Genomic DNA, 45016 nt, shown 5'->3' on the forward strand with positions numbered 1-45016 from the left:
GTTATGCGATGCCGGTTGGGCCAGGACAGCAGCGTAGCAGTGTCCTCGGCAAAGATCACGGTAAGGAAAATTTCGATCGGTGTGAAAAGGGCGCAGCCAGCTGGGCGATGCTACATGCGCACCCGTTCCGCCTTCGGATCATACATCGGCCTCAGCGATACCTCGGCGGCAAAGCGCTCGCCGGCGATCTCGATCTCGTAGGACGAGGCCAGCACGTCCGCCTCGCTCTCGCCCTTGCAGGGCACATAGCCGAGCCCCACGGCGCCACCGAGATGATGGCCGTAATTGCCCGAGGTGATCGGGCCGACGATCTTGCCATCGCGCAGGATCGCCTCGTTGTGGAAGAGCAAGGGTTGCGGGTCCTTCAGTTGGAACTGGACGAGCCGGCGTGACAGACCGGCATCCTTCTTCCGCAGCACGGCATCGCGGCCGAGGAAATCGCCCTTGGCCGTCTTCACGGCAAAGCCGAGGCCGGCTTCCAGCACATTGTCCTCGTCGGTGATGTCGTGGCCGAAATGGCGGAAGGCCTTTTCGATGCGGCAAGAGTCCAGCGTATGCAGGCCGCAGAGTTTCAGGCCGACATCGGCGCCGGCGTCCGAGATGGCCTCGAAGACATGGGCTGCCTGGTCGGTCGAGACATAAAGCTCCCAGCCGAGTTCGCCGACATAGGTGACGCGATGGGCGCGGGCGAGGCCCATGCCGATTTCCATCTCCTGAAACGTCCCGAATGGGTTGGTTTCGTTGGAGAAATCGTTCGGGCTTACCTTCTGAATCAGTTTCCGCGCGTCCGGGCCCATCAGGCAGAGCACGGTCTCGGCGGCGGTGACGTCGGTGATGACGACGAACTCGTCGGCAAGATGCTTGCGCAGCCATGCCAGGTCGCGTTGCAGCGTCGCGCCCGGCACGACGAGGAAATAGGCCGTTTCCGACAGACGCGAGACGGTGAGGTCGCTTTCGATGCCGCCGCGCTGGTTGAGCATCTGGGTGTAGACGATCTTGCCCGGCGCGACGTCCATATCGTTGGCGCAAAGCCTTTGCAGGAAGGCGCAGGCGTCCCGACCCTCGACGCGGATCTTGCCGAACGAGGTCATGTCGAACAGCCCGACGCCGTTGCGGACAGCGAGATGTTCCTCGCGCTGGTTGTCGAACCAGTTCTGCCGTTTCCAGGAATAGCGGTATTCGCGCTCCTGGCCTTCTCGGGCGAACCAGTTGGCGCGCTCCCAGCCGGCAACCTCGCCGAACACGGCGCCGCGCGCCTTCAGCTGTTCATGCAGCGGCGAGCGCCTGATATTGCGAGAGGTCGCCATCTGGCGAAAAGGGAAATGGTCGGCATAGAGCAGGCCGAGCGTTTCGGAGACGCGCTCCTTGAGATAGCGGCGGTTCTTCTGGAACGGCTGAGCGCGGCGGATGTCGACTTCCCAGAGGTCGAACGGCGCTTCGCCGTCGTTGATCCACTGCGCCAGCGCCATGCCGGCGCCGCCGGAGGAAACGATGCCGATCGAATTGTAGCCGGTCGCCATCCAGTAGCCAGACAGCTCCGGCGCCTCGCCGAGATAGTAGCGGTCGTCAGGGGTAAAACTCTCGGGACCGTTGAAGAAAGTGTGGATGCCGGCGGTCGCCAGCATCGGCATGCGGTTGACGCCCATTTCGAGGATCGGCTCGAAATGCTCCATGTCCTCCGGCAGCTGGTCGAAGCAGAAATCCTCGCGGATGCCGTCCATGCCCCAGGGCTTGGCCACCGGCTCGAAAGCGCCAAGCATCATCTTGCCGGCGTCCTCCTTGTAGTAAGCGCATTCGTCGGGCACGCGCAGTACCGGCAGCCGGGAGAGACCCGGAATTGGTTCGGTGACCAGATAAAAATGCTCGCAGGCGTGCAGCGGGATGGTGACGCCATTCTGCGCCCCGAGCTCGCGTGCCCACATACCGGCGCAGTTGACGACGATGTCGGCCTCGATGGTGCCTTGCTCTTCGCCTTGCGCCCAGGACACGCCGGTGACGCGGCCATTCTTGGTGTGAACCTTGGTGACCTTCACGTTCTCGATGATGGTCGCGCCGCGCTGACGCGCGCCCTTGGCCAGAGCCATGGCAATGTTGGCCGGGTCGCACTGGCCGTCGAGCGGCAGGTGCACCGCGCCGACGACATCCGAAATGTTCAGATGTGGGTACATCTGCTTGACTTCATTCGGCGAAATCTCGCGCACGTCGACATCGAAGGCACGGGCCAGCGATGCCTGCCGGTAGATCTCGTGCTTGCGCTCTTCGGTCAGAGCCACGGTGATCGAGCCGACCTGGCGCATGCCGGTGCCGACCTCGGTCTCGGCCTCCAGCTTGACGTAGAGGTCGGCCGAATATTTCGCCAGCCGCGTCATGTTCTGCGAACCGCGCAACTGGCCGATCAGGCCGGCGGCATGCCAGGTCGTGCCCGATGTCAGCTGCTTGCGTTCGAGCAGCACGATGTCGGTCCAGCCGAGCTTGGCGAGATGGTAGGCGACCGAACAGCCGGAGACGCCGCCGCCGATGATGAGCGCGCGGGCTTTGGTGGGGATGGTCTTGGCGCTCATGCGGCCTCGCGGCGGTAGCTGGACACGAAACGGCGCAGGCGCCGTGCTGCTTCCAACAGCACAGGCTCGGGCTGGCAGAGGCTGACGCGGATGTGGCCGGCGGCGGCCTCACCGAAGCTGGAACCCGGCATCACGCCGACCTTTTCCTCATTGAGGAAGGCAAAGGCGAATTTCTCGTCGTCGGGCTCGATGGCACTGATATCGAGCATGACATACATGCCGCCCTCGGATCCGCGCACGGTGACGTTGTTCATGCCGCGCATGGCGTCGAGCAATACGGTGCGCCGCGCCGCATAGCGTTCGGCGATCTCCCTGACGCCATAGCCGTTCTCGAGCGCCTCGGCACAAGCGATGCTGATGAAGGCCGGCAGGCCGTAGGTGGTCACCAGATTGAGGTTGACCAGCAGCGAGATCATCGTCTCCGGGCCGGTCAGCCAGCCCATGCGCCAGCCGGTCATGCCATGGCTCTTGGACATCGAATTGATGACCAGCGTGCGCTCGGCCATGCCGGGCAGGGCGCGCGGCGACAAATGCTCACCGCCGCCTAGCGTCCAATAGACCTCGTCGGACAGCAGCCAGAGGTCATGTTCCCGGCATATCTGCGCCAGCTCTTCGAGGTGCTGGCGCGAATAGACAGCGCCCGTCGGGTTGTTCGGCGTGTTGATGAGGATGGCGCGCGTGTTCGGCCGGATTGCCGCACGAATCATATCGGCGTGCGGCTGGAAACCATCCTCGGCGGGGGTCTCGACGACGGTAAAGTCGGCGCCCGCCGCGCTGAAGGTGTTGGGATAGGTCGCGTAGTAGGGGGCAACCACGATGGCATGGTCGCCCTTGTCGAGAACGGCCTGCACGGCGGCATAGAGCGCTGCCTGCCCGCCCGGCGTGGCGATGACCTGGTCGGGATTTGTCGGGATGCCGGTGCAGGCGGTTGAGGCCGCCGCCATCGCCTTGCGCAGGCGCGGCAGGCCGGGCAGCGGCGTGTAGTGGTGATTGCTGCCGCGAACCGCGGTCACGCAGGCTTCGATGGTCTGCTCCGGCGTGTCGAAATCATGGTCGCCGACCGACAGCATGATGATGTCCTCGCCGGCCTGCTTGCGGGTCCAGGCGGCGAAATGAACCTCCCATCCGTCCTTGCCGGACGGCACGATGCCGGTGATGCGGGACGAGGGTCTGGGCATTATTGAACTCCCGAAATCTGGTAGCCGGCCTGTTCGAGCCGGTCGCGCAAGGCGGCGATATGGGTGGGGCTGACTTCGCAGCAGCCGCCAACGATGCTAGCGCCGGCCTCGACCCAGCCGATCGCCTGGTCGGCATAGGCCGCCGGATCGAGATCGTGGCGCGCATGCAGCACCTCGACGGTGCCGCCATGTTTGAGAGCCTCGACCGAGGTGAAGCCGTTGGCATAGGCGCCGACCGGGCCGCCCAGCGCGATCAGCTCGGGCAGTGCGGCGCTGACGGCTTCGGGCCGACAGCAATTGATCAGCCGTGCGGCGAGCGGCAGGCCGTCGAGCGCGCCGGACGCCGTCGCGATCGCTTCGCCGCTGCGCAGGCGTGGTGCGCCATGGTCGGCGAGCGTCCACGACACCCAGACCGGCTTGCCGCTTTCCGATGCAGCGGTGACGGCGGCGCGGGCCTCGTCGGTCGAGGCCATGGTTTCGCACAGGAACAGGTCGACACCATCCGCCTGCTCGGAGACGATGCGGCGATAGGTGTCGAGCGTCTCCTGGTAGGAGATGGTCAGCGCCGGTGCATAGCTGCCGAACAACGGCGACAGGCAGCCGGCGATGGTTGCCTCTCCGGCTTGCTCGGCGGCCTGCCTTGCCAGCTCGATGCCGCGCTTCTGCAGCGGCTTGAACAGGTCTTCTGCTCCTTCCCGCGCGAGCCGCTCCGGTGTCGCCGAATAGGTGTTGATGGTGATGACGCGGGCGCCGGCACGGATGAATTCCGCATGCAGGTCGCGCACCAGATCCGGCTCGTCGATCAGCACCCTGGCCGACCACAGCGGCGTCGGTTCGGACTTGCTGCGGCGAACCAATTCCTGGCCCATTCCGCCATCGGTGAGGATGACCGTCTTCATGCGCGCAGCCTTTCGTTCTTCGGGTCCCACAGCGGCTCGTCCTTCTGCACGACTGCCTGAAAACGGTCGCCGAAGATCTCGACCTCGACAGCGGTTCCGGGCTCTGTCAGGTCGGCGCGCAGCATGCCGAGCGCAATCGACTTGTCGATGCGATGACCCCAGCCACCGGACGTCGTCTCGCCGACGATCTGGCCGTCATGCCAAAGCGTCGACATATAGGGCGCATCGCAATCGCCGGGGTTCTCGACCACCAGCGTGACGAAGCGCTTCTTCACGCCTTGCTGCTTCTCGTTGAGCAGTGCTGCCTTGCCGCGGAAGGCGGGCTTGTCCCATTTGACGAAGCGCTCCAGCCCACCCTGCAGGATCGAATAGTCGGTCGACAGGTCACCCTTCCAGGCGCGGTAGCCTTTTTCCAGCCGGAGCGAATCCAGCGCATACATACCGAACGGTTTCAGGCCGTGCTTCTGGCCGGCGGTCCAGACGGCCTCGAAGACCGTGGCGGTGTCGCCAACTTTGGTGTGAATTTCCCAGCCGAGCTCGCCGGCGAAGGACACGCGCACCAGCTTGGCCCAGTGTCCGGCGATGCTGGTTTCCTGATGGGTGAGCCAGGGGAGCGAAAGGTCAGCGGCACAAACCTCGGCGAGGATCTTGCGCGAGTTGGGACCGGCGAGGATCTGCGTCGAATATTCCTCGGTCCGGTCGATCAGCGTGAATGGCGCATCCCCAAGCATGCGTGACTTCAGCCATTCGAAATCATGCCATTGCGCCACTGCCGCGGTGATCAGCGTCATCTGGTCCTCGCCGTGGCGCACGACCGACATTTCGGTGACGATGCGGCCCCTGTCGTCCGAGAAATAGACGAGCCCGATGCGGCCCGGCTTCGGGACCAGGCCAGTGACCTGGAGGCTCAGCCAATCGGCGGCGCCGGGACCTTCGAGGTTGAAGCGCGAGAAGCCCGGCAGGTCCAGAATGCCGGCAGCATCGCGCACCGCCAGGCACTCTTCACGCACGCGGTGTTGCCACGGCCCGTCGCGGCGGAAGGTCAGCGTCGATTCCTCCGAGACATCGTCGCCCGGCTGTGCATACCACGTGGCGCGCTCCCAGCCATTGTAGGCGTCGAAGCGGCCGCCGAGCGCCTTGATGCGATCATGCAGCGGCGACAGCTTGCGGTCGCGTGCCGCGGGCCAGGCATGGCGCGGGAACTGGATGGCGTATTCGTTGCCGTAGATCTCCATGCCCTTGGCGACGCAATAGTCGGATGCGGCGGCGTGCGACGTGAAGCGGCGCGGGTCGCAGGACCACATGTCCCATTCCGTCTGGCCTTGCGTGACCCATTCGGCCAGCACCTTGCCGGCGCCGCCGCCCTGCGCGATGCCGAAGGTGAAGACGCAGGCCTCGAAGGCGTTCGGTACGCCGGGCATCGGTCCGATCAGCGGGTTGCCGTCCGGCGCATAGGGGATCGGGCCGTTGATGACCTTGGACAGGCCGGCCGTGCCGAGGATCGGCACGCGGGCGACGGCGTCGGCGAGGTAGTGCTCGAGACGGTCGAGATCGTCGGGGAACAGCTGGAAGGAAAAATCCTCCGGCATCGGGTCATTGTGGGTCGCCCAGTGCGCACGGCAATTGCGCTCATAGGGGCCGAGATTCATGCCGGTCTTTTCCTGACGCAAATAGTAGGAGGTGTCGACGTCGCGCAGCAGCGGCAGTTTTTTCCCCTGTTCCTTGCTCCAGGCGGCGAGCTCGGGGATCTCCTCAAACAATATGTACTGATGACTCATCACCATCATCGGCACTTCGCGGCCGAACATTTTGCCGACCTCGGCGGCACGGTAGCCGGCGGCGTTGACGACGATCTCGCAGCGGATCTCGCCCTGGGCGGTCTCGACCACCCATTCGTCGTTCTCGCGGCGCACGCCGGTGACCGGGCAGAAGCGGATGATCTTGGCCCCCATGTCGCGTGCGCCCTTGGCCAGCGCCTGCGTCAACTGCGCCGGATCGATGTCGCCGTCGCTCGGGTCGTAGAGCGCGCCCTTCAGCTCATGCGTTTCGATGAACGGGTAGCGGCGCTTGATCTCATCGAGGCCGACAACGTCGATGTCCATGCCCTGGTAGCGGCCCATGCCCTTGGCGCGCTGGAACTCCTGCATGCGTTCTTTGGAGTGGGCGAGCCTGAGCGAGCCGGTGACGTGGTAGTTCATAGGGTAGTCGACCGCGTCGGCCAGCCCGCGATAGAGCTCGGTCGAATAGCGCTGCATGTTCATCAGCGACCATGACGAGGAGAAGGTCGGCACGTTGCCGGCGGCGTGCCAGGTCGAGCCGGAGGTCAGCTCGTTCTTTTCCAGCAGCACGCAGTCGGTCCACCCCGCCTTGGCAAGGTGGTATAGCGAAGAGGTGCCGACGACACCGCCTCCGATGATCACCACGCGTGCCGTGGTCGGCAAACCGGCCATGTTCTCCTCCAACTTCAATCAATATACAGGCGGCGAAACCACCCAGATGACCACCGCCGGCTCGGCGCCGGGATTGCGCCAGCGGAACGGCTTGCCCTCGAAGCGAAAGGAGTCGCCCTCGGCAAGCCGGTGCCAGACGCCCGATATCTCTATGTCGAAGGTGCCGGACGCGACATAGCCGGCTTCCTCCGTCGGCCGACGCGCCTCGGTCTTCAACTCAGCGCCCGGCGCGAAGACCGAACGCAGCATCTCGAAGCTACCGCCGAGATCGGGTGACAGAAGCTCCTCCACCAGCCCGGAATCGCTTGTGCCAAGCCTGCGCCGGCTGCCGGCGCGCACGACAACGCCGCGCTCTCTTTCGATCGGCACGTCGTGGCTGAAGAACAGGCTGACCGGCACGCCGAACAGGTCGGCGAAGGCCCTGAGGTCACCGAGCGAAGGGATCGACAGGCCGCGCTCGACCTGGCTGACCCAGCCAACGGAGCGGCCGAGCCTGAGGCCGATCTCGGCCAGCGTCAGCCCGCGCGCCTTGCGCAGCGCGCGGATGTCGCCAGCCAGCAGCCGTTCGCTGCTCTCTTGCTCCGATCTGACGGCGGTTGAGGCCAAGCCATTCTCTCGATGAAAAAATCCGGTCAAATTTCATGAGAGACCAGCACTATGAAAAAATCAAGAGGATTTTCACAAGACCACAAGATTTGCTTGCGCCATTTTGACGGTTCATGCAAAGGCTCGACCCACGAACGGCGGGTGGGGACGTCCGGTCGAGGACCAGGTATTTGGAATTCGCGCGTGGGTCCTATCCGGAAGCCGGTCCCGGTTTCCCAAGGCCATGCGTCAAGGGACGGCCCATGCTGGAAAACAACGCCCGGATTGCCAAGGATGCGGCGATCATAGACGAGGCGATCACATCACGCCGCTCGGTGCGCGCCTTCCTGCCCGATATGGTCGACGACGAGACGATCCGGGACGTTCTCGCCGTTGCGGCGCGGGCGCCTTCGGGTACCAACATGCAGCCCTGGCGGGTCTATGTGACCAAGGGCGACGTCAAGCAGCGGATCACCGACGCCATCCTGAATTCCGGCATCCGCGCCGAGAAGGCCGAATGGGACGAGTACCGCTACTATCCCACCCAGTTCTTTGAGCCCTATCTCACCCGTCGCCGCGCCAACGGCTTCGGCCTCTACGGCGCGCTCGGCATCGGTCGGCGCGAGGTCGACAGGATGCGTGCGCAGCACGACCGCAACTTCGTCTTCTTCGACGCGCCGGTCGGCATGATCTTCACCATCGACCGGCGGCTGAACCAGGGCTCGTGGATCGACTACGGCATGTTCCTGCAGAACATCATGGTAGCGGCGCGGGGCAGGGGCCTGCACACCTGCCCGCAGGCCGCCTTCGCGCCCTATCACCGGCAGATCAGGCCGGTTCTCAACATTCCCGACGAGGAGATCGTCGTCTGCGGCATGGCGCTCGGCCATGAGGACACGTCGAAGCCCGAAAACGAGTTCCGCACCGACCGCGTGCCGCTGGAAGAATGGGTGACGTTCAGCGAGTGAGGTGTGCCTTGGCCGGACGGAAAACCGCCTCACACTTTTCCTGGAATTGCTTTACTCCACGCTCATTTGCGCGCCATGGCCGCTGACATGGGCGCCGTCCTGCGGCGTCAGCCTGAGATAGGCGAACAGCGCGCACAGCGTGATGACGCCTTCGATCACGAACAGGATGCGGAAGTCGTTGGTCACGGCCGGGCCGCCGCCGGCCAGGAAGGACAGCAACGCGGCCGCCAGTCCGACGCTGATCGCCACCGCCAGCTGCCAAAGGATGTAGTAGAGGGCGCTGAAGCGGGCAAGCTGTTCCGGCGCGATGTCGGAATAGGCGAGGTTGCCGGTCGAAGCCCACTGCGCCGAGCGCAAAACACCGAAGGCGAAGATATAGGCAAGCACGATCCATACGGGTGTGGTCGCCTGGATCAAGGCGAAGCCCGCAACCATCGCGGCAACGATCGGCGTGTTGGTGACCAGCACACGGCGGAAGCCGAAGCGGTTGAGCAGGCGCGGCATGAAGACACGCATGATCAGCGATCCGATCGCAGCAACGAAGGTCAGCGATCCCGCCTGCACCGCGCTCATGCCGAAGCCGAGCTGGAACATCAGCGGCAGCAGGAAGACGACCGAGCTAAGACCGATCGTATCCAACCCGCCTCCCGTAAGAAAGGAGATGCGGAAGGTGCGGATACGCAGGAGCTTCAGGTCAAGCAGGGGGTTGCGGGCACGCAGGCAGTAGAAGGAGGCAAGCGTCAGGATGACGATCGCCAGTGCCAGCTCGGCCGCGATCATGCTGCCGGCTGCATCCTTCGCCGCAAGCGAGTCCATGCCGAAGACCAGCAAGACCATGCCGCTGCCGACCAGCAGGAAGCCCGCAAAATCGAACGGCGCGCGCACCGGTTTGGTGACCGTCGGAAACAGCGAGGCGGCAAGGACGGCCGCCGCCAGCGCGAATGGCACGTTGATGAAGAAGATCCAGCGCCACGAAATGTAGGTGGTCAGCGCACCGCCGACGAGCGGGCCGACCAACGGTCCGGACTGCCCGGCCAGCGAGATATACATGTTGATCTTCAGCGTGCGGCTGCGCGGGAAGGTCGACAGGATAACGACCTGGCCGAGCGTACCCATCAATGCGCCGCCGAAACCTTGCAGCGCGCGGGCGCCGACCAGCGTCCAGATGTCGTTGGACAGCCCGCAGAGCGCCGATGAAGCGGCGAACACCAGCAAGGCAAAGCAGTAGACGTTGCGCAGGCCGAAGCGGTCGGCAGCCCAGCCGCCAAGCGGCATCGAGATGATCAGGCTGGCGACATAGACGGTGATCAGAAGCCCAAGTTGGCTCGGTGGCCGGGAAAGGCTTTCGCCGATACCGGGCAATGCGGTGACCACGACATTCTGGTCGAGGCTGGTCATGAAGACGCCGCAGGCGACCGTCGTCGGCAAAAGCATCGACGCCTCGCCTGCCGGGGCAAAGCGGGTTGTGGCCGTCGCCGAAGTCTCTGCGGTCATGGAAGGATATTGTCGAACCGGTTGCCTGGACGAGCGCTTGCCCCGGCAAGGGCCCGTGATTCCTATCTATCCTCCCTGCTGGCCCAAGGCTCAAGCAGCAGTTGTGCCGGTCCATAATGCCAAGCGGACAGCCTTCATTGCACCTCGTAGCCGACTTCCTCGCTGGCATGGCAGAGCGCCTTCCAGAACGAGCGGGCGAAGGAGCGGAACACATAGATGTCGAACTGGTCGGCGCCGGTGCGCTGGATCTGCGCGAAGACATCGTGATGGGTGGTCGAACGGCCGGCGCCGATCGGGAAGGCCGGCAGCGCAAAGTCGATGGCGAAGAACTTTGCCAGCACCCATTCCGCCTTGGGCCCGGCGATACGCATCGCGGTGCGGCCATGCGACAGGTCGGTGACGGTGCCGATGGCCGGGGTGACGACGCCAGAGAACGCCGCAGCCAGGCCCTCGGCTTCGTCGACCACGGTGAACTTGCCGGGTGCGAAGCCGAATGCCGATCTGGCGCCGTCGGTTACGCCGCCGCCCGCGCCGTCCGGCAGGGCAAGACCCGTGGCCTTGTATATTGCCGACATCAGCCGCTTCTCTTCGCCCGGCCATGCGGCGAGCTGCAGGATCGAGCCCGGCCGCGTTTCGGACAGGATTACGTCGACGCCATGTTCGAAATTGCCATGCGAGCCCGGATAGTACTCCGGCTCAAGCGGCGATTGACGTTCAACCATGCATGCGGCTCCCGTCCGGATCGTAGAAGTGGTTGGAGACGATTTCGATCGGCCCGAACCGGTTGCGCAGCGGATCGGAGACGAAGGCGCGCGTGCCGTGCCGCGCCTTGCCGCCGCTGACCAGCGCCAGCGCGATGTGCTTGCCGAGCGCCGGCGAGTAGCAGCAGGCGGTGATGTGGCCGATGGAACCGTGCGGGTTGGCTTCGTCGAGCTCCTCGACGATATGCGCGCCGCCGTTGAGCGGCCGGTTGTCGAGCGAAACCAGGCCGACGAGTTGCAGCCGGTCAGGGGCGATCAGACCTTCGCGGTCCATCATCGCCGAGCCGATGAAAGGTTTTTTCTTGGACAGCATCCAGTCGAGATGCAGGTCGCGCGCCGTGGTGCGGCCGTCGATCTCGGCGCCGGTGACGTGGCCCTTCTCGATGCGCATCGTGCCCAGCGCCTCGAGTCCGTAGGTGACCAGTCCGAACGGCTTTCCGGCCTCGATCAAGGCTTCCCAGACATGGGTGCCATAGCCGGCGCCGGAATAGACTTCGAAGGCCATTTCGCCGGAGAAGGACAGCCGGCAGATCATGACGGGCACGTCCGCGATCTTGCCGTGCACGATGCCCATGAACGGCAAGGTGACGTTGTCGACGGCCGTACCCTTGACGCAAGCGGCGAGGATTGCCCGCGCCTTCGGGCCGCCGATGGCGGCGCCCGCCCATTCGTCGGTGACCGAAGTGACCGTGACCTTCAGCTCCGGCCAGATGACGTCGAGGAAATATTCCAGATGCTGCATCACCTTGCTGGCATTGGCCGTGGTGGTGGTCATCAGGAAATTCTGCTCGCCGAGCCGCCAGGTGGTGCCGTCGTCGAAGGCCAGCCCGTCCTCGCGCAGCATCAGCCCGTAGCGGGCCTTGCCGACGGCGAGCGTCGAGAACATGTTGGTGTAGACGCGGTCGAGCAATTCGGCCGCATCCGGCCCTTGCACGGCGATCTTGCCCAGCGTCGAGACGTCGACGATGCCGGCACTGTCGCGGGTCGCCTTGGCTTCGCGCACATAGGCCTGCTCGATCGTCTCGCCGGCAAGGCCGTAGATCATCGGGCGATACCAGAGGCCGGCCGAATACATCGTCGCGCCATTGGCGATGTGCCAGTCATGCATCGGCGTCAGCCGCTCCGGCTTGAGATCGCCGAAGCGCTCAGCCGCCAGCGAGCCGATCGACACCGCAGAGTAGGGCGGACGGAAGCGCGTCGTGCCGACTTCGGGGATCGGCTTGCCGAGCGCCTCGGCCATGATGGCGAGGCCCGGCACGTTGGAGCTCTTGCCCTGGTCGGTCGCCATGCCGAGCGTGGTGTAGCGCTTCAGGTGCTCGACCGAGACGAAGCCTTCGCGATGGGCAAGGCGCACATCTTCGGCGGTGACGTCGTGCTGGAAATCGACGAAGCTTTTTCCCTTCGCCTTGATCTCGAAGACCGGCGCCGGGTCGGGATCGCCGGGAGCGGCGTCCACGACCGGCAAGGCCGTCGGCGCGCCTGTCGCTCCGGCGGCGGAAAGACCGGCGGCGCGGCCTTCGGCGATGGCCTCGGCGGTGGAGAAGCTGCCGATGAAGGCGCCGGCGCCGACCCATTTCTGCGTCGGTTTCGGCGGCAGGAAGGCCTGGCGCGCGGCGTCCCACTCCGCCCTGGCGCCGGCCTGGCTGGCGAGGTGGATGGTCGGCGACCAGCCGCCCGACATCAACAGACAGTCGGCATGGATGCTGCGCGCATCGCCGGTCAGCGCGCCGCTCACCATGTCGAAACGCTGCACCTTGAGGCCGGAAAGCGCCTTGCCGCCTTCGGTGGAGACCACGGCATGACCGGACAGGATCTCGGCCTCGGCATCGGTGGCCAGCTTGCGCATCTCGCTCGACAGGTCCTGGCGAACATCGATGATGGCGACGATCGCAGCGCCCGCCGACTTCAACGCCAGCGCCGAGCGATAGGCGCTGTCATTGTTGGTGAACAGCGCGATCCTGTCGCCGGGCAGCACGCCAAACTCGTTGGCGTAGCGCTCGGCGGCATGCGCCAGCATGACACAAGGCCGGTCGTTGCCAGGGAACACCAGCGGCCGCTCGAAGGAGCCGGTGGCCAGCACCACCGATTTGGCGCGGATCGCCCAGTAGCGATGACGTGGCTCGCCCTTGGCGGGGGCTTCCTTGTGGTCGGTGACTCGTTCGAGTGCAGCCAGCGTGTTGCCGTCATAGTAACCCCAGACCGTGGTGCGCGGCAGCAGACGGACATTGTCATGGCCTTCGAGCTGGCCAACGGCGCGCGCCGCCCAGTCCGCCACCGGCGTGCCGTCGATGGTCTCGCCGGACCAGTTGGCCGAGCCGCCGAAATGCGGCTCCAGCTCGCAGAGGATGACGCGCTGGCCCTGATCGGCGGCGGCCCTGGCGGCCATCAATCCGGCCGGGCCGGAGCCGACCACCAGCACGTCGCAGAAGGCGTTCATGCGCTCGTAGCGTTCCGGGTCGGCGGCGGTGCCGGCTCTGCCGAGGCCGGCGGCGCGGCGGATGAAGTGCTCGCAGAACATCCAGAAGCGGGTGCCTTTCAGCGGGCCGATCACCGGACCCATGAAGGTCTTGTAGTAGAAGCCGGCCGACAAGATCTTGCCGCCGAGCTGATTGATGGCGTTGACGTCCCAGGCGAGCGACGGGAAGCGGTTCTGGCTGACGGCCACCAGCCCGTCATAGATCTCGACCATGGTGGCGGCGATGTTCGGTTCGCGAACCTCGCCGCGCAGCACCGTCACCAGCGCGTTCGGCTCCTCGACGCCGGCGGTCAGCACGCCGCGCGGGCGATGGTACTTGAACGAGCGCCCGAACAGCGTGACGCCGTTGGCGAGCAGTGCCGAGGCCAGCGTGTCGCCGGCATAGCCGGTGTAGGGCGTGCCGTCGAAGGTGAAGCGGATGGTTCGCAGCCGGTCGATGCGACCGCCGGTTTCGGTGCGGCGCGGGCTCACGACTTGGCCTCCGACTTGTGCCGCGCGGCGGCTTTGTGGTCGCCGCGCGCGAAGCCGCTGCTCGAAATCTCATGCGTCAGTGTGTTGCGCACGACCCTGAGATGGGCGCGGCAGCCGCCGGAGTGCTGCCAGATCTCGTTGTGGTCGCCGGCCGGGTTCAGACGGTCGTAGACATAGGCATTCCAGGCGTCGAGGTCCTGCGAAGAAGGTTGCGGACGCTGGCGGTTGCCGTCACCCTGATAGGTGAATTCGATAACGTCGCGCGGGCCGCAATAGGGACAGGTGATCAGCATTTTTTCTTCTACCTAATGCAGCCGGGGCGTCGCGCCCTGGCCTTTGTCGTCGATGACAAGGCCACGATAGAAGCGGTCGAGCGTGAAGGGCGCGTTGAAGTCGTGCGGCTCGTCCTTGGCGATGGTCCAGGCAAAGCACCAGCCGGAGGCCGGCGTTGCCTTGAAGCCGCCGTAGCACCAGCCGCAGTTGAGATACATGCCCGGCAGCGGCCCGGTGGTGATGATTGGCGAACCGTCCATCGTCATGTCGCAGACGCCGCCCCATGAGCGCAGCATGCGCACGCGGGCGAGGCCCGGGAACAGTGCCAGCATCTCGCTCATCACCTCATCGACGATCGGCAGACTGCCGCGCTGGGCGTAGCTGTTGTAGCCGTCGAGGTCGCCGCCATAGACGAGGCCGCCCTTGTCCGACTGCGAGATGTAGAAGTGACCCATGCCGAAGGTCAGGATCGTGTCGATGATGGGTTTCAGCGATTCCGTCACGAAGGCCTGCAGCACGTGGCTCTCGATCGGCATTTTGTCGATGCCGGCAAGCTGCATGACCCGACCGGTGCTTCCGGCGACCGCAAGCGCCACCTTCTTGGCGCGGATTTCGCCGCGCGTCGTCGACACGCCGGTGATGCGGTCGCCGTCGCGCAGGAAGCCGGTGACCTCGCAATTCTCGATGATGTCGACGCCGCGACGGTCGGCGCCGCGCGCATAGCCCCAGGCGACGGCGTCGTGGCGGGCGCTGCCGGCACGCGGCTGCATCAGCCCGCCCAAGATCGGGAAGCGCGCCGAACCGGAAACGTCCAGCGCCGGGACCAGCCGTTTGATCTCGGCTACCGTCATCAGTTCGGCATCGACGCCAAGATGGCGCATGGCGTTGCCGCGCCGGGCGTAGTCATCGAACTGGGCCGGCGTATGCGCGAGGTTCAGGCAGCCGCGCTGCGAGAACATGACGTTGTAGTTGAGGTCGTGCGACAGGTTCTCCCACATCTTCATCGAGTGTTCGTAGAAGCGCGTGTTGGACGGCAGGAGGTAGTTGGAGCGCACCGCCGTGGTGTTGCGGCCGACATTGCCGGAGCCGAGCCAGCCCTTTTCCAGCACCGCGACATTGGTGATGCCGTGCTCCTTGGCGAGGTAGTAGGCCGTCGACAACCCGTGACCGCCACCGCCGATGACAATGACATCGTAGGACGCCTTCGGGTCCGGCTTGCGCCAGGCGGGCTTCCAGTCCTTGTTTCCGGTGAAAGCGTTCTTGAGGAGCGAAAAGGCGGAGTATTCGGCCATTCTTTTGGAGCCTGTCATGAGCTTCGGATGGGCCGCGCTGCAGTCATCCGTTTGTGCGATGCGGCAGACTATAGAGCAGGCCGCTGCCGCAAAGCCAAGATTACGCCATCGCTTTTCGACTGGCCGACTCCGAAAGCGCGCCGCCCGGGATGGCTTGCCCCATCATATCAGCGTCTTTATCAAGGATGGGTTTTCAGAACCGGCCTTTGCCGCGAGTCGCCAGACCACAGATGTTTTTTCGATTGCTCCGCCTGATCCTGATCCTTGCGCTTGTCGTCGCGGCGACGCCGTCGTTCGAAGCGCTGGCGCAGGCGATCGGCCAGGGCGCGGCAGGCCTCATCACCGACCAGCAGAAGGCGATCCAGGATCTGACCGCCAAAACCGACGGTCTCGAGAAGAAAATAGAGCAGGACAGCGAGGACGATGCCTCGCTGGTGGAAATCCGGCTGCAGCTGGAGGAAATGTCTCGGGCAGCGCTGACCAGCGCGCTCGCCTTCCGTTCGCGTCTCACCGACATCAACAACCGGATCGAGACGCTCGGCCCGCCGCCGGCCGCGGGGCAGCCGCAAGAGCCCGACATCGTCACCGGCGAACGCCAGGCGCTGGCGTCCGAAAAGGCCGAGATCAATGCCGTCATCGCTTCCGCGCAGAACCTGTCGATCCGCATCAACGGCCTGATCGACAAGATCGGCAATATGCGCAGCGAGCTGTTCCGCAATCTGCTCACCAAGCGCTACCAATTGTCCGATGCGCTGAGCCCGCAGGTCGTTTCCGACGCCCAGGACGAATACGCCAACTTTTACAAGGCCGTATCGTCCTGGCTGAGCTTTGCCTTCAAGTTCAAGTTCAAGGCGATGCTGGCGGCGAACTTCATGGCGCTGGCGCTCGCAGTGGTGCTGCTGGTCGGCGGCCGCCGCCTGTTTGGGCGTATCTTCGAAGCCGATGCGTCGATCGAGGATCCATCCTATCTCAGCCGGTTGTCGGTGGCGTTCTGGTCGACATTGCTGCCGACACTGGCCGTTGGCGCCTTCCTCGCTTCGACGGTTTTCCTGTTCAATTATTACAACGTCCTGCGCGGCGATATCGGCGTTTTCCTCAATGCGCTGGCTGCCGTCATCGCGGTGGTGTTCTGTGTCAACCGGCTGACCAACGCGGCGCTGGAGCCGCGGCTGCCGAACTGGCGCCTGATACCGGTCGAGACCGGTCCGGCGCGCTGGCTGGTGCGGCTGACGACGGCCATGGCGATTGTCATCGGCGTCAACAATTTCCTGTCGGTGGTCAACGACAAGATGGGCTCGCCGCTGTCGGTTACCATCGTCAGAAGTTTTGTCGCCACGATCATCTTCGGCGTCATCCTGATCCTGATGGCGTTGCTGAAACCGTTCAAGGCGCGCGACGAAAGCTGGCGTCCCTGGCCTGCATGGCTGCGCTACACTGCCATTGCGCTCGGTCTTTTCACCATTGCGGCGGCGCTGCTCGGTTATATCGGCCTGGCGCTTTTCGTCTCGCTGCAGGTCGTGGTCACCGGCACCATATTGATCACCGCCTATATCGGCTTCCTGTCGGCGCGGGCGATCGGTGAGGAAGGCGGGTTCGCCGACACCTCGGTCGGGCGCTGGCTTTCGACCAATTCCAGCTATGAGGAAACCGCACTCGACCAGCTAGGCCTGGTCGTCAGCATCGCCATCAACGTGATGATCGTGCTGGTGTTCCTGCCGCTGATTCTTTTGATGTGGGGGTTCCAGCCCGGCGACATCCAGGCCTGGGCCTACAAGCTGGCGACCGGCATCGCCATCGGTTCGGTGACCATCTCGGTCCTTGGCATCCTCAGCGGCATCGTCGTTTTCGTCATCGGCTACTTCCTGACGCGCTGGTTCCAGGGCTGGCTCGACGGCTCGGTGATGGCGCGCGGCCGGGTCGACACCGGCGTGCGCAACTCGATCCGGCTGGCGGTCGGCTATGCCGGCGTCGCACTGGCAGCACTCGTCGGCGTCTCGGCGGCGGGCATCGATCTGTCCAATCTGGCGCTGGTTGCCGGTGCGCTTTCCCTCGGTATCGGCTTCGGCCTGCAGAATGTCGTGTCGAACTTCGTTTCGGGCCTGATCCTGCTCGCCGAGCGACCGTTCAAGGTCGGCGACTGGATCGTTGCCGGCGAAATCAGCGGCACCGTCAAGAAGATCAGCGTGCGCGCCACCGAGATCGAGACGTTCCAGCGACAGTCGGTGATCCTGCCCAATTCGAACCTGATCAACAACGCGGTCGGCAATTGGACGCACCGCAACAAGCTCGGCCGCATCGACATCAAGGTCGGCGTCGCCTATGGCAGCGACGTCAAACGAGTGCACGCCCTCCTGCTCGAGATCGCACGCGGCCATCCGCTAGTGCTGAAGAATCCGGAGCCGTTCGTGCAGTTTACCAATTTCGGCGCGGCGGCACTTGAGTTCGAGATCCGCGTGTTTCTCGCCGATGTGCTCAACGGCGCCATCGTGCAGAACGACATCCGCTTCACGGTTCTCGATGTTTTCGACAGCGAGCATATCGAGATCCCCTCGACGCCGCGCGCCGAGGTCAAGAAGCACGAGGCATGGCCGATCGACGACGACAAGATCGAGGCCGAGTTCGCCGAGCGCGAGGAGGCGGAAGCCGCAGCCGCGATCGAGAGGGAACGCCTGGCGAAGTCGAAGCGCAAGAGCCGCAAGCCCGACCCGGATTAGGTCCTTTGATCCCGTCCCGCGAGCCCGCCTTCTCGTGCCACCAAACCAATTGCGGCATGAATGCGGCATTCAGTTGCGGTTCAGCTTGCAAGTCATATAAGCTCGCATGCAAAAGGGCGAGAATGCCTTGCAAAATGCAACCAGAGGCGGTGTTGAAACACCGATATTGCAAAATGTGGAAGTCTGTCGTCGCCGCCATCGCTTTTCTTGCCTTGGACGGTTCGGCTTTCGCCGCCAGCGCGATCAACAAGGACGCCGAGACCCGGACGCTGATCGTGACCGAGGGCGGCGGCAAGACGGAGCTGGCGCTGGCCGCCGGCGAGACCGTGGAATTCTGCCCGAACGGCTGTTTCGTCACCTTGCCGAATGGTGACCTCGAAGCCCTGACCGGCTCCGAAACGGTCGAGATCTCGGGCGGCGTCGCCCGCATCAAGTAAACTTCGGGCAGCATCTCTTGCAAAGGCCGGGCAATGCCCGGCCTTTTATTGTTTCCGGTAGGACTTGTTTAACAATGACGCGGGAAATACCAGCGCGCCGCTCGGCCACAACCGGGCGTTTTAACGATCGTTACGTCATCTCCCGCTATATCCGATACGAAGACGCCGAAACATGGCGCGGGTGTATCTGCACATGACTCCATCCGAACCGGCATTCGGTGTCATGCGCTTCAGGCAGGGCAGGAAAAAATGGACGCGAGGTCGGACAGGAACGCGATCCCGCTTGCGGTCGATCTCGACGGCACGCTGATTGCAACGGACCTTCTGTGGGAAGGTCTGTTCATCCTTCTCAAGAAGAATCCGCTCTATGTTTTCCTGGTGCCGTTCTGGCTGGCCGGCGGCCCGGCACGGCTGAAGCAGGCGATCGCCGACCGCATCGACATCGATCCAGCCTCGCTGCCCTACCGCGAGGTCCTGCTCGAGCGGCTGCGCAAGGAGCATGGCGAAGGCCGCAAGATCGTGCTGGCGACCGGTACGCCACGCAAATTCGCGGAGGCGATCGCAGCCCATCTCGGCATTTTTGATCGCGTGCTGGCGACCGACGGTCCGCACAACATGACGTCGGGCAGGAAGCGTGCCTCGCTCGTTGCCGCCTATGGCGATGGCGGCTTCGACTATGCCGGCAACAGCCGGCACGATGTCAGGGTGTTCGACGCGGCGCGCAGCGCGATCGTCGTGGCGCCTGACCGTCACGCCGCGCGCTGGCAAGCCGCCCATGGCGCCGAGACGGTGCCGACGCCGAAACCGACGCTCAAGACCTTCGTCAAGATGCTGCGTGTGCATCAATGGCTGAAGAACGTGCTGATCGCGGTGCCGATGGTGCTGTCGCACGAATACTTCAACATCGATATGATCTGGGAATGCGCGGTGGCGTTCGTTTCGTTCTGCGCGGTGGCGTCCGCCATCTACATCCTCAACGATTTCTTCGACCTCGCGCTGGACCGCAGGCATCCGACGAAGCGCAACCGACCTTTCGCCAGCGGCGCGCTGTCGATCCCGTTCGGCATGGGCGCGATCCTGGTGCTCCTGTCGATCGGCATCGCCGCCGGCCTGTTCCTGTCGCTTGAGTTCCTTGGCGTGCTCGGCGGCTACATAGTCGTCACGACGGCCTACTCGCTGTCGTTCAAACGCATGCTTCTGGTGGACGTGCTGACGCTGGCCGGCCTCTATTCGATCCGCGTTCTGGCGGGTGCGGCGGCGACCGGTGTCGACGTCTCGTTCTGGCTGCTCGCCTTCTCGATCTTCTTCTTCCTGTCGCTGGCGCTGGTGAAGCGATATGTCGAATTGCGCACCACCGCCATTCCGGCCGGCGAGCGCATTGCCGGTCGTGGCTATCGCACCGAAGACCAGGAGATCGTCGCCCAAGCCGGCATGGCCTCGGCCTTTTCCTCCGCCCTGGTGCTGGCTCTCTATATGGACAGTGTCTCGGTGCGCGAACTCTATCCGCATCCCTGGCTGGTCTGGCCGCTGGCGCCGATCGTGCTGTATCTCACCATGCGCGTCTGGATCCTCGCTCGCCGCAACGAAATGCACGACGATCCTGTCGTCTTCATCATCCGCGACTGGCGCAGCCAGATCGTCGTGTTGATCGGCGCCGCGCTGCTGGTCGCCGGAGGCTGGTAGGGATGACGGCGGAGCACTTCGGAAGTTTCGGCCGCGCTACGCCGCCGGCGCCGCGCGTGATTGCGGCTAATGACGCCATCGCGCTGCTCAAGGGTCGCGCGGCGAAGAACTGCTCGCTGCTCGGCTATGGCAATGGCCGTTCCTATGGCGATTCCTGCCAGAACGAGGCGGGCTCGGTCGTCGACATGCGGCCGCTGAACCGCATCCGCGCCTTCAATGTCGAGACCGGTGTGCTCGATGCGGATGCCGGCGTGCTTTTGTCCGACATCATCGCCCATGCCGCGCCCTATGGCTTCTTTCCAGCAGTGGTTCCCGGCACGCAGTTCGTGACGCTCGGCGGGGCGATTGCCAATGACGTTCATGGCAAGAACCACCATCGGCGCGGCACGTTCGGCTGCCATGTCGTTTCCTTCACGCTGCTGCGGTCGGACGGGCGCAGCTACCGCTGCTCGGATGCAAGCAATGCAAGGCTATTCCGGGCGACGATCGGCGGCATGGGGCTGACCGGCCTGATCCTGTCGGCCTCGATCCGGCTGATGCGGGTGCCTTCGCTCGACATCGTCGAGAAGGCGACGCCGTTTCGCGATCTCGGCGAGTTCTTCGACCTGGCGGAAGCAGCCGACCAGGCCAATGAATATGCCGTTGCCTGGATCGACCAGCTTGCCGCCGGCCATGGCCGCGGGCGCGGCCTTTTGTTCACCGGCAACCATGCCGAGCATGGCTCCCACAAAGCCTCTCGCGCCGGCGGGCGCCTTTCGGTGCCGTTGCAGCCGCCATTCAATGTTCTCAGCCGGCCGTTCCTGACCGCCTTCAACGCCGCCTATCGCTGGAAGAAGGGCCGCTCGCCGGCGCCGCGCCGGGTCGGCTACCAGGGGTTTTTCTTTCCGCTCGACGGCGTCGGAGACTGGAACCGGCTTTATGGTCCGAAGGGGCTGTTCCAGCACCAGAGCGCGGTCCCGGAAGACGCTGCCCGCCGTGCCGTGCCGGCGCTGCTGGAGGCGGCGAGACGGGCCGGGCAGGGGTCGTTCCTCACCGTGCTCAAGCGCTTCGGCACTGTCCGCTCGCCGGCGCTGCTGTCGTTCCCTCGACCGGGCTGTACGCTGACGCTGGATTTCCCCAACCGGGGTGAAAAGACGCTGGCGTTGCTCAGGGAACTCGACCGTATCACCGTCGATGCGGGTGGCGCGGTCAATCCTTACAAGGACGCCCGCATGAGCGCCGAAACGTTCGCGGCATCTTTTCCGGAATGGCAGCGGCTGGAAGCGCTCCGCGACCCTGCCTTCATGTCTGACTTCTGGGCGCGGACGGCGAAGAAACTGGATGTGCGGCGAGGAACGGTCGAGGCTGCGGAATAGATGGAACTTGAATAAATCTTGGTAACTGAAACGTAAATATCAAGATTTACTCAAAACTTTCTTGTGACTTCACGAAATCTTTGCAGGTTTGTAGTAGGACCGCTGCAGGGCGGGTGGCAACCATGAAATACATCGTCTTCATTCTCTTTACAGTCATGACCAATGCCGCGGCGCAGCTGATGCTGAAGCAAGGCATGATGTCGCTCGGGCCGATTTCGTTCGAAGGCACCAATCCGCTTTTGAAGCTGCTGCAGATCGTCTTCAGCCCTTGGGTGTTCTTTGGGCTGTGCACCTTCGTCATCTCGATGGCCTCGCACCTGTATGTACTGTCCAAGGTCGAGCTCAGCTTCGCCTACCCGTTCCTCAGCCTTGCCTATGTCGCGGTCGCGATCTTCGCCTATTTCGTCTTCCGCGAAGACCTCAACAGTTGGCGCATCGCCGGCATTGCCTGCATCTGCGTCGGCACGGTGCTGATCGCGCAGAGTGGTCGAGGGCATGAGGAGGAAACGGCTTCCCTTTCGTCCGACAAGATTCACAGCGAGATCGTTCGATGAGACATGTGATTTTCGGCGGCGACGGTTTCGTCGGCCGTCATCTTGCTCCCAAGCTCGTGGCCGACGGCGAGGAGGTGATCGTCGCCGACATCGTCAAGAGCGACCTGCCGCACTACCGCCCGGTCCGCTTCGTCAAATGCGACGTGACCGATCCGGCCTCGGTCGCCGCGGTTGGGCTCAAGGGCGACGACATGGTCTACAACCTCTCGGCGAAAATGCTCTCGCCGATTCAGGTGCGCGCCAAGCGGCACGATTTCTTCTTCCCGGTGAATTTCCACGGCACCGAACACATCATGCAGGCCATGGACAAGGCCGGCGCCTCGAAGCTGGTCCACTACACGACCGACATGATCTACGGCCATACGGTGACGATGCCGATGACCGAGGAGCACCCGGTCGCGCCGCTCGGTGAATATGGCTGGTCGAAGCAGAAGACCGAGGAACTGGCGGCCGAATGGCGCAAGCGCGGCATGTCGATCTCGCTGTTCAGGCCGCGCCTGATCATCGGCCCCGGCCGCCTCGGCATCCTGGAGAAACTGTTCAAGCTGATCGACTGGAATTTTCCGGTGCCGATGATCGGCTCGGGCAGGAACCCCTATCAGTTCATATCGGTGTTCGATTGCGCCGAAGCGGCGCGCGCCGCCTGGAAGGCCGGCGTGCCGAACGAGGCCTACAATCTGGGCTCGCTCAACCCGCCTCCGGTCAAGAAGCTGCTCGGCGACCTGATCAAGCACGCTGGGTCGAAATCGCTGCTGATCCCGACACCAGGCTGGGCCGTCAAGCGCACGCTCGACCTGCTCGACCTCATGAACCTGCCGATCATGGATCCTGAACAGTACCTGATCGCCGACGAGGAGTGCGTGCTCGACGTGTCCAAGGCCGGGCGCCAGCTCGGCTGGGTGCCGCAATATCGCGACGAGGACATGCTGATCGCCGCCTACAGAGAATATCGCACCAAGAAGGACGGCCACGCCGTCGCCACCAAACATGTGCCTGCCGAATAACAGGCCCCGCCGAACAGAGGATTTTTGAGATGACCGTCATGGCCAAACCCGAGCACACGAACGCGCGCACCATGGTCGACGCGCCGTCGCTGTCACCCGCCACCATCGCCAAGCCCGACCTGATCAGCGTCGAGCAGGCAAAGACGATGGACGTGGCGCGGATGACCGACCTGTTCAAGGCGCATCTCAATCCGGGCCAGCTGCATTTCATGAAGCTGCTCGGCTTCCACAAGATCAAGATCGAGCGTGCCGAAGGCATGTTCTACATCGACCAGAACGGCCGCAAGATCCTCGATTTCTTCGGCGGCTTCGGTTCGCTGGCTTTCGGCCACAATCATCCGCGTATCCTCGAAGCGCGCCGCAAATTCCAGGAGGAAAAGCGCCAGGAGATCGCCATCGCCTTCATGTCGCAATATGCGGCCGCACTTGCGCACAACATCGCCAAATGCTCGCCCGGCGACCTCGACATGGTGTTCCTCGGCTCGTCCGGCTCGGAAGCGATGGAAGCGGCGGTGAAGCTCGCCGAGCGCGCCGCCGGCCCGAAGCGGCCGAAGGTCGTCTATGCCGAGAACTCCTTTCACGGCAAGACCAAGGGCGTGCTGGGCATCACCGACGGCCAGCTCTACCGCGCCGAGTTCAAGATGGCGGACAATACGGTCCGCATCCCCTTTGCCGACATCGAGGCGGTCGAGCGTGCGTTCCGCAACGATCCCGAGATCGGTGTCATCGTGCTCGAAACCATCCAGGGCGGCGGCGGCATCATCCAGGCGCCGGCCGAATACTGGCAGAAGCTGCGCGCGCTGTGCGACCAGTACGGCGTGCTGTGGGTCGCCGACGAAGTGCAGTGCGGTTATGGCCGCTCTGGGCGCTTCTATGCCTTCGAGCATTATGGCGTCGTTCCTGACGTGACGGCGCTGGCCAAGTCGCTCGGCGGCGGCAAGGCGGCGGTCGGCGCCATGATTGCCCGGCGCGAAATCTACATGAAGGCCTATGGCACGCCGAAGACGGCGATGATCCATGCCATGGCCACCTTCGGCGGCATGGGTGAGGCCTGCGTCACCTCGATCGAGGCGCTCAATGTGCTCTATGACGAGGGGCTGATCGACAATGCCGCCGCCACCGGCGACTACCTGCTGCAGCGGCTGCAGGCGCTGAAGGAGAAATATCCGAAGATCATCAAGGACGTGCGCGGCAACGGCCTCATGGTCGGGCTGGAGTTCCACGACTTCTCGCAGACCTTGCCGATGGTGCTGCGGCCTATCGTCAGCGTGCTCGACGACAAGCTGAAGGGCTCGCTGTCCGGCTTCGTCGGTGCGCTGCTGCTGCGCGACTACGACGTGCTCGTCGCCTTCACCGAATACAACCGCAATGTCATCCGTCTCGAGCCGCCGCTGATCTGCCAGCGCGAGCATGTCGATCGATTCGTCGATGCTTTCGACAGCCTGCTGTCGCGCGGTATCGTGTCGATCGTGAAGGATTTCGTCAAAAGCCAGGTTCGCTGAGTTTGACAATGCTGACCAAGTCGCCCGTTCCGAACAACCCGCTCGACCGGCTCACTGACGCCGGCCTGGCGTGGGGCGAGGGGACCTATGCACGGTTCGCAGCACCGATCGGGGCCGTTGCCTTTTCGCTTTACATCCTGCTGACGGCGATGATGGCGTGGATCATGCCCGACGCCAACTGGGACATGCTGCCCTATCTGGCGATCGCAGAGGAAGGCAACTATCCCGACCCGCAGGCCTTGCACGACTATGCCTACAGCACGGTCAAGGCCGGTGTCTCGGCGGCCGACTACAAGATGCTGATCGATGATGGCGGCGGTTACCGCAGCCACATGGCGGAGAACGCCGCCGATTTCCATTCGCTGCTCGGCATGTACCGGATCAAGTTCCTCTATGCCGAAATACTATCGACCATGAGCTCGGTCATGTCGCCGGTCGAGGCTATGCGGGCGCTACAGGTATTCTCGGCGCTGTTGTTTGGCACTATTGTGCTGCTCTGGTTGCGCGCTGAGGGCGCGCTGGCGCTGGCGCCGGTGGTCGGTGCGGTGCTGATCATGGCCGAATTCGGCGACGCGGCGCGGGCATCGACGCCGGACCTGCTGTGCTCGGCGCTGTTCCTCGGCGGGCTGCTTGCCTATGTGCGGGGACGCGAGGCGGCAACCGCGATCCTGCTCTTCCTCGCCTTCATGGCGCGGCCGGACAATATTGTTTTCCTTGCCATCTTCGCCGTGCTGCTGATCGCGTTCCGGCAGAGGGCGTGGGGCGCGTTGGCCGGCTTTGCCGCGTCCTTCGTCGCCTACTTCGCCATCTCGCACTGGGCTCATCATCCCGGCTGGTGGCCGCATTTGTGGTTCTCCAGCATCGAGCAGCACTACAATATGGACGGGTTCGAGCCGCAATTTTCGCTTGCCGCCTATCTCAGGGCGTTCGCCGTTTCACTGCTTCGCGCCGTCGACATGAACAGCTGGGTCGGTGTCTCGGTGCTGGCCCTGGCCGGATGGTATGGGTTGGGCAGCGCCGGTTTCCGGCTCGACCGTCGCGCCGGCATCCTGCTCGCGGCACTGGTGCTCGGCGTGCTGGCGAAGTTCGCGGTGTTCCCGATCCACGACACGCGTATCTATTTTCCCAATCTGCTGCCACCCTATCTGCTGCTTGCCGGCCCGCTGATGGCATTGTGGGCATCGGCGAATCCTCCACGCAATCCCCGGAGACAAGCCATACGTTCGAGGCCCGCTGGGCTTCTCGATCGCTGACCCTCGCTGCACGGCACGAAATTCCTGGCCAAGGCGGCGCTGAAGGCGCGCTTCTGAGGCGGCAGACCGTTCCAGACTGTCCTCTGACAGCGAGCTTGTGGGCAGGGTCGCGCCGTACCTGCGGCGTGTCGCAAACAGGCGGTAGCTCAACCGCCGTCCTCTGCATATTGTGCGCCAATCGAACGGGCGCCGGCGCGCCCGCATGTCATCTTGGAGTCGCGGGCAATGGCAGGGTTTCCGGAAAAGGCGAAGGTCGTCATCGTCGGGCTGGGTGGGATCGTGGGCGCGTCGGTCGCCCATCACCTGATCGAGCGCGGCTGGAGCGATATTGTCGGCATCGACAAATCCGGCATCCCGACCGACATCGGTTCGACGGCGCACGCCTCCGACTTCTGCTACACGACCAGCCATGATTTCCTGTCCTGCTGGACGACGCTCTACTCGATCGATTTCTACGAGAAGATGGGCCATTACGCCCGCATCGGCGGTCTCGAGGTCGCCCGCGTCGGTGACGATGGCCGCATGGCAGAGATCAAGCGCAAGATTGCCTCGGCCAAGGCCTTCGGCACCCGCGCCCGGCTGATCGAGCCGGCCGAGATCAAGCAGAAGTTCCCGCTGATCGAGGAAGAGATGGTGCAGGGCGGCCTGTGGGACCCCGATGCCGGTCTGGTCATCCCGCGCTCGCAGACGGTGGCCGGCAAGCTGGTCGACCAGGCGGAAGCGTCCGGCAAGCTCAAGGCGTTCGCCAACACCTCGGCCAGGTCGCTCATCGTCGACAACGGCCGCATCAAGGGCGTGGTGACCGACCGCGGTACGATCATGGCCGACTACGTCGTGGTCTGCACCGGCATATGGGGCCGGCTGACCGCCGAAATGGTGGGCGAAGACCTGCCGGTCATGCCGATTGACCATCCGCTGACCTTCTTTGGCCCGTACACGGAATTTGCCGGTACCGGCAAGGAGATCGGTTGGCCACTGCTGCGCGACCAGGGCAACTCGGCCTATATGCGCGACACCGGCGACCCCAAGACCGCCGAAGGCGGACAGATTGAATGGGGTTATTACGAAGAGACCAATCCGCGCCTTTGCCATCCGCGCGACCTGCTGGAGAAGGACCAGGCGCGGCTGTCGCCCTCGCAGCGCGACCTCGACATGGAGCAGATCCTGGCGCCGCTCGAACGCGCCATGGAGCTGACGCCGATCCTCGGCGAACTCGGCTACAATGAGAGCCATTCCTTCAACGGCCTGTTGCAGGTGACGACTGATGGCGGCCCGTCGATGGGCGAGAGCCAGAAGGTGAGGGGCCTCTGGTATGCCGTCGCCATCTGGGTCAAGGACGGCCCCGGCATGGGCAAGCTGATCGCCGACTGGATGACCGACGGCCGCACCGCGATCGACCATCACGCCATCGACTATTCGCGCTTCTACCCGCACCAGACGACAGAGCAGTTCATATGGGATCGCTGCACCGAGACGGCGATGAAGGTCTACAATCCGGCGGTGCATCCGCGCGAACCCTTCTCCAAGGGCCGCAACATCCGCCGTTCGCCGTTCTGGGAGCGCGAGCAGGAACTCGGCGGTTATTTCATGGAGCTCGGCGGGTGGGAGCGTGCCCATGGCTATGCCGCCAACGAGCACCTCCTGGAGAAATACGGCAACCGCGTTCCGGTGCGCCAGGACGAGTGGGACAACCGCCATTTCTGGCGCGTCTCCAATGCCGAGCATCTCGCCATGAGCGAGGATTGCGGCATCGTCAACCTGTCGCATTTCTCCATGTACGACGTCGAAGGTCCAGACCATGTCGCGCTGCTTGAGTGGTTGTGCGCGGCCAAGGTCGGCGGCGATAACAACATCGGCAAAGGCATCTACACCCACTTCCTCGACGAGGAAGGCATGGTGCGCGCCGACTTCACGGTGATCCGCATGGCCGATCGCTGCCGGGTGATCGACGGCGCCGATGCCGGGCCGCGCGACTTCCAGTATATGCGCCGCACCGCGCAGGATAAGGGCTTTGATGTCACCATCACCGACGTGACGGAAAAATTCGTCACCATCGGCATCTGGGGCCCGAATGCGCGCACGACCCTGCAGAAGGTGGTCGAGAATCCGGACGGGCTCTCGCTCGAAAACTTCCCCTTCGCGGCGATCAAGCCGGTCAGGATCGGCGGCAAGGATGTCACCGCCTTCCGCATCTCCTATGTCGGCGAGCAGGGCTGGGAGCTGCATATGCGCTACGAGGACGGGCTTGCCGTCTGGGACGCGCTGCGCTCGACCGGCGTGATGCCTTTCGGCGTCGAGACCTATGCCAACACGCGCCGCATGGAAAAGAGCCTACGGTTGCAGAACGCCGATCTGCTGACCGAGTACAATCTGCTGGAAGCCGACCTCGCGCGCCCGAAGGTCAAGGAGAATGATTTCTGCGGCAAGGCCAAGCACGTGGAGTATCGCGCTCGCGAGCACCAGCCGGCCATGCTGTGCACGCTGGTGATGACGAGCAATACCGATTCCAGGGGCGTGGCCCGCTATCCCGTGGGGACCTTGCCGGTGATGGACCCGGACACGAGCGAAACGCTCGTTGACGAGTTGGGCCGCCGGTCCTTCACCACGTCGATCGCCTATGGCCCGACGATCGGCAAAAACATCGCGCTCGCCTATTTGCCGTGGGCGTATTGCCAGGAAGGCCGCAAGCTCAAGGTCGAGTATTTCGGCGAGACCTATCCGGTCGAGGTCGTTTCCGTCGGCTACAAGCCGCTCTACGACCCGGAGAACCTCAAGCCGCGCAGCTGATGGTCTCGACCTTTCCAAGGCAGACCCAGACGAGCAAGGAATGACAATGCAGGAGCCCGGCCAGGCGCCATCTTTTGCTTTTTTGCGCGATGCTCCCGCCGGAAGACCCATTTCGAATTTGCTGTTCGACTTGCGGCCCGTTGTTTTCTCTAAAATAAAGAGTATTATTTTACATTGCCCCGCTCTTCTGGAGCTGCGGATATTTTGCCCGGGGGGGTACAATCATGCAGTGGCTAACCGCGTTGCTGGCGTTCGCGACGACGATGCTTATGTTTGCGATCGTCGTGGCGACACTGGTGGAAATGATCCATCGCATCTTTGGGCTGCGAGCCAAGGGCATGCAGCTCATGCTCGGAAATCTCTATTCGCGCGTCATCTTGCCAAAGCTTACTAAGTCGGAGGGGGATGGGAAGGAGTTGCTGACACCGCAGCAATTCGCCGCGCTGATCATGGAAAACCGGGCGACCACCGAGAAGGGCGATCCATCAACCGGATGGATCAGCGGATTTCTGCGCTGGTTTGTCGATTGGGCCGTGGTGACCGACATTCCTGTGGAGGTGTTTACGCAAAAACTCGCCTCCAGCAGGCTCGTAGGCGCAGCCGACGTTCTGACCGACGAAGTGGTCATGGATATTTCGCAGAAATACGAGGCATTCGGCAAGGAAGTCAGCCTGTATTTCGAAAACCGGGCGCGCCTGTTTTCGGTCTGCGTCGCGTTCTTCGTGGCCTGGGCGTTCTACGTTCACCCTTACAAGCTTGCCGTCGCTTTTCTCAAGAATCCTGAAATCGCCGGGGCCGTTGCCGAAAAGGCCGCGGACGTTCACGCCCAATACGCCGTGCTGATGGAGAAGTTGAACACCGCTGCCGCGGCCAAGCCGGAGACCGGCGCCGGAAGCACGGAAGACCTGAAAGGCGCGATTGCCGCGCTGCAGGAAAAACTGACGGAAGCTGAAAACCAGACCAAGGAACTCAGGACCCTCGGCGTGCCGGTGGGTTGGGAAGTCAATCCCGCATTGAAGTCCTGCGCTTTGGGTGCCGTCACCGTGGATTGTTCATTTGGCGCCTTCGGCACCAACTGGACCCTGCCTTCGATCGCGAACGCCTTCTGGCTGCTGGTCGGCGGGCTTCTGGTTGGATTGGGAGCGCCGTTCTGGGCGCAAGCGGTGTCGTCGCTGACCGCATCCCGCGATGTGAGCCGCCGGATCGCCGAAATCGTTACTCCCAACGGGGTCGCGACTGCGAAAGCGGCTGTCCCGCAGGATGCCGCGCCGCAGCCGGATTCCGTTCCCGTCACTACGTTCAAGGTTGCGCGCGCGGCCGGACAGAAGAACGTCGCAAAGTAGAGGCTTCCAGCGGGTTCTCATCGGGGCAGTTGCCGGGGCAAGACCGAGCCTCGGTCGGGCGTTTTCGCTTTGTAGCGCAACGATTCTCGCTTACCGTTGCGTCATGTCCGCTTCTGGTCATGCAGGGTATTTTCTCCCGAGCGCCGCCGCATTGGCGCTGTTGCTCGGCCTGACCTCGCGAACCCTCGCAGCGGAACCCGTCGACATCGAGCTTGTGCTGGCCGTCGATGTTTCGCTGTCGATGTCGCCGGACGAACTCGAAATCCAGCGCCACGGCTATTCGGCGGCGTTGACGCATGACAGTGTTCTGAAGGCCATTGCCGACGGCGCCTATGGCAAGATCGCCGTCACCTATGTCGAATGGGCCGGCGCCACCTGGCAGCAGGTCGTCGTGCCATGGACGGTGATCGCCAGTCGTGCTGACGCCGAGCGGGTGGCCGCGCAGCTTTCCGCTCATCCGCCGGGCAGCGCCCGGCGTACATCGATTTCCGGCGCGCTGCAGTTCGGCAGCGACCTTTTCGCCGAAAGCGGCTTCCAGGGCGTCAAGCGCGTCATCGACATTTCCGGTGACGGTCCCAACAATCAGGGCGCGCCGGTCAATCTCATCCGCGACCAGGTGATCAGGCAAGGCATCACCATCAACGGCCTGCCGCTGATGACGCGAGGCGGCTTCAGCGGTGCCTATGACGTCAACAATCTCGATCGCTATTACAGCGATTGTGTCATCGGCGGCCCTGGCGCTTTCATGATCCCGGTCAATGACTGGACGCAGTTTCCCGAAGCGATCCGCCGCAAGCTGGTGCTGGAACTTGCCGGCCCGGCCTCGCCGCAATGGGCGGCGGAAGAGGCTGATCATCTGCCTGTTGTCCTGGCGCAGGACATACAAGTCGCCGATTGCCAGGTGGGTGAGAAGATGTGGCGCGACCGCAGCTGGATGTTCGACGCCCGATAGCGCAGTGAAACGGTTTTCCGTCCGGAATTGCGTCAAAAACAAAGAGATAGAGCGCGCAGAGCGGACACGCTCAATCTGCGCATGTTTCCGTTCTTGGCTGATGCGGTGGGTTGCCTGTTTGGCCTGCGCAATGGCAAACTCGCATGCGCCGGGCGAGATCAGGCCGCTTGCGGCAAATGCGGTTGAGGAGAAGAATGCTTATGAAGAAACTTGTCATCCTGACGGCTATTGCCTCGGTGCTTTGTGCCGGCACCGCCAGCGCCCAATATGAGGGTGAGACCGGCTGCGTCATGTTCGAGCATGCAAATTTTCGCGGCCGCGCGATTGAGATGGGGTCCAACGACTCGGTGAGTTTTCGCGGTGGCCAGTTTTGGAACGACCGCGCATCGTCGGTGATCGTGCGCCGCGGCTGCACGTTCGTCGCCTATGAACATTCGAGGATGCGAGGCGAGTCGATCGAGCTCAATCGCCGGGTCCGCGATTTCGGTGGCAGCGGCTGGAACGACCGCATCTCGTCCGCCGAGTGTTATTGCGACGACCGGTATTGAGCCAGGCCGCTGTACCTGAATTGACCAAGGTCTGACAGGGCTAGAGCAGTGCTCTAGGCCGCCAGTAATTGCTTGCGGTCGACGCGCTCCTGCTGCGGCGAGCGGGCGTAGAGTTCGCGGTAGCATTTGGAGAAGTGCGACGCCGAGACGAAGCCGCAGGCGACCGCGACTTCAACCACCGGCAGCGACGACTGGATCAACAGGTGGCGGGCACGGTCGAGCCGGATCTCCAGATAATAGCGGGCCGGCGAACGGCCCATTTCGGTGCGGAACAGGCGCTCGATCTGCCGGCGCGACAGGTCGACATGGTCGGCGATCTCGATCAGCGACAGCGGCTCGGACAGGTTTGCTTCCATCAGTTCGATGATGGTCAGCACCTTGGAGTTCTGCACGCCGAGGCGGGCGCGCAGCGGCAGGCGTTGGCGGTCGGTCGGGCTGCGCACGCGGTCGGTCAGCACCTGCTCGCACACCCGGTTGACGAGACTTTCGTCGAAGTCGTCGCCGATCAGCTTCAGCATCATGTCGAGGGCGGCGGTGCCGCCGGCGCAGGTGTAGATGTTCTGGTCGATCTCGAAAAGGTCGGCAAAGACGTTGGCCTTGGGGAAGGCCTCCGAAAAGCCGGGCAGGTTCTCCCAATGGATGGCGCAGCGCTTGTTCGACAGCAGCCCGGCGGCGGCCAGGATGTGCGCGCCGGTGCAGAGCCCACCGACGGCGACGCCGCGATTGTACTCTTCGCGCAGCCAGGCAAAGGCCGACTTGTTCTGATAGCGCTCGACATTGGTGCCGCTGCAGACGATGGCCATGTTGGGCCGGTCCGGTCCGGCCATCTTCTTGCGCTCTTCCTCAAGCGAGGTGTTGACGGCGCATTCGACGCCGTTCGAGGCGCGCACCGGCTTGCCATCGATGCTGGCCAGGCGCCAGCGATAGGCCTCGTAGCCGAGCATCCGGTTGGCCGACCGCAGCGGGTCGAGCGCCGTCGCAAAGGCGATCATGGTGAAATCGGGAACAAGGAAGAATACAAACGATCTTCTGATCGGATGCTTTACGGCATTCACGGGAAACCTCACGCGGCCATGACGCGAACAGGATGTCGCGAACAGCATAGCGTCATCAGGAAAAACCATTCCTGTCAATCGGGTAGAGGGCTTTGTGGCAACTAAATTTGCGACATGGGTCGCAAATGGGCAATTGTCTTGCGCGACGGGCAGGCCGTGCCAGCGGATCGGGCAATTGCCGAACCGGCTGGGCAAAATAGAACGCCGCCTCGGCAGAACCGAAGCGGCGTCAACCTCGAAGCAGCGGCAGGGAGCGCTGCACTTGAAGCCGGTATCTCAGGCGACGAAGCCGAGGCGCGCTGCGTTCATGGCGCCGGTCTGGCCAGGCATGGTCTTGGCAAGACGCTGGCGCTCGAGAGCGGTCGTCAGGTTCATCTCGCGGCGGGCGAAGAGGCGGGCAAAAAGCTTCATGTTCATCTCCATTCGGTTGCTCAGACGGGTCGCCTTCGCTTGATGGAGTGGGGCAGCTCGTTTGCTGGCGCTGATATAGGCTTGTGTGAGCAAAAACTAAATCGCAAATGCGAAGCACTTGATATGAAAAGCGACACGGATTGCGACATTGTTGGGCAAACTGCCCAGAATTTACGATTACTTACAATGCTTTAATTCGAAAAATGGGCTGTCATGCAAGCGGCTCATATGCGTCATGCAACGGCGACATGGCTGCAGAAATCGTTTGAATGCAAATAAAAAGGCCTGCCGGATCTGCGCGGCAGGCCTTCAGACTTTGATACACACGATTTACTTTGCTCCAGCCCAGGATCCGACACCGAGGCGCGAACCGGTTCTGATGTCGGCGGCTTCGGGCCAGCCGATGTCCTTCTGCAGTTCGATCGGCAGCGCGTGGATGGCGCGTTCGGTCTGGTAGCGTGCGCGGGCTGCGCTGAATTCGGTCGCGAAGCGACCAATGGATGACAGGATGGACATTTCATTCTCCTTCATGTTGGGGGCCGGGACGGGCCGGCATGTTTCAACTTCATTTCATGTCGATTGCAGGTCTGCGTGGTGGTCGTTTCGTGACCGCTTTCGATGCCTGCTGCTTCGATGGAGTTGACTATCCTCCCAAAGTGATGTTCAATCAAACGAAATGGAATGATCGTTCACATCAGAAAAATTGAAGGTCGATCCCGATGAACGCCCCACTCAATCATCCACTGCCGCTGCTCGATCTCGATGTCCTGCGCACGTTCGTGGCCATTGCCGAGACGGGCAGCTTCACCACGGCCGCCAATGCGGTGTTCCGCACGCCGTCGGCCGTCTCCATGCAGATCAAGAAGCTCGAGGACATCCTCGGCCGCTCCGTATTCGCGCGCGACGCGCGTTCGGTGACGCTGACCACGGATGGCGAGATGCTGCTCGGCTACGCGCGCCGGCTGCTGTCGATCAACCGCGAGATAGTGTCGAAGTTCATCATCCCAGACATTGTCGGCGTGGTGCGGCTGGGCTCGCCGGACGATTATGGCGAGCGCGTGCTGCCACATGTGCTGAAGCGTTTCGCGCAGTCGCACCCCTCGATTGCTGTCGACGTCACCATCGACCAGAGCGTCAATTTGCGCCGGCGCATGGACGACCGCGCGCTCGACATCACGCTGCTCACCAACTCCTACAAGACCAGTGCGCTCGGCGCCGAGGTCCTGCTCACCGAACCGATCGTCTGGGCCGGTGCCAAGGGCGGCTGTGCGCATCTGCGCGAGCCGCTGCCGGTTTCGCTGTGGGAGGAGGGCTGCGCCTGGCGCGCAGGGGCGCTCGAGGCGCTCGGCCGCGAGGGCCGCAACTATCGCATCGCCTACATGAGCGCGCACACGGCCGGCCAGCGCGCCGCCATCATGTCCGACCTGGCGGTGGCGCCGCTGCCGAAATCCTTCCTCGGCAACGACATGGTGGAGCTTTGCCCGAAGGATGGCATGCCGGATATCGGCACCTACAATCTCGCCATGGTGGTGGCACCGGATGCCAGCGCGCCGGTGAAGGCCGTCGCCGACCACATCCGTGCGACTTTCGAAGTGTTCAGGGAAACCGGCAAGTTCTGAATTTTTGCGCTGCTACGAAATAGCCCGCCTCGGCTCGATCGGGGCGGGCTTTTGTCAAAGTGGTAACCTGGACGGCGAAGTTGGCCCGTGATGGGTCAGGTCGCAGCCTGACCTTGCAGCGACCATTGCCCGGCTTTCGCCCGCCGTGTCCTGGCCTCGCCGGCCAAAAACTTCACGATACTGTCCCTGGCGCGCCGCGCTTCGGGCATCTCGATCAGCGGCCAGACGTGGAACATGCCTTCCTCGTAGACGACCTCGACCTCGACGCCGGCGGCACGCGCCTTCTCGGCGAAGATCAAATTGTCGGGGCTGAGCAGGTCGTGCGAGCCGGTCAGGAGCAGCGTTTTCGGCAAGACCGAGAGGTCGCCGTAAAGCGGGCTGATATGCCAGTCGCTGCGATCAAAGCCGGCGCTGTAGAGCCGGACTGCCTCCATCCCGCCCGAAATGCCGAGCCAGGGATCATTGCGCTCGGCCTCGAACACTTCGGGGTTGGAGAGCGACATGTCGAGCCCGGGTGAGATCAGCACATGGCGTGACGGGAGAGCAAGGCCATTTTCCGCGGCCATCATGGTCAACACCACGGCCATGTTGCCGCCGGCGGAATCGCCCATGAAGACGATGTCTTCTTTCGTCTCGTCGAGCATCTGGCGGTAGACTTCGCTCACCATGCCGAACATGGCATGGAAATCATGTTCGGGCGCGATGGGGTAGATCGGCACGGTGATGCCATAGCCCAGCCGCTCGGCCATCTCGGCGATCAGCCCCCAATGATAGGAGGTGATCTGGAAGACATAGGCGCCGCCATGCAGATAGAGGATCCGCTTGTGCTCGCCGGCCTTGGGCGCGATGTCATAGACGGGGAAGCCATTGACGCTGCGCTCGGCTATGTCGAGGCGGTGGCGCAGCGATGCGGGCGGATGATAGTCCTCGGTCTTGCGCGCATAGGCGATCCAGCGCTGCAGGTTTTCCGGGCTGGAAAAAGCCTTTTTGCGGCTATGCCTGAGGACAAAGGAAACGACGTGGCTCTTAAAACTGGGCATGCGGATACACGGACTTCGGCCGGAGCCGACTAAGAGAAATCCCCCAACTCAACCGAAGATCGTATCTGCGCGAAAAATGTCAAGATTTGCGCCGGGAACAACACGCTGGTGTGATCCTGCCGGCGATCCGCGGCAGTGCTCAGCGCCGCGGCAGCAGCGCGGCGCGCAGCTTGTTGTTGCTGGCCGCCGAGGCCGAAGGACGACCCCGGCGGGTGCCGAGCAATCTGCATTTGTCAGCGAAGCTCATCAGCGCGCCGAACCCAGGAGCAGGGCCGAAAGGGTGGCCTGCGCGTCATTGCGCGGCGAGACCGGCCAGCCGATGTCCTTCTGGAGTTCGGGCGGCAGGCTGTTCAGAGCCCGGATCGACCTGCTCCTGCTGTGTGCATGCTTGATGGCCGCGCCATAGCGGCCGAGGCTTTCGAACATCGACATCTTCATCTCCCTCGGTTGCGGCGGCTGAAAGACATTTCCTGCCTGCCGTTCGATGCCGGTTGTATGCCCCGTGCGTGTATCTGGTGGATTTCACGAAAATGGCGGTTTGTTTCAGATCGAGCTGATCTGGAAACATTCGCATGCAAATGAAATTGAACGAACCTGCCGGCTTGAGGCAGAGGGCCTATTCCCGCCCGCGCCGTGCAGCGTGGCCTTCGCGCGAACGCCGGCGCGGCGTGGCGTCGCCGGCAATGCCGTCCTCGCTGACGGTTTTCCTGGGCGGCAGTTTGACCGCCGCCGACAGTTTCGGGAACGGGTCGACCTTGTTCGGCAGCGCCATGGCGTAGACGAAATGCTCCTGGAATTTCGGCTCCAGCGCGGTCTCGATCTTCTCGATGCGGCTCACCGTTTCCTCGATCTCGCGGCGATAGCCGCGATTGAGCAATGCCATGCGCGCACCGGCGCCGGCGGCGTTGCCGACGGCCGAGACCTTGTCGAGGTCGCAATCGGGAATCAGGCCCAGCACCATGGCGTATTTCGGATCGATGAAGGAGCCGAAGGCGCCGGCGAAATGGATGCGGTCGACATGGTCGGCGTTCTGCTTTTCCATCAACAGCTTGGTGCCAGCATAGAGCGCGGCCTTGGCGAGCTGGATAGCGCGCACGTCGGTCTGGGTGATGGTGATCTTGGGTTCGCCTTCCTTCAGCACGTAGGAGAAGGTGCGGCCATTGGCAACGACACGCGGCGAGCGCGCACTTAGCGACCCGTCGAGGACGCCGTCCTCGGAGATAATGCCGGCGAGATACATCTCGGCGACCACTTCGATGATGCCGGAGCCGCAGATGCCGGTCACGCCGGTCGCCTGCACGCTGTCGAGGAAGCCCGGCTCGTCGGACCACAGTTCCGAGCCGATGACGCGGTATTTCGGCTCCAGCGTGTCGGGATCGATGCGCACGCGCTCGATGGCGCCGGGCGCGGCGCGCTGGCCGCCGGAGATTTCCGCGCCCTCGAAGGCCGGGCCGGTGGGCGAGGAGGCCGCCACCACGCGTGTCCTGTTGCCGAGCACGATTTCGGCATTGGTGCCGACGTCGACGATCAGCATCATTTCGTCCTGGCGGTGCGGGCCTTCCGACAGCGTCACCGCCGCGGCGTCGGCACCGACATGGCCGGCGATGCAGGGCAGCATGTAGAGACGCGCGCCCTGGTTGAGCTTCAGGCCGATATCCGAGGCCTTGATGCGCACCGCGCCGGAGACGGCGAGCGCAAAGGGCGCGCCGCCGAGTTCGGTCGGATCGATGCCGAGGAAAAGATGGTGCATGATCGGATTGCCGACGAAGACAGAGTCCAGAATGTCGCCACGCTGTACATTGCCTTCGGCGCAGACCTTGTCGACAAGGCCGGACACCGCCTCGCGCACGGCGACCGTCATGCCCTCGCGGCCGTCCGGGTTCATCATCACATAGGAGACGCGGCTCATCAGATCCTCGCCGAAGCGGATCTGCGGATTGGAGGTGCCCGACGAGGCGGCGACGCGGCCCGACAGCAGCGACACCAGATGCATGGCAATCGTGGTCGAGCCGATATCGCAGGCGAGCCCGTAGGCCTCGTTCTTGAGGCCGGGCCATAGCGCGATGACACGCGCGGTCTCCGAGTCGGCATCCTTGTGGATGGCGGCCGTCGCAGTCCAGTTGCCCTTGCGCAAAATGCCCTGCACCTGCGGCAACAGATAGAAATCGAAGTCCAGGCTCTTGAGGTTCCAGTCCTTCATCAAAGCGATCTTGAGGCGGTCGAGATCGCCGAGCGGCTTGTGCATGTCGGGCTCTTCGATCTCGACATAGCACATGCGGATCGCCGAATCGCGGGCGATGACCCTGGTGTCGGCGTCCTTGCGGATGGTCTGCGCGTTGATGACCGTGTCCTGCGGCACGTCGATGACGAGGTCGCCGAGGATCTGCGCCGAGCAGGACAGGCGGCGCCGTTCGGGCAGGCCGCGGACGCGCTCATAGCGCTCTTCCTTGGCGCCCTTGGGCGAGATGTGGTCGTTGGAGGAGGTTATCTTGTGCTTGGCGAAATTGCCTTCCTGCACCTCGATCTGGCAGCGACCGCACGTGGCGCGACCGCCGCACACGCTCTCGACATAGACGCCGAGCTGGCGCGCGGCATCGAGCACCGGCGTGCCGACCGGAAACCGCCCGCGCTTGCCCGACGGCATGAACAGCACGAGCGGATCGGTGATGTTGGCAGGCGAGTTCACGATTGCGCGCTTATCCCCTGGCCATGCGGGCTTCACGTCCGCCGCGCCGGCGGCCGCCATTGCCGCCGCCTTCGCCCGGAGCGTTGACCGCGGTGGGCGCTGCGACCGCCTGGCCGCCTTCGGCCGGCTTGTAGTCCTTGTAGGTCCTGATCCAGTTGGTGCAGTTCTCGTCGGTGCCGTTGAGCACATTGGCGCCGCGCACGGCTTCCATTTCCTGCGGGCGCACCGGGTTCATGATCGCCGAGGTCATGCCGGCGCCGATCACCATCGGGATGAAGGCGGCATTGATGCCGTGGCGGTGCGGCAGGCCGAAGGAGATGTTGGAGAGGCCGCAGGTGGTGTTGACCTTGAGCTCTTCGCGGAGCCGACGCAGCAGCGCGAACACCTGGCGGCCGGCATCGCCCAGCGCGCCGATCGGCATCACCAGCGGATCGACGACGACGTCATGCGCCGGAATGCCGAAATCGGCACAGCGCTGCACGATCTTCTTGGCGACGGCGAAGCGCACGTCGGGGTCCATCGAGATGCCGGTCTCGTCATTGGAGATGGCGACGACCGGGACGTTGTACTTCTTGACCAGCGGCAGGATCGCTTCGAGCTTCTCTTCCTCGCCGGTGACGGAATTGACCAGCGGCCGACCCTTGGCGACCTTGAGCGCCGCTTCGATGGCGGCGGTGACCGAAGAGTCGATCGACAGCGGCAGGTCGACCAGGCCTTGCACGATCTCCAGCGTCTGCACCAGAAGCGCCGGCTCCGTGGCATTGGGGTCGACGGCGGTGACGCCGGCATTGACGTCGAGCATGGTGGCGCCGCAGGCAGCCTGTTCCAGCGCGTCCTTGATGACGGTTTCGAAATTGCCGGCCACCATCTCGGCGGCCAGCTTCTTGCGGCCGGTCGGGTTGATGCGCTCGCCGATCACGCAGAAGGGCTGGTCGAAGCCGATGATGATTTCTCGGGTCGCCGAGGCGACGATGGTGCGGGTCATGAAATCTCTCCGTCGTGATATAAAGAGTTCTTTATATCGTTATCTGATTTCGTTCAAGCGAATGGTGACCGTTGGCGCCGTCAATGCGCGGTCTTCACCATATCCACCTGGGTTTCGGTAATTTCGTCGTGCAGTATGTGGCCGAGCCGGTCGGCGACCATCTGGTCGTCGCGACGGATTTCGCGCTTCCATGGCTGGCGGCCCTTGAGCACGCCCGATTCATCGACGATCTCGGCGACATATTCTTCCTGGCGGTAGGCCATCACATGGACGCCGGATATGCCGGGGATTTCCTTCACCTCGTTGATGATGTCGATGCAGAGCTGCTTGCCTTCCTTTTTCTGGTCCTGGGCCCCTTCCAGCCGCTTGATGATCGCGTCGGGGATATGGATGCCCGGTACGTTATTGCGGATCCATTTGGCCGTCTTGGCCGAGGCCAGCGGGCCGACGCCGCACAGGATGAACACCTTTTCGGTGTGGCCGAGATCGCGCGCCTTCTGCATGAAGGTTTTGAACATCGGCACGTCGAAGCAATATTGCGTCTGCACGAACTGCGCCCCGGCGGCGATCTTCTTGCCGAGATGGATCGGGCGGAAGTCGAAGGGCGGCGCGAACGGATTGACGGCGGCGCCGAGGAAGATCTGCGGCGGCGTCGTCAGCTTACGGCCAGACAGGAACTTGCCGTTGTCGCGCATGATGCGACAGGTCTCGAGCAGCGACATGGAATCGAGGTCGAACACCGGCTTGGCGCCCGGTTGGTCGCCCGCTTGCACGCCGTCGCCGGTCAGGCACAACATGTTGGCGACGCCCATCGCAGCACCACCCAGTACGTCGCCCTGGATGGCGATGCGGTTCTTGTCGCGACAGGCGATCTGCATGATCGGGGCATAGCCCATGCGGGTCAACAGCGCGCAGATGCCGACCGAGGACATGTGGCAATTGGCGCCGGAGGCATCGACGGCATTGATGGCGTCGACCCAGCCGTCGAAGATTTTCGCGCGGTTGTAGACGTCTTCCGGATCGGCGCTGTCGGGCGGGTTGAGCTCGGTCGTCACCGCGAATTCGCCGCGCCGCAGCACGCGCTCCAGCCGACCGCGCGAAGAGTGGCCGGGCAGGGGATCGAGCGGCAGGTGGATGCCGGCGGGGTTCTCGTCGAGCTGGCGGGCGATCATGCCGAGGCTCCGGTCTTAGGTGCCTGGGCGGCTTCACGCGCGGCGGCTGCCTGTGCGGTCACCCGCAGCCAGGCGGAGGTTTCGCGCAGCGACTGGTCGACGGGCTTTTGCACGTCGAGGATCTTGTCGCCATGCACCATGTTCTGCGAGCCTTCCCAGGCCTTGACCCAGACGCAGGGCATATCGGGCTCGACCTCGCAATTGCCGTTGGCGCGCACGCCGCCGCAAGGGCCGTTGCGCAACTGCTTGGGGCAGTTCATCGGGCACGACATGCCGGTCGAGGACAATACGCACTGCCCGCACATGCGGCAGTCGAACATGAAACCCTTGACGCGCTTTTCGACGAACTTGATGGGGGCTTCGACGCGGCCGTAGCCGATGCCCTTCCACAGCGGATGCAGCAGCAGGAACATGTCGGCGAAGCGGGAATAGAACCATTCGAGCAGGCGTGAATGGCGGATCGACCACAGCCGCACCGCGAACGAGCGCTGCACGCGCCGCTGCGGCGATACGTCGGCCGGCTTGTAGTCGGACTTCGGCGCTGCCTTCTTGACCAAAGTGGCCTGGGTAACCGCCGGTTGAGGCTCAGACATGTTCTTTCCCGCCCGCCTTGACCAGAGCGACCAGCCGCTCGCGGTCATATTTCGCATCGAGCTCCTGAAAAGCCTTTTCGACCTCGGCTTCGAGATCGTCGCCGACCGGAACCGGATCGGCCTTGCGCCATTCGGCGAGATAATCATCGGTGCCGCCGGCGCCGGTGCGCATGGCGCACATGTCGATCGCCTCGGTGAAACGCGGCGGCAGCTCGCGCTTGGCGTTCTGCCGGCCCTTCTTGACGATGACCTGGGCGGGGATGTCGCGCCAGTACACGACGATCAGATCGGCCATGAAATTCTCACTCCTCTAAGCATCGAGCATTGCCGCATGCGCATGGGGGCTGCTTGTTATGGGACGACGCGCGCGCATTCAAAAGCGACGCTATTGAATGCTGCAGTGGAAAGGCGAAATTCTTGGGAGTGATGTGGCTACCAGACCCGCTTGGTCACGCCGGTCCAAAGATAGAACCAGATCGTCGGATGGTACCATTGTTTCGAAGGCAGATCCGGATCTGACGTGGCAAGTTTCCCCGCCAGCGCGTCGCTGACCGCCTCGACGGAGATGTCGCGCGAGAACGCCGCCTGACGCAGCGCATAGCTCGAAATGGTGTCGCCCGGCTCGGGCCTGCCGCGCGCCTGTTTCAGCACTCCGCCGGTGTCGACGCCGGCGTCGACCAGATGCACGGTCGTGCCGAAGTTCTGCGCATCGCCTGAGGCAAGGGCCCAGTAGCCGCCATTCATGCCGCGATATTTCGGGGCGATGCCGGCATGATAGTTGAGCACCGGGCAAGGCATCTTCGCCAGCGTCTGCCTGGACAACAGGCGGCAGCCGGCAAGCAGCACCACACCCGGCCGGAGGTCCGTGATCGCCTGCAGGCATTCCGGTGCGTTTGCCGACGGAACGTTGATGATCTTCTGGCCCGGCTTCGGCTCGGTCTGAAGCTTCTGGTCGGCAATCAATCGCGCCGCATGGCTGGCGAAAAAACGCTTGCCGAGCCGGGTCAGCACCATCGTGCCGAGTTGACCCACGGCCGAGATCCAGCCCTGGCGGCGGGCGCGTCCAAGCAGCAATTGCTTTTTGGGTTCAGGTGTTTCGAGGACGACGCTGACAGGGCCAAGCCGGTCGGCTATGGCGTTTATGATGGCCCAGATATGCGGTCCGCCTTCGGTGACGACGACGATTGGCCGTGGGTTTGCTTTCGACGGTTCCATGGTTTTCGACGTGCCTGGGGATGACCTGCTATCGGCAGGCCGGATGCTAGGCTGTCCGGGTTAATCCTTGGTGATTGCCACCCGCCACGGCGTCGCGCCGCCGATCAACGCTTGAATTCCATGATGTCGAGCTTGGATTCGTAATAGGGCGCCGGGAATTCGATGCGCCATTCGCTGGCGCTGTTGCGGAAGGCAAAGCCGACCTGATCGCTCTGCGGACCGCTGCCGTAAGGCTTCGCCGGATCCTCGTTGACGGTGAAGGAGCCGAGATAGATGGCGCGCTTTTCGCCGTCGTCGAAGAAGCGGCCCTTGGTGCGCTGCGAGCCGCTCACCTTTTCCAGCCGCCAACCGGAGCCGTCGTCGCTCACCTTGCACTTGAACCAGCCATAGATGACGAGGGGACTCAGCCCGCCGGCCTTGATGGTGCGGCACTTCCAGCTGCCGGTCAGGTCCTTGTCGGAAAATGCCACAAGCGGCTTCGCCAGCAGTGCGTCGAGCTGCTTGACCTCGGCGGGGTCGCCGGCCTTGGCCTCATCGAGGGCTGCCTTGCGCGTCTCGCCATATTTGTCGAGCCGCGCCTTGTCGGCCGCGGTGATCAGCTTCTGCACGTCGCCGTCGGCAAGGGCAGGCAGGACAGCGCAGACGCTCAGGCACAGAGATAGCAGCAACGGCCGAACAGACATGGAAATCTTCCCCCTCTTGGTCAGTGGCTCAAGCGACCGCTGAGGCCTCTGCCAGCTCTTTCGTCAGGTCGCCATAGCCAGTCGAGCGGCGCTCATAGGCGAGGCCGAGCATTTTCGCCGCCTTCTCGGCAACCTTGTCGAGCTCCGGATCGTCGGTCTGGGCGATATAGACCAGCTTCTCGTAGTTGCCGAAATAGTCCTTGATCAGCTCCGGGTGCTTGTCGAGGCCGAGCGGCTTCATGAAGAAGGCGTCGAACTGCCGGCACAGGAAGTCGGTCATGTAGAACGACATCATGTCGTCGTCGGCGATCTTCGCATAGGCGTCCATGCCCTGGTAGAAGGCGAAGCAGTGCGGGCCGGCCATGCGCTCGACGCCGTGCTTCTCGCAGACGCGATCGAGCAGGCCGCCGGTGCCGCAATCGGCATAGCCGACGAAGATGTGTTCGTAACCGTCTGCCTTGGCCTTCTCGATGGCCTTGTCCATCGCCGGCGGGATGCGGTCCGGATAGAAATGAAACTCCGCCGGCAGGCAGGTCAATTCGAGATGATCCAGTTTGAGCTGTTCCTTGACGGCCAAAACTTCGCGCGCAATCATCCCGCAGGCGATGACGAGCAGCCTGTCCGTTTGATTCGGGTTCGTTTTTTGTATCTTGGCCATGGAACCAGTCGAACCGGCCTTCGTTGCTCTAGGGTTAATTTATCTGTTGAGGGAGACACCGTCCATGAAACTGCTACGTATCGCGCCGATTGCCGTCCTTGCCAGTGCGCTAGCCCTTACGGCATGCGCAAACACAGTCCGTGGCGTCGGCAAGGATGTCAAATCGACAGCCAATGCCGTCGAGGACACGGTCGAGAATCCCTGATCCACGCCTCACCATCATCTGGGAACAAAAAAGCCGCGCTGCAAGGCGCGGCTTTCTCCATTGTCCGTGCCGGATTGGGCTAGATCAGGCCGAAGCGCGCACATTGTGCTTGCGCTTCATGAAGTCCTTGGCGGTCTCGACCGCCACCGCCGCGTCGCGGCAATAGGCATCGGCGCCGACGGCCTTGCCGAATTCCTCGTTGAGCGGCGCGCCGCCGACCAGCACGACATAGTCGTCGCGGATGCCCTTTTCCTTCATCGTGTCGATGACGACCTTCATGTAGGGCATGGTCGTGGTCAAAAGCGCCGACATGCCGATGATGTCGGGCTGGTGCTGCTCGATGGCGTCGAGGTATTTTTCGACCGCGTTGTTGATGCCGAGATCGATGACGTCGAAACCGGCGCCCTCCATCATCATGCCGACGAGGTTCTTGCCGATGTCGTGGATGTCGCCCTTGACGGTGCCGATCACCATCTTGCCCTGCTTCGGCGCGCCGGTGGCGGCGAGCAGCGGGCGCAGGATGAACATGCCGGCCTTCATCGCGTTGGCGGACAAAAGCACTTCCGGCACGAACAGGATGCCGTCACGAAAATCCTCGCCGACGATGCGCATGCCTTCGACCAGCGCCTCGGTCAGCACCTTGTAGGGTGCCCAGCCGCGCTCGAGCAGGATCTGTGTGCCTTCCTCGATCTCTTCCTTCAACCCGTCATAAAGGTCGTCGTGCATCTGCTGCACAAGCTCGTCGTCGGAAAGCTCGGAAAGGATGATCTCGTCGTCGGCCATTTTGATCCAGCTCCTCACGGCATCGCGACTGCGTCGCAAGGCACAACATATTTGCGTCCATACCTAACCCGCTAGGGGCGGGTATCCATAGCTGATTTGCGACTTCCCGCAAAAGGAAAGCGACCGCAAATCTATTGGAATTCTTGTCGATTTTGCGACAGGCGTTGGCGCTGGCTGGCCGTTTCGAATAGGGTGCATGGCTACGATCCGAGCAGGAGCGGCACGATGCGGCCGCAGCGGATTTTCAGACAAGAACAGATTCAGGGAAGAACCACCATGAGCGAACACGCGGCAGTCGACCAGGAAGCGTCAAACGCGCGGCGCGGGCGCGGCGCCAGCGGCGGAGCGGCTGCCCGGCGGGCGGCGCGCTC

The 45016-nt window shown here is 63.4% G+C and carries 40 protein-coding genes; 16 read left to right on the forward strand and 24 right to left on the reverse strand.

Going from position 1 to position 45016, the window contains the following annotated elements:
- Positions 1-110: 110 nt before the first annotated feature.
- The 5 genes from DH08_RS20290 to DH08_RS20310 are packed head-to-tail and all read right to left on the reverse strand — an operon-like array spanning position 111 to position 7694.
- Positions 111-2561: a GcvT family protein gene (locus DH08_RS20290; RefSeq protein ID WP_192181005.1), complete on the reverse strand. Its 2451-nt coding sequence runs from the start codon at positions 2559-2561 to the stop codon at positions 111-113.
- Positions 2558-3739 carry a pyridoxal phosphate-dependent aminotransferase gene (locus DH08_RS20295; RefSeq protein ID WP_192181006.1) on the reverse strand — a complete coding sequence of 394 codons (1182 nt, stop codon included), beginning with the start codon at positions 3737-3739 and terminating at the stop codon, positions 2558-2560. The genes DH08_RS20290 and DH08_RS20295 overlap by 4 nt, the downstream gene beginning before the upstream one ends.
- Complete coding sequence (locus DH08_RS20300; RefSeq protein WP_192181007.1) at positions 3739-4638, reverse strand: homocysteine S-methyltransferase family protein; 900 nt, start codon at positions 4636-4638, stop codon at positions 3739-3741. Before DH08_RS20300 ends, DH08_RS20295 begins: the two co-directional genes overlap by 1 nt.
- The gene (locus DH08_RS20305; RefSeq protein ID WP_192181008.1) at positions 4635-7088 is read right to left on the reverse strand and encodes a GcvT family protein; all 2454 of its coding nucleotides are present in this window, start codon (positions 7086-7088) and stop codon (positions 4635-4637) included. Before DH08_RS20305 ends, DH08_RS20300 begins: the two co-directional genes overlap by 4 nt.
- 18 nt (positions 7089-7106) lie before the next feature.
- Positions 7107-7694, reverse strand: a complete 588-nt coding sequence (locus tag DH08_RS20310) for a helix-turn-helix domain-containing protein (RefSeq protein WP_192181009.1) — start codon at positions 7692-7694, stop codon at positions 7107-7109.
- Between the two features lie 242 nt (positions 7695-7936).
- Here DH08_RS20310 and DH08_RS20315 point away from each other — a divergent pair, with 242 nt between their 5' ends.
- Positions 7937-8641, forward strand: coding sequence for a nitroreductase (locus DH08_RS20315; protein WP_192181010.1), 705 nt, complete (start codon positions 7937-7939; stop codon positions 8639-8641).
- A gap of 51 nt (positions 8642-8692) precedes the next feature.
- Here DH08_RS20315 and DH08_RS20320 read toward each other — a convergent pair whose 3' ends face one another.
- From DH08_RS20320 to DH08_RS20340, 5 genes are all read right to left on the reverse strand, one after another.
- Positions 8693-10135 (reverse strand): MFS transporter, encoded by a 1443-nt coding sequence (locus DH08_RS20320; RefSeq protein WP_192181011.1) that lies wholly within the window; start codon positions 10133-10135, stop codon positions 8693-8695.
- Positions 10136-10269: 134 nt separating this feature from the next.
- Entirely contained in the window at positions 10270-10857 is a 588-nt protein-coding gene (locus DH08_RS20325) for a sarcosine oxidase subunit gamma (RefSeq protein ID WP_192181012.1), read from the reverse strand.
- Complete coding sequence (locus tag DH08_RS20330; protein ID WP_192181013.1) at positions 10850-13843, reverse strand: sarcosine oxidase subunit alpha family protein; 2994 nt, start codon at positions 13841-13843, stop codon at positions 10850-10852. Before DH08_RS20330 ends, DH08_RS20325 begins: the two co-directional genes overlap by 8 nt.
- Positions 13840-14136 (reverse strand): sarcosine oxidase subunit delta, encoded by a 297-nt coding sequence (locus tag DH08_RS20335; RefSeq protein ID WP_192181014.1) that lies wholly within the window; start codon positions 14134-14136, stop codon positions 13840-13842. The genes DH08_RS20330 and DH08_RS20335 overlap by 4 nt, the downstream gene beginning before the upstream one ends.
- 12 nt (positions 14137-14148) lie before the next feature.
- Positions 14149-15408: a sarcosine oxidase subunit beta gene (locus tag DH08_RS20340; protein WP_192181015.1), complete on the reverse strand. Its 1260-nt coding sequence runs from the start codon at positions 15406-15408 to the stop codon at positions 14149-14151.
- A 230-nt stretch (positions 15409-15638) separates the two neighbouring features.
- Between DH08_RS20340 and DH08_RS20345 the strand changes: the two genes are divergently transcribed.
- The 12 genes from DH08_RS20345 (at position 15639) to DH08_RS20400 (ending at position 31540) form a co-directional block, all read left to right on the forward strand.
- Complete coding sequence (locus DH08_RS20345) at positions 15639-18122, forward strand: mechanosensitive ion channel family protein (protein WP_192181016.1); 2484 nt, start codon at positions 15639-15641, stop codon at positions 18120-18122.
- A 173-nt stretch (positions 18123-18295) separates the two neighbouring features.
- Positions 18296-18559, forward strand: coding sequence for a hypothetical protein (locus DH08_RS20350; RefSeq protein ID WP_006203307.1), 264 nt, complete (start codon positions 18296-18298; stop codon positions 18557-18559).
- 249 nt (positions 18560-18808) lie between these two features.
- Positions 18809-20242, forward strand: coding sequence for a UbiA family prenyltransferase (locus DH08_RS20355; protein ID WP_192181017.1), 1434 nt, complete (start codon positions 18809-18811; stop codon positions 20240-20242).
- A gap of 2 nt (positions 20243-20244) precedes the next feature.
- A complete protein-coding gene (locus tag DH08_RS20360; RefSeq protein ID WP_192181018.1) occupies positions 20245-21597 on the forward strand; it encodes an FAD-binding oxidoreductase in 1353 nt (450 codons plus the stop codon).
- Between the two features lie 122 nt (positions 21598-21719).
- A complete protein-coding gene (locus DH08_RS20365; RefSeq protein WP_006203312.1) occupies positions 21720-22151 on the forward strand; it encodes an EamA family transporter in 432 nt (143 codons plus the stop codon).
- Positions 22148-23155, forward strand: a complete 1008-nt coding sequence (locus DH08_RS20370; RefSeq protein ID WP_192181019.1) for an NAD-dependent epimerase/dehydratase family protein — start codon at positions 22148-22150, stop codon at positions 23153-23155. The genes DH08_RS20365 and DH08_RS20370 overlap by 4 nt, the downstream gene beginning before the upstream one ends.
- Positions 23156-23226: 71 nt before the next feature.
- Positions 23227-24657 (forward strand): aspartate aminotransferase family protein, encoded by a 1431-nt coding sequence (locus tag DH08_RS20375; protein ID WP_246800939.1) that lies wholly within the window; start codon positions 23227-23229, stop codon positions 24655-24657.
- 8 nt (positions 24658-24665) lie between these two features.
- Positions 24666-25910 carry a hypothetical protein gene (locus DH08_RS20380; RefSeq protein ID WP_246800934.1) on the forward strand — a complete coding sequence of 415 codons (1245 nt, stop codon included), beginning with the start codon at positions 24666-24668 and terminating at the stop codon, positions 25908-25910.
- 225 nt (positions 25911-26135) lie between these two features.
- Positions 26136-28697 (forward strand): GcvT family protein, encoded by a 2562-nt coding sequence (locus DH08_RS20385; RefSeq protein ID WP_192181021.1) that lies wholly within the window; start codon positions 26136-26138, stop codon positions 28695-28697.
- Between the two features lie 224 nt (positions 28698-28921).
- Positions 28922-30040 carry a hypothetical protein gene (locus DH08_RS20390; RefSeq protein ID WP_192181022.1) on the forward strand — a complete coding sequence of 373 codons (1119 nt, stop codon included), beginning with the start codon at positions 28922-28924 and terminating at the stop codon, positions 30038-30040.
- Between the two features lie 103 nt (positions 30041-30143).
- Positions 30144-30992, forward strand: coding sequence for a DUF1194 domain-containing protein (locus tag DH08_RS20395; protein ID WP_192181023.1), 849 nt, complete (start codon positions 30144-30146; stop codon positions 30990-30992).
- Between the two features lie 200 nt (positions 30993-31192).
- Positions 31193-31540, forward strand: coding sequence for a peptidase inhibitor family I36 protein (locus DH08_RS20400; protein WP_192181024.1), 348 nt, complete (start codon positions 31193-31195; stop codon positions 31538-31540).
- Between the two features lie 53 nt (positions 31541-31593).
- On the opposite strand, the gene DH08_RS20405 is transcribed toward DH08_RS20400, so the two are convergent.
- The 3 genes from DH08_RS20405 to DH08_RS20410 all read right to left on the reverse strand — a co-directional run bounded on the left by DH08_RS20405 (position 31594) and on the right by DH08_RS20410 (position 33522).
- Entirely contained in the window at positions 31594-32532 is a 939-nt protein-coding gene (locus tag DH08_RS20405) for a GlxA family transcriptional regulator (RefSeq protein ID WP_246800940.1), read from the reverse strand.
- 339 nt (positions 32533-32871) lie between these two features.
- The gene (locus DH08_RS36945; protein WP_081482193.1) at positions 32872-33006 is read right to left on the reverse strand and encodes a hypothetical protein; all 135 of its coding nucleotides are present in this window, start codon (positions 33004-33006) and stop codon (positions 32872-32874) included.
- A 330-nt stretch (positions 33007-33336) separates the two neighbouring features.
- Positions 33337-33522 carry a hypothetical protein gene (locus tag DH08_RS20410; RefSeq protein WP_192181025.1) on the reverse strand — a complete coding sequence of 62 codons (186 nt, stop codon included), beginning with the start codon at positions 33520-33522 and terminating at the stop codon, positions 33337-33339.
- A 38-nt stretch (positions 33523-33560) separates the two neighbouring features.
- Between DH08_RS20410 and DH08_RS20415 the strand changes: the two genes are divergently transcribed.
- Both DH08_RS20415 and DH08_RS20420 read left to right on the forward strand, forming a co-directional pair.
- Positions 33561-33713, forward strand: coding sequence for a hypothetical protein (locus tag DH08_RS20415; protein ID WP_192181026.1), 153 nt, complete (start codon positions 33561-33563; stop codon positions 33711-33713).
- A 12-nt stretch (positions 33714-33725) separates the two neighbouring features.
- On the forward strand, positions 33726-34625 hold the full coding sequence (locus DH08_RS20420; protein WP_192181027.1) for a LysR substrate-binding domain-containing protein: 900 nt from the start codon (positions 33726-33728) through the stop codon (positions 34623-34625).
- A gap of 95 nt (positions 34626-34720) precedes the next feature.
- On the opposite strand, the gene DH08_RS20425 is transcribed toward DH08_RS20420, so the two are convergent.
- The 10 genes from DH08_RS20425 to DH08_RS20470 form a co-directional block, all read right to left on the reverse strand.
- Positions 34721-35665 (reverse strand): alpha/beta hydrolase fold domain-containing protein, encoded by a 945-nt coding sequence (locus tag DH08_RS20425; RefSeq protein WP_192181028.1) that lies wholly within the window; start codon positions 35663-35665, stop codon positions 34721-34723.
- A gap of 246 nt (positions 35666-35911) precedes the next feature.
- Positions 35912-36097 (reverse strand): hypothetical protein, encoded by a 186-nt coding sequence (locus DH08_RS20430; protein WP_192181029.1) that lies wholly within the window; start codon positions 36095-36097, stop codon positions 35912-35914.
- A gap of 184 nt (positions 36098-36281) precedes the next feature.
- Complete coding sequence (locus DH08_RS20435; RefSeq protein WP_192181030.1) at positions 36282-38411, reverse strand: ASKHA domain-containing protein; 2130 nt, start codon at positions 38409-38411, stop codon at positions 36282-36284.
- Positions 38362-39336: a methyltetrahydrofolate cobalamin methyltransferase gene (locus DH08_RS20440; protein WP_192181031.1), complete on the reverse strand. Its 975-nt coding sequence runs from the start codon at positions 39334-39336 to the stop codon at positions 38362-38364. The genes DH08_RS20435 and DH08_RS20440 overlap by 50 nt, the downstream gene beginning before the upstream one ends.
- Before the next feature lie 80 nt (positions 39337-39416).
- A complete protein-coding gene (locus tag DH08_RS20445) occupies positions 39417-40508 on the reverse strand; it encodes a methylenetetrahydrofolate reductase (RefSeq protein WP_192181032.1) in 1092 nt (363 codons plus the stop codon).
- A complete protein-coding gene (locus DH08_RS20450) occupies positions 40505-41101 on the reverse strand; it encodes a methylenetetrahydrofolate reductase C-terminal domain-containing protein (protein WP_040583088.1) in 597 nt (198 codons plus the stop codon). The genes DH08_RS20445 and DH08_RS20450 overlap by 4 nt, the downstream gene beginning before the upstream one ends.
- Entirely contained in the window at positions 41094-41396 is a 303-nt protein-coding gene (locus tag DH08_RS20455; RefSeq protein ID WP_192181033.1) for a virulence factor, read from the reverse strand. Before DH08_RS20455 ends, DH08_RS20450 begins: the two co-directional genes overlap by 8 nt.
- Positions 41397-41533: 137 nt before the next feature.
- Positions 41534-42316, reverse strand: coding sequence for a formyl transferase (locus tag DH08_RS20460; protein ID WP_192181034.1), 783 nt, complete (start codon positions 42314-42316; stop codon positions 41534-41536).
- Between the two features lie 104 nt (positions 42317-42420).
- Positions 42421-42999: a DUF4893 domain-containing protein gene (locus DH08_RS20465; protein WP_192181035.1), complete on the reverse strand. Its 579-nt coding sequence runs from the start codon at positions 42997-42999 to the stop codon at positions 42421-42423.
- Positions 43000-43027: 28 nt separating this feature from the next.
- Positions 43028-43657 carry a DUF1638 domain-containing protein gene (locus DH08_RS20470; protein ID WP_192181036.1) on the reverse strand — a complete coding sequence of 210 codons (630 nt, stop codon included), beginning with the start codon at positions 43655-43657 and terminating at the stop codon, positions 43028-43030.
- 64 nt (positions 43658-43721) lie between these two features.
- Between DH08_RS20470 and DH08_RS20475 the strand changes: the two genes are divergently transcribed.
- Positions 43722-43862 carry an EncA/B family entericidin gene (locus tag DH08_RS20475; protein ID WP_192181037.1) on the forward strand — a complete coding sequence of 47 codons (141 nt, stop codon included), beginning with the start codon at positions 43722-43724 and terminating at the stop codon, positions 43860-43862.
- An 84-nt stretch (positions 43863-43946) separates the two neighbouring features.
- On the opposite strand, the gene DH08_RS20480 is transcribed toward DH08_RS20475, so the two are convergent.
- On the reverse strand, positions 43947-44645 hold the full coding sequence (locus DH08_RS20480; RefSeq protein ID WP_008876431.1) for a corrinoid protein: 699 nt from the start codon (positions 44643-44645) through the stop codon (positions 43947-43949).
- Positions 44646-45016 lie beyond the last annotated feature (371 nt).

The sequence above is a fragment of the Mesorhizobium amorphae genome (assembly GCF_014843845.1).
Classification (GTDB): domain Bacteria; phylum Pseudomonadota; class Alphaproteobacteria; order Rhizobiales; family Rhizobiaceae; genus Mesorhizobium; species Mesorhizobium amorphae_A.

Bases quoted from the DNA above. Each gene is read 5' to 3' on its own strand.
- DH08_RS20335 (WP_192181014.1), bottom strand. From the start codon at position 14,136: ATGCTGATCACCTGTCCCTATTGCGGCCCGCGCGACGTTATCGAATTC.
- DH08_RS20390 (WP_192181022.1), top strand. From the start codon at position 28,922: ATGCAGTGGCTAACCGCGTTGCTGGCGTTCGCGACGACGATGCTTATG.
- DH08_RS20420 (WP_192181027.1), top strand. From the start codon at position 33,726: ATGAACGCCCCACTCAATCATCCACTGCCGCTGCTCGATCTCGATGTC.
- DH08_RS20470 (WP_192181036.1), bottom strand. From the start codon at position 43,657: ATGGCCAAGATACAAAAAACGAACCCGAATCAAACGGACAGGCTGCTC.
- DH08_RS20380 (WP_246800934.1), top strand. From the start codon at position 24,666: ATGCTGACCAAGTCGCCCGTTCCGAACAACCCGCTCGACCGGCTCACT.
- DH08_RS20305 (WP_192181008.1), bottom strand. From the start codon at position 7,088: ATGGCCGGTTTGCCGACCACGGCACGCGTGGTGATCATCGGAGGCGGT.
- DH08_RS20340 (WP_192181015.1), bottom strand. From the start codon at position 15,408: ATGGCCGAATACTCCGCCTTTTCGCTCCTCAAGAACGCTTTCACCGGA.
- DH08_RS20355 (WP_192181017.1), top strand. From the start codon at position 18,809: ATGGACGCGAGGTCGGACAGGAACGCGATCCCGCTTGCGGTCGATCTC.
- DH08_RS20295 (WP_192181006.1), bottom strand. From the start codon at position 3,739: ATGCCCAGACCCTCGTCCCGCATCACCGGCATCGTGCCGTCCGGCAAG.
- DH08_RS20410 (WP_192181025.1), bottom strand. From the start codon at position 33,522: ATGTCCATCCTGTCATCCATTGGTCGCTTCGCGACCGAATTCAGCGCA.
- DH08_RS20450 (WP_040583088.1), bottom strand. From the start codon at position 41,101: ATGTCTGAGCCTCAACCGGCGGTTACCCAGGCCACTTTGGTCAAGAAG.
- DH08_RS20360 (WP_192181018.1), top strand. From the start codon at position 20,245: ATGACGGCGGAGCACTTCGGAAGTTTCGGCCGCGCTACGCCGCCGGCG.
- DH08_RS20385 (WP_192181021.1), top strand. From the start codon at position 26,136: ATGGCAGGGTTTCCGGAAAAGGCGAAGGTCGTCATCGTCGGGCTGGGT.
- DH08_RS20405 (WP_246800940.1), bottom strand. From the start codon at position 32,532: ATGATCGCCTTTGCGACGGCGCTCGACCCGCTGCGGTCGGCCAACCGG.
- DH08_RS20300 (WP_192181007.1), bottom strand. From the start codon at position 4,638: ATGAAGACGGTCATCCTCACCGATGGCGGAATGGGCCAGGAATTGGTT.
- DH08_RS20370 (WP_192181019.1), top strand. From the start codon at position 22,148: ATGAGACATGTGATTTTCGGCGGCGACGGTTTCGTCGGCCGTCATCTT.
- DH08_RS20325 (WP_192181012.1), bottom strand. From the start codon at position 10,857: ATGGTTGAACGTCAATCGCCGCTTGAGCCGGAGTACTATCCGGGCTCG.
- DH08_RS20455 (WP_192181033.1), bottom strand. From the start codon at position 41,396: ATGGCCGATCTGATCGTCGTGTACTGGCGCGACATCCCCGCCCAGGTC.
- DH08_RS20475 (WP_192181037.1), top strand. From the start codon at position 43,722: ATGAAACTGCTACGTATCGCGCCGATTGCCGTCCTTGCCAGTGCGCTA.
- DH08_RS20445 (WP_192181032.1), bottom strand. From the start codon at position 40,508: ATGATCGCCCGCCAGCTCGACGAGAACCCCGCCGGCATCCACCTGCCG.
- DH08_RS20465 (WP_192181035.1), bottom strand. From the start codon at position 42,999: ATGTCTGTTCGGCCGTTGCTGCTATCTCTGTGCCTGAGCGTCTGCGCT.
- DH08_RS20460 (WP_192181034.1), bottom strand. From the start codon at position 42,316: ATGGAACCGTCGAAAGCAAACCCACGGCCAATCGTCGTCGTCACCGAA.
- DH08_RS20365 (WP_006203312.1), top strand. From the start codon at position 21,720: ATGAAATACATCGTCTTCATTCTCTTTACAGTCATGACCAATGCCGCG.
- DH08_RS20425 (WP_192181028.1), bottom strand. From the start codon at position 35,665: ATGCCCAGTTTTAAGAGCCACGTCGTTTCCTTTGTCCTCAGGCATAGC.
- DH08_RS20430 (WP_192181029.1), bottom strand. From the start codon at position 36,097: ATGTCGATGTTCGAAAGCCTCGGCCGCTATGGCGCGGCCATCAAGCAT.
- DH08_RS20400 (WP_192181024.1), top strand. From the start codon at position 31,193: ATGAAGAAACTTGTCATCCTGACGGCTATTGCCTCGGTGCTTTGTGCC.
- DH08_RS20440 (WP_192181031.1), bottom strand. From the start codon at position 39,336: ATGACCCGCACCATCGTCGCCTCGGCGACCCGAGAAATCATCATCGGC.
- DH08_RS20375 (WP_246800939.1), top strand. From the start codon at position 23,227: ATGGTCGACGCGCCGTCGCTGTCACCCGCCACCATCGCCAAGCCCGAC.
- DH08_RS20435 (WP_192181030.1), bottom strand. From the start codon at position 38,411: ATGGCGGCCGCCGGCGCGGCGGACGTGAAGCCCGCATGGCCAGGGGAT.
- DH08_RS20350 (WP_006203307.1), top strand. From the start codon at position 18,296: ATGTGGAAGTCTGTCGTCGCCGCCATCGCTTTTCTTGCCTTGGACGGT.
- DH08_RS36945 (WP_081482193.1), bottom strand. From the start codon at position 33,006: ATGAAGCTTTTTGCCCGCCTCTTCGCCCGCCGCGAGATGAACCTGACG.
- DH08_RS20345 (WP_192181016.1), top strand. From the start codon at position 15,639: ATGTTTTTTCGATTGCTCCGCCTGATCCTGATCCTTGCGCTTGTCGTC.
- DH08_RS20480 (WP_008876431.1), bottom strand. From the start codon at position 44,645: ATGGCCGACGACGAGATCATCCTTTCCGAGCTTTCCGACGACGAGCTT.
- DH08_RS20290 (WP_192181005.1), bottom strand. From the start codon at position 2,561: ATGAGCGCCAAGACCATCCCCACCAAAGCCCGCGCGCTCATCATCGGC.
- DH08_RS20395 (WP_192181023.1), top strand. From the start codon at position 30,144: ATGTCCGCTTCTGGTCATGCAGGGTATTTTCTCCCGAGCGCCGCCGCA.
- DH08_RS20315 (WP_192181010.1), top strand. From the start codon at position 7,937: ATGCTGGAAAACAACGCCCGGATTGCCAAGGATGCGGCGATCATAGAC.
- DH08_RS20320 (WP_192181011.1), bottom strand. From the start codon at position 10,135: ATGACCGCAGAGACTTCGGCGACGGCCACAACCCGCTTTGCCCCGGCA.
- DH08_RS20415 (WP_192181026.1), top strand. From the start codon at position 33,561: ATGTTTCAACTTCATTTCATGTCGATTGCAGGTCTGCGTGGTGGTCGT.